General features: G+C 69.8%; 47 protein-coding genes and 1 tRNA gene (1 of these 48 running past the window's edge). 23 read left to right on the forward strand and 25 right to left on the reverse strand.

Translation table 11 applies throughout. From position 1 onward, the window contains the following. The first annotated feature begins 279 nt into the window (after positions 1 to 279). A complete protein-coding gene (locus Q9Q40_02650) occupies positions 280 to 561 on the forward strand; it encodes a hypothetical protein (GenBank protein MDQ7006110.1) in 282 nt (93 codons plus the stop codon). 54 nt (positions 562 to 615) lie between these two features. Here the strand turns inward: Q9Q40_02650 and Q9Q40_02655 are convergent, their stop codons facing one another. Both Q9Q40_02655 and Q9Q40_02660 read right to left on the reverse strand, forming a co-directional pair. Continuing rightward, positions 616 to 1,140, reverse strand: coding sequence for a hypothetical protein (locus Q9Q40_02655; protein ID MDQ7006111.1), 525 nt, complete (start codon positions 1,138 to 1,140; stop codon positions 616 to 618). Positions 1,141 to 1,199: 59 nt separating this feature from the next. Beyond that, positions 1,200 to 3,980, reverse strand: a complete 2,781-nt coding sequence (locus tag Q9Q40_02660) for a putative metal-binding motif-containing protein (protein ID MDQ7006112.1) — start codon at positions 3,978 to 3,980, stop codon at positions 1,200 to 1,202. Between the two features lie 34 nt (positions 3,981 to 4,014). Here Q9Q40_02660 and Q9Q40_02665 point away from each other — a divergent pair, with 34 nt between their 5' ends. After that, on the forward strand, positions 4,015 to 5,064 hold the full coding sequence (locus tag Q9Q40_02665) for a nucleotidyltransferase family protein (GenBank protein ID MDQ7006113.1): 1,050 nt from the start codon (positions 4,015 to 4,017) through the stop codon (positions 5,062 to 5,064). On the opposite strand, the gene Q9Q40_02670 is transcribed toward Q9Q40_02665, so the two are convergent. From Q9Q40_02670 to Q9Q40_02695, 6 genes are all read right to left on the reverse strand, one after another. After that, entirely contained in the window at positions 4,987 to 6,138 is a 1,152-nt protein-coding gene (locus tag Q9Q40_02670) for a radical SAM protein (GenBank protein MDQ7006114.1), read from the reverse strand. The two genes, Q9Q40_02665 and Q9Q40_02670, sit on opposite strands and share 78 nt — an antisense overlap. Then, on the reverse strand, positions 6,135 to 7,064 hold the full coding sequence (locus tag Q9Q40_02675; GenBank protein ID MDQ7006115.1) for a hypothetical protein: 930 nt from the start codon (positions 7,062 to 7,064) through the stop codon (positions 6,135 to 6,137). Before Q9Q40_02675 ends, Q9Q40_02670 begins: the two co-directional genes overlap by 4 nt. A gap of 91 nt (positions 7,065 to 7,155) precedes the next feature. After that, on the reverse strand, positions 7,156 to 7,293 hold the full coding sequence (locus Q9Q40_02680; GenBank protein ID MDQ7006116.1) for a hypothetical protein: 138 nt from the start codon (positions 7,291 to 7,293) through the stop codon (positions 7,156 to 7,158). A gap of 18 nt (positions 7,294 to 7,311) precedes the next feature. After that, positions 7,312 to 8,031, reverse strand: coding sequence for a hypothetical protein (locus Q9Q40_02685; protein MDQ7006117.1), 720 nt, complete (start codon positions 8,029 to 8,031; stop codon positions 7,312 to 7,314). Positions 8,032 to 8,089: 58 nt separating this feature from the next. Further along, complete coding sequence (locus tag Q9Q40_02690; protein ID MDQ7006118.1) at positions 8,090 to 10,786, reverse strand: Ig-like domain-containing protein; 2,697 nt, start codon at positions 10,784 to 10,786, stop codon at positions 8,090 to 8,092. Further along, a complete protein-coding gene (locus tag Q9Q40_02695; protein ID MDQ7006119.1) occupies positions 10,783 to 11,130 on the reverse strand; it encodes a PqqD family protein in 348 nt (115 codons plus the stop codon). The genes Q9Q40_02690 and Q9Q40_02695 overlap by 4 nt, the downstream gene beginning before the upstream one ends. Before the next feature lie 322 nt (positions 11,131 to 11,452). Between Q9Q40_02695 and Q9Q40_02700 the strand changes: the two genes are divergently transcribed. Further along, positions 11,453 to 12,775, forward strand: coding sequence for a glycosyltransferase (locus tag Q9Q40_02700; protein ID MDQ7006120.1), 1,323 nt, complete (start codon positions 11,453 to 11,455; stop codon positions 12,773 to 12,775). Here the strand turns inward: Q9Q40_02700 and Q9Q40_02705 are convergent. Continuing rightward, positions 12,751 to 13,947, reverse strand: coding sequence for an aminotransferase class I/II-fold pyridoxal phosphate-dependent enzyme (locus Q9Q40_02705; protein ID MDQ7006121.1), 1,197 nt, complete (start codon positions 13,945 to 13,947; stop codon positions 12,751 to 12,753). The two genes, Q9Q40_02700 and Q9Q40_02705, sit on opposite strands and share 25 nt — an antisense overlap. A 10-nt stretch (positions 13,948 to 13,957) precedes the next feature. Next, positions 13,958 to 15,592: an L-glutamate gamma-semialdehyde dehydrogenase gene (pruA, locus tag Q9Q40_02710; protein ID MDQ7006122.1), complete on the reverse strand. Its 1,635-nt coding sequence runs from the start codon at positions 15,590 to 15,592 to the stop codon at positions 13,958 to 13,960. Positions 15,593 to 15,907: 315 nt separating this feature from the next. Here pruA and Q9Q40_02715 point away from each other — a divergent pair, with 315 nt between their 5' ends. The 3 genes from Q9Q40_02715 (at position 15,908) to glgC (ending at position 19,679) form a co-directional block, all read left to right on the forward strand. Beyond that, the gene (locus Q9Q40_02715; GenBank protein MDQ7006123.1) at positions 15,908 to 17,959 is read left to right on the forward strand and encodes a PAS domain-containing sensor histidine kinase; all 2,052 of its coding nucleotides are present in this window, start codon (positions 15,908 to 15,910) and stop codon (positions 17,957 to 17,959) included. Between the two features lie 5 nt (positions 17,960 to 17,964). Further along, positions 17,965 to 18,345, forward strand: coding sequence for a response regulator (locus tag Q9Q40_02720; GenBank protein ID MDQ7006124.1), 381 nt, complete (start codon positions 17,965 to 17,967; stop codon positions 18,343 to 18,345). Between the two features lie 83 nt (positions 18,346 to 18,428). Further along, entirely contained in the window at positions 18,429 to 19,679 is a 1,251-nt protein-coding gene (glgC, locus tag Q9Q40_02725; GenBank protein MDQ7006125.1) for a glucose-1-phosphate adenylyltransferase, read from the forward strand. On the opposite strand, the gene Q9Q40_02730 is transcribed toward glgC, so the two are convergent. Beyond that, positions 19,651 to 20,970 carry an MFS transporter gene (locus Q9Q40_02730; protein ID MDQ7006126.1) on the reverse strand — a complete coding sequence of 440 codons (1,320 nt, stop codon included), beginning with the start codon at positions 20,968 to 20,970 and terminating at the stop codon, positions 19,651 to 19,653. The two genes, glgC and Q9Q40_02730, sit on opposite strands and share 29 nt — an antisense overlap. A gap of 107 nt (positions 20,971 to 21,077) precedes the next feature. Between Q9Q40_02730 and Q9Q40_02735 the strand changes: the two genes are divergently transcribed. Further along, positions 21,078 to 22,862 (forward strand): SLC13 family permease, encoded by a 1,785-nt coding sequence (locus tag Q9Q40_02735; GenBank protein ID MDQ7006127.1) that lies wholly within the window; start codon positions 21,078 to 21,080, stop codon positions 22,860 to 22,862. A 28-nt stretch (positions 22,863 to 22,890) separates the two neighbouring features. On the opposite strand, the gene Q9Q40_02740 is transcribed toward Q9Q40_02735, so the two are convergent. Genes Q9Q40_02740 through lspA form a run of 5 tightly spaced genes read right to left on the reverse strand, consistent with a single transcriptional unit; the run spans position 22,891 to position 26,889 of the window. Beyond that, positions 22,891 to 23,544: a hypothetical protein gene (locus tag Q9Q40_02740; GenBank protein ID MDQ7006128.1), complete on the reverse strand. Its 654-nt coding sequence runs from the start codon at positions 23,542 to 23,544 to the stop codon at positions 22,891 to 22,893. Positions 23,545 to 23,578: 34 nt separating this feature from the next. Then, the gene (locus Q9Q40_02745) at positions 23,579 to 24,517 is read right to left on the reverse strand and encodes a DUF2520 domain-containing protein (protein MDQ7006129.1); all 939 of its coding nucleotides are present in this window, start codon (positions 24,515 to 24,517) and stop codon (positions 23,579 to 23,581) included. Continuing rightward, positions 24,514 to 25,479: an RluA family pseudouridine synthase gene (locus Q9Q40_02750; GenBank protein MDQ7006130.1), complete on the reverse strand. Its 966-nt coding sequence runs from the start codon at positions 25,477 to 25,479 to the stop codon at positions 24,514 to 24,516. Before Q9Q40_02750 ends, Q9Q40_02745 begins: the two co-directional genes overlap by 4 nt. Next, positions 25,476 to 26,357, reverse strand: a complete 882-nt coding sequence (locus Q9Q40_02755) for a prolipoprotein diacylglyceryl transferase (GenBank protein MDQ7006131.1) — start codon at positions 26,355 to 26,357, stop codon at positions 25,476 to 25,478. The genes Q9Q40_02750 and Q9Q40_02755 overlap by 4 nt, the downstream gene beginning before the upstream one ends. After that, positions 26,338 to 26,889: a signal peptidase II gene (gene lspA / locus Q9Q40_02760; GenBank protein MDQ7006132.1), complete on the reverse strand. Its 552-nt coding sequence runs from the start codon at positions 26,887 to 26,889 to the stop codon at positions 26,338 to 26,340. The genes Q9Q40_02755 and lspA overlap by 20 nt, the downstream gene beginning before the upstream one ends. Before the next feature lie 181 nt (positions 26,890 to 27,070). On the opposite strand from lspA, the gene ileS reads away from it, so the two are divergent. From ileS to Q9Q40_02795, 7 genes are all read left to right on the forward strand, one after another. Continuing rightward, positions 27,071 to 30,652: an isoleucine--tRNA ligase gene (gene ileS / locus Q9Q40_02765; GenBank protein ID MDQ7006133.1), complete on the forward strand. Its 3,582-nt coding sequence runs from the start codon at positions 27,071 to 27,073 to the stop codon at positions 30,650 to 30,652. Then, positions 30,649 to 31,035, forward strand: coding sequence for a polymer-forming cytoskeletal protein (locus Q9Q40_02770; protein MDQ7006134.1), 387 nt, complete (start codon positions 30,649 to 30,651; stop codon positions 31,033 to 31,035). The genes ileS and Q9Q40_02770 overlap by 4 nt, the downstream gene beginning before the upstream one ends. Before the next feature lie 109 nt (positions 31,036 to 31,144). Next, positions 31,145 to 32,530, forward strand: a complete 1,386-nt coding sequence (locus tag Q9Q40_02775; GenBank protein ID MDQ7006135.1) for a sigma-54 dependent transcriptional regulator — start codon at positions 31,145 to 31,147, stop codon at positions 32,528 to 32,530. Between the two features lie 99 nt (positions 32,531 to 32,629). After that, positions 32,630 to 32,705: transfer RNA gene (locus Q9Q40_02780), tRNA-Gly, on the forward strand. A gap of 292 nt (positions 32,706 to 32,997) precedes the next feature. Beyond that, a complete protein-coding gene (locus tag Q9Q40_02785) occupies positions 32,998 to 34,104 on the forward strand; it encodes a patatin-like phospholipase family protein (protein ID MDQ7006136.1) in 1,107 nt (368 codons plus the stop codon). Between the two features lie 22 nt (positions 34,105 to 34,126). After that, complete coding sequence (locus Q9Q40_02790) at positions 34,127 to 34,822, forward strand: hypothetical protein (protein MDQ7006137.1); 696 nt, start codon at positions 34,127 to 34,129, stop codon at positions 34,820 to 34,822. 15 nt (positions 34,823 to 34,837) lie between these two features. Next, positions 34,838 to 35,161, forward strand: coding sequence for a hypothetical protein (locus Q9Q40_02795; protein ID MDQ7006138.1), 324 nt, complete (start codon positions 34,838 to 34,840; stop codon positions 35,159 to 35,161). On the opposite strand, the gene Q9Q40_02800 is transcribed toward Q9Q40_02795, so the two are convergent. The 5 genes from Q9Q40_02800 to Q9Q40_02820 all read right to left on the reverse strand — a co-directional run bounded on the left by Q9Q40_02800 (position 35,158) and on the right by Q9Q40_02820 (position 40,733). Continuing rightward, positions 35,158 to 36,582: an aminotransferase class V-fold PLP-dependent enzyme gene (locus tag Q9Q40_02800; GenBank protein ID MDQ7006139.1), complete on the reverse strand. Its 1,425-nt coding sequence runs from the start codon at positions 36,580 to 36,582 to the stop codon at positions 35,158 to 35,160. The two genes, Q9Q40_02795 and Q9Q40_02800, sit on opposite strands and share 4 nt — an antisense overlap. Positions 36,583 to 36,967: 385 nt before the next feature. Then, positions 36,968 to 37,726 carry a redoxin domain-containing protein gene (locus Q9Q40_02805; GenBank protein MDQ7006140.1) on the reverse strand — a complete coding sequence of 253 codons (759 nt, stop codon included), beginning with the start codon at positions 37,724 to 37,726 and terminating at the stop codon, positions 36,968 to 36,970. Then, positions 37,723 to 39,237 carry a sodium/proline symporter gene (locus Q9Q40_02810; protein MDQ7006141.1) on the reverse strand — a complete coding sequence of 505 codons (1,515 nt, stop codon included), beginning with the start codon at positions 39,235 to 39,237 and terminating at the stop codon, positions 37,723 to 37,725. The genes Q9Q40_02805 and Q9Q40_02810 overlap by 4 nt, the downstream gene beginning before the upstream one ends. Positions 39,238 to 39,289: 52 nt before the next feature. Further along, positions 39,290 to 40,138, reverse strand: coding sequence for a hypothetical protein (locus Q9Q40_02815; protein MDQ7006142.1), 849 nt, complete (start codon positions 40,136 to 40,138; stop codon positions 39,290 to 39,292). Between the two features lie 10 nt (positions 40,139 to 40,148). Beyond that, positions 40,149 to 40,733 carry a sigma-70 family RNA polymerase sigma factor gene (locus Q9Q40_02820; protein ID MDQ7006143.1) on the reverse strand — a complete coding sequence of 195 codons (585 nt, stop codon included), beginning with the start codon at positions 40,731 to 40,733 and terminating at the stop codon, positions 40,149 to 40,151. 232 nt (positions 40,734 to 40,965) lie between these two features. On the opposite strand from Q9Q40_02820, the gene Q9Q40_02825 reads away from it, so the two are divergent. Further along, positions 40,966 to 42,528 (forward strand): hypothetical protein, encoded by a 1,563-nt coding sequence (locus Q9Q40_02825; protein MDQ7006144.1) that lies wholly within the window; start codon positions 40,966 to 40,968, stop codon positions 42,526 to 42,528. Beyond that, positions 42,528 to 44,867, forward strand: a complete 2,340-nt coding sequence (locus Q9Q40_02830; GenBank protein ID MDQ7006145.1) for a CHAT domain-containing tetratricopeptide repeat protein — start codon at positions 42,528 to 42,530, stop codon at positions 44,865 to 44,867. The genes Q9Q40_02825 and Q9Q40_02830 overlap by 1 nt, the downstream gene beginning before the upstream one ends. 1 nt (position 44,868) lies before the next feature. Here the strand turns inward: Q9Q40_02830 and Q9Q40_02835 are convergent, their stop codons facing one another. The 3 genes from Q9Q40_02835 to Q9Q40_02845 all read right to left on the reverse strand — a co-directional run bounded on the left by Q9Q40_02835 (position 44,869) and on the right by Q9Q40_02845 (position 47,330). Beyond that, a complete protein-coding gene (locus Q9Q40_02835) occupies positions 44,869 to 46,434 on the reverse strand; it encodes a GNAT family N-acetyltransferase (GenBank protein ID MDQ7006146.1) in 1,566 nt (521 codons plus the stop codon). 128 nt (positions 46,435 to 46,562) lie between these two features. Beyond that, the gene (locus tag Q9Q40_02840) at positions 46,563 to 46,856 is read right to left on the reverse strand and encodes a thioredoxin family protein (protein MDQ7006147.1); all 294 of its coding nucleotides are present in this window, start codon (positions 46,854 to 46,856) and stop codon (positions 46,563 to 46,565) included. A gap of 75 nt (positions 46,857 to 46,931) precedes the next feature. Continuing rightward, entirely contained in the window at positions 46,932 to 47,330 is a 399-nt protein-coding gene (locus Q9Q40_02845) for a hypothetical protein (protein ID MDQ7006148.1), read from the reverse strand. 329 nt (positions 47,331 to 47,659) lie between these two features. Between Q9Q40_02845 and Q9Q40_02850 the strand changes: the two genes are divergently transcribed. The 5 genes from Q9Q40_02850 to Q9Q40_02870 all read left to right on the forward strand — a co-directional run bounded on the left by Q9Q40_02850 (position 47,660) and on the right by Q9Q40_02870 (position 54,939). After that, positions 47,660 to 49,738 carry a response regulator gene (locus Q9Q40_02850; protein ID MDQ7006149.1) on the forward strand — a complete coding sequence of 693 codons (2,079 nt, stop codon included), beginning with the start codon at positions 47,660 to 47,662 and terminating at the stop codon, positions 49,736 to 49,738. Between the two features lie 524 nt (positions 49,739 to 50,262). Continuing rightward, complete coding sequence (locus Q9Q40_02855) at positions 50,263 to 50,964, forward strand: PilZ domain-containing protein (GenBank protein MDQ7006150.1); 702 nt, start codon at positions 50,263 to 50,265, stop codon at positions 50,962 to 50,964. Continuing rightward, on the forward strand, positions 50,961 to 51,353 hold the full coding sequence (locus Q9Q40_02860) for a response regulator (protein MDQ7006151.1): 393 nt from the start codon (positions 50,961 to 50,963) through the stop codon (positions 51,351 to 51,353). The genes Q9Q40_02855 and Q9Q40_02860 overlap by 4 nt, the downstream gene beginning before the upstream one ends. Further along, entirely contained in the window at positions 51,350 to 52,681 is a 1,332-nt protein-coding gene (locus Q9Q40_02865) for an EAL domain-containing protein (GenBank protein MDQ7006152.1), read from the forward strand. The genes Q9Q40_02860 and Q9Q40_02865 overlap by 4 nt, the downstream gene beginning before the upstream one ends. Then, positions 52,678 to 54,939, forward strand: a complete 2,262-nt coding sequence (locus Q9Q40_02870; GenBank protein ID MDQ7006153.1) for a PAS domain-containing sensor histidine kinase — start codon at positions 52,678 to 52,680, stop codon at positions 54,937 to 54,939. The genes Q9Q40_02865 and Q9Q40_02870 overlap by 4 nt, the downstream gene beginning before the upstream one ends. On the opposite strand, the gene Q9Q40_02875 is transcribed toward Q9Q40_02870, so the two are convergent. Further along, on the reverse strand, positions 54,927 to 55,802 hold the full coding sequence (locus Q9Q40_02875) for an RNA methyltransferase (protein MDQ7006154.1): 876 nt from the start codon (positions 55,800 to 55,802) through the stop codon (positions 54,927 to 54,929). The genes Q9Q40_02870 and Q9Q40_02875 overlap by 13 nt on opposite strands. A 54-nt stretch (positions 55,803 to 55,856) precedes the next feature. Here Q9Q40_02875 and Q9Q40_02880 point away from each other — a divergent pair, with 54 nt between their 5' ends. Then, a complete protein-coding gene (locus Q9Q40_02880; GenBank protein MDQ7006155.1) occupies positions 55,857 to 56,507 on the forward strand; it encodes an L-threonylcarbamoyladenylate synthase in 651 nt (216 codons plus the stop codon). Positions 56,508 to 56,583: 76 nt separating this feature from the next. Continuing rightward, positions 56,584 to 57,209, forward strand: the 5' portion of a protein-coding gene (locus tag Q9Q40_02885; protein MDQ7006156.1) for an alkaline phosphatase family protein. The gene runs 1,639 nt beyond the window's last position; only the first 626 of its 2,265 coding nucleotides appear in the window; the start codon lies at positions 56,584 to 56,586; the stop codon falls past the right edge of the window.

Here is a 57,209-nt window from a genome sequence, read left to right on the forward strand (position 1 = left end):
GGCCAGTCCATGCCCCGTGGGAGAGCAAGAGCGGGGCCAGTTTGAACCCGCGCTCGGGCGCGGAGTTTGGGGACGAGGTGTCCGCATGCGGACAGGTGCCGCGGACAGGGTCCGGACACCCCCGGCGGCTTGCGCCCCCCCCGGCCCCCGGGGCCACGGGGTACATTCTTCGCTCCACGGTGGGGTTTTTCGCCCGCCGGCGGAAACCCCGCCGGCCGCCGAGCGTTGTACACTTTCCGGTGGGGCGTCAGGTCGGGCCCCGGCGGAGGAGGTGAGAAGATGTTCGAACTGGGAGCCTTGATCGTCTTGCTGCTGGGGACCCTGGCCGCTATGGGTATCGTAATCGGAACGCTGATTCGCCTTTTCCTCGTGGTGGTTCTGCTTCCGATCAAGCTCCTGGCGACCCTGGCGGCCTTGGTGGGTGTGCTTGTCGGCCTGCCGGTGGCGGTGATGGGCATCGGAGCGATTCTGCTGGCCTTTACGGCCTGCGTGATACTCGCCCCCCTGTTTCTTCCGCTGATGGCGATCGCGGGAGGGGTCTGGTTGCTCGGTCGCCACTGAGGCACTGGCCGGTCGGCCCCTCGAGGAAAACGCCGCCGGCAGGCGGCGTTTTTCTCACTCCAGGCGCATCAGGCGCACGAGGGTACCGTCGGGCCGGATCAGCAGGGCATGGCCCGCCCAGCCGGGGGCGCTCAGCAGCCGGTCACCCCGCAGAGCCAGCCGGATCCATTCGCCGCGGGCCGAGCTTTCAGCGGTCACACCCTCCACCTGCCGGAAAGCCCGGCGGTCTTCCGGGCAGACCAGGGCCTCGGACCAGCGGCCGGCCCAGGGGCCGGCGGTACGCCAGCGCAGCCGGCGCAAATCCCGCCGGACCTGGAGTTCCAGCAGGGGGCCGGGATAACGGCGGGCAAGTTCCAGGGCCATGCGCTGGAGCTGGCGGGCCTGGGCTGCGTAGCCTTCGATCAGGGCGCGCTCGTCGTGATCCAGGGTCGAGAGAAAGTCCCACCCGCTCCCTTCCGAGGCGCGTGGCACTTCGCCCGCACGGCCGGGCGCCCCGGCGAGGGCGATCAGCACGACCAGAGTCAGGACGCGGATCAGCGGGTGGGGGATCCCTTTCTCGAGCGGATGGCTGCTCTTCATCCCGTTCTTGCCTCCCGGGTTCAAGCTCGGCCCGAAAGGCGGGGGGGGCAAGCTCTCCTTCAGGGGCAGCCGGTGGGGGAGGCGGCGATGGAGGGGTCCCGGTCCGGGGTTCCCGGGGCATCGGCATTCCAGCTGCCGGGTGTCCCGGCCACCACCGCCCGGACCAGATAGAAGCGGGGAAGCTGACGGTCGGGAACCGTGGCCTGGGTTTGGGGCAGGTCATCGGCCTCGCAGTGGTCGACGGCGGCCGAAAAATCACCGGTGGCGGCGAGTTCGGCCAGATCGCCGCTGACCAGGTCGTAGACGGCGGCTTCCACCGGGTCCCAGGTCAACGTGGTCTTGTCCAGCCAGGCGAGGTTGCGGACCGGGGCGGCGACGGCGGCCGCGGCGCAGTCCACGATTGCGGTGCGTACCGTCTCGGTGTCGGCCGCTGCCGGGAGGCTCCAGCTCACCCTCACGCCGCTTCCCGTCCAACTCGCCGCCGGGGGGCCGGTGTCCCGGTCGCTGCCCAGCGGGGTGGCGGGGCCGAGGGTGCCGGCGTCGGCACCGAGACGGAGTCGGAATGGCCGATAGCGTCCCCCATCCCGCAGGTCGCGGAAGATGGCCACCGTTTCGCTGCCCGTGAACACCAGGTTCAGCCCGTCGGGGGCTCCGCCCTCGGTGGTGATGGCATCAGGTGCGGCGAGGGGGGCCAGATCGCGGTCGACCGCAGCCGCCACCAGGACATCCGCCCCCGCGGCGGTCGGCTCGGCCCAAGCCAGCAGGTAGCCCTCTGCCGAGCGGCCCACCGCGAGATCGTGGCGACCCGGCGCGGCGGCGGCCACTTCCACGGCGGCGCCGCGGGTCGCGCCCTCCTCGTCGAAGAGTTGCAGCCGGACGGCCAGGTCGCCGGCTGCGGGAGAGAGCCAGGCGAGGGCGAAGCCGCCGCCCCAGGCCGGGCTGATCACCGCCTCCGGAGCCGCGGCCTGCTCCTCGCTGCCGAGGGGGGCCTCCCTCAGCAACCGGGCTCCGCCGGGGCCGAGCAAGGTCCAGACGGGTCGGCGCGGGGAGCCCTGGAGGAAGGCCAGGCCCCAGCGTCTGCCGCCCCAGGCCAGCGCCGGCCGAGCGCCGGCGTCGGCGCCCGGGGTCAGTTCCCGGTCGGCTGTGGTGGCCGTCCCGTCCCCGTCGAACTCACTCAGGCGCAGGCGGGCCTGTCCCGAGCGGAGGTCTTCGAAGACCGTGACCAGGCGCCCGCCGCTCCAGCTCGCCGCCGGGTCCCGACTTTCCGCCGGATCTTCTTCCACGGTGGAGTCTTGCCACGGAGGTCCTCGCTCGACCACCAGTTGGCGTCCGCTCCGCGTCGCGTCGCCCCGGACGACGAAGTCCTCCCGCCCGGCTCCCCGGCTCGCCACGGCGGGGCCGAGAGGTCGCTGTTCGCCGAGAGACTCCAGGGCCGTCAAGGGCGCCGCCTGGCAGGAAGTGTCGCAGCCCTCGTCGAGGGTGCCGTCGAAGTCGTTGTCCCGGCCGTCGCAGAGCTCGACGGCCCCGGGATGGGAATCGGGGTCGCCGTCGTCCCGATCGCCGTCGCAGAAACCCGTGCCGTCGGCATCGGCATCGGTACAGCAGGAGAGCAGCCGGAGCCGGATATTGCGTTGGGAGACCAGCGCGTCCTCGTCTCGGATCCAGGCCGGTCGGGCTCCGGTCCAGACCAGGCTCGGTCGAGCGTAGGGCCCTGTGCCGGCGGGGATGTAGAGGGGCGCGGCCAGGGGCTGCCCCTGAGCGTCGAGGCGGGCGAAGAGTATCGAATAGGCGGGCCCGTTGCCGCCTCCCCAGGCGGCGAGGAACTCTTCGCCGGTCCAGGCCAGGGAAGGCGTACCCGCGTAGGCGTCGCCATCGTTGATTCTGCGGTCGGTATCGAGAACGTTGCCGGCCATGTCGAGGCGATTGAAGAAGATCCCGTCGTCGCCGTCCCGGCGGTCGTACCAGACCAGTCCGTAGACCGAGCCGGTGAAGACCAGGCTGGGCTGGCCGGCGCCGGTTTGCAAGGTCAGGTCCGTGGGTGGGCCGAGGCGAAGTCCCTGGCGATCGGTACGGACGAAGCGTACGCCCCCATGGCTGTCGGAGTAGCCGATACCCATCTGGCCTCCCCCCGGCGCGAGACTGATGTCGCCGGCTCCCGATGGGGTATCGCAGGTGACACAGACCTCGTCCCCCAGAAGGGCGCCCGCGGGAGAGATCCGCTGGAGGTGGATGCGGCTGTTGTACCAGGCCCAGGCCACGACCCACCGATCCTCGTCCCAGGCGATGGACGGCCGCTGGGCGTCCTCGCCGGCGCTGGAGACGCGCAGAGGGCCCGCGGTGAGCTGACCGGCTTGATCGATGGCGGCGAAGAACAGCTCCGGCAGGCCGAAATCCTCCGCCGACCAGGCCACGCCGTAACCACTGCCCGACCAGGCGATGACGGCATTGGCGTCGATGGGTACCGGATCGCTGAGAATCAGCGGATCACCGAGAGGCTGACCTGCCGGATCGAAGCGGTGGAACACCACGCGCGTGTCGAACCCCTGGGTTTCGACCCAGACCGCGGCGTAGGCTCGTCCATCCCAGACCAGGGACCGGTCGCGACCCAGATCGGAGGACCAGGCGGCGTCGGCCAGGGCCAGCTCCGCCTCCAGGGCCCTGGGATCGGAGCAGCTTGCGGGACAGAGATTGTCCACGGTGCCGTCGGCATCGTTGTCGCGGCCGTCGCAAAGCTCCGCCATGCCCTGGGCCGTGGGCGCTACCAGGCCGAAGAACGTCAGGAGGAGAGCGAGAACGAGCAGGGTCGGACTTCGGCGAGCCGAGTGCAGACGGGTTAGCATGGGCATTGAGTACGGTCTAAGCCGTCGGAGCGCAATGAACCCCACCTTCCAACCTGGCAGCCCCGCCGCCCGCTGGTTGCTGGCCGTCTGTTCCGGCCATGCTCCGGAGCAGTGGCCGGCATGGCCTCGGGGGCAGGACGGATATCTGCTCGCCATGGCCCGCGCCCATCGTCTCGCCGCTCGCGCCGGGGGGCGTCTCGCGGCCCACGGGCAGGCCGACTCGCCGGGCGCCGGCGACCTGGTGGCCGCCTGGCGTCGGGGCGTGGGCGAGCAGGGGTTGTTCTGCGAAACCCTGGGCGAATTGGATCGTCGGGCGGTTCAGCAGGGGGTTCGGCTGATCGTCCTCAAGGGCGCCGATCTTTGCCAGCGGATCTATCCTCCGGGTGAACGCACGAGCAACGACATCGATTTGCTGGTGCGTCCAGAGCAACTCGACCAGGCCGAGGCGGTGCTGGCCGCGGCAGGTTTCATCTGCGACCACCCCGATCCTCTCGATGCCCGCCGGCACTGGTTCGCCAGCACCTACCGCAGCCAGATCCGGCCCCGGCTGCAGGTGGATCTGCACTGGGCCTTGGGGGCCCGGCACCGCACGCACTGGAAGCTGGATGCGGTGTTCGCCCGTGCCGAGGCACAGCCGGGACTGGCGGCGGTCGGCCGCCTGGCTCTCGAGGATCTGCTTGTCTTCCTGGCCCTGCATGCCGTCGCATTCCACGGTGCGCTGGCGCGCTGGGTCTGGTGGCTCGACATGTACCTGCTGCTGCAAACCACGGGGGTGCAGCCGCGGGAGGTGCTCGAGCGGGCTCGGGACGTGGGTGGCGCCGTGGCCCTGGGGGCGGCGATGACACGGGTCGAGCGCCTCTTCGGCGGCGGGTTCCCGGGCCGCTGGGGCGGTCCTTCGATCCGTGGTCGATGGATCGAGGCCCTCAGCGCCGAGCAGGAGCGTGCCGGCCCGGGAGGTTGGCGTCGGCGACTGGTGGCGGCCCTGTCGGTGGACCGGCCGCGGGACCTACTGGCCCTGGCCGCCTGGGCCGGCGGTCGAGCCTGGCGCCGCCGACGCAGACAGGGCGGGAAGCCGGCCGCCTGACCGGGCCCGTTCCTGGATGCGGGCGTGGATCTTTTCGAGTTCCGTGGTTCCGCCCTTTTCGTAGGCCTGAACGCGAATTTCTCCCAGTTCGCAGCGCCAGGTGTTGGGGCCGAAAAAGTCGCCGTCCTCGAAAAGGGCATCGAGCGAGCATCGCCCGCAGAATGAGTTCTGTTCACAGCCGGAGCAGACGGGCAGATCCTGCGCGGTGATATTGCGCAGCCGGAGCAGCAGCGGCGAAGTCTCCCAGATTTCCTTGAAGCTCTGTTCGCGCAAGGAGCCTGCCGGCGGGAAACGCTGAGAGCAGGGGTAGACCCGACCCCGGGAGGAGATCAGGGCGACCCGTCGGGCCGTGGCGCAGATCGACTGCCCCGGCTCCGGCTTGTGCCCCGTACCGGGAGCCACCGCCTGACCGAGGTGGGGGTCCATGCAAAAGCCGAGCAGGTCGGCGCGGCTCATACGGTGGTCGAGGGGGGAGTCGTCCAGATCGTTCCGCACGATGAGCGTCGGATCGAAGCGGTATTCCGCGCCGATTTCCCGCGCGAAAGCGAGGACCTTGGCGTACTCCCGCGAGATGCCCGCCATGATCGGGGCCTTGAGCACCACGGGAACGCCGGCCGCTCGCAGGCGTCGGGCCGCGTTGGTGGTCTTGTTCCAGGAGCCGGGGATCCGCGTCACCTTGTCGTGGGCCTGGGGGTCCATGGCGTAGAGCGACATCTCCACGCCGATCACGCTGGCTTCGGCGAGCACCTCGATGTCCCGATCGCGGAGCAGGGTGCCGTTGGTGAACAGGCGGAGCGCGAAGCCGAGGCTGCGGGCGTGGCGGACGAGGACGAGGATGTCCTTGCGGGTGAAGATCTCGCCGCCGGTGAAGGTCAGAAAGAGTGTGCCCATGGCCCGGAGCTGGTCGAGGATATCGGTGACTTCCTCGGTGGTCAGTTCGCCTTCGATGTCCCCCAGGTCTACGTAGCAGTGGGTGCAATCCTCGTTGCAGCGATTGGTCAGCTCGAAAAGGATGGACAGGGGGACCAGGCTCTGTTCGGCCTGCTTGAGCATTGCTGCCAGTGCCTGGCTCATGGGGTACCTCCTTGCCGCCCGGGAGGGCGGGCACGCAGGGGAATCGGCCCGAGGGCTGCCGGCGCCGTGGCTTTCGGGAGAGTCGTCGGCGCCGGGCGCCGGGGGCGGAAGAAGGAAAATTCGGGCAAAGAGTCGATGGCGCGCCAGAACCCGGGATCGGGAGCGAAGGCCAGGCGGTAGGTGGGGATCCGCTTGATCAAACGGGCCGCCGCGTCGAAGAAGGCCTGCTGCACCGCGGGGAGCGCGAGCGGTGCGCCGCCCGCCTGCAGGACCTCCGCCAGGCAGCGTGCGGGCGCCACGGGCTGGACCCGGGGGGTGGGGGCGTGCTCGAGAAGGAAGAGGCCTCCGGCAGGAGCCGCCGTCGGCGAGCCCTTCCAGAAGGGGGTGCCGAAAACCCTGACTCCCTGGCCGGAGCGGCGAACGACGACCATCTCGTCGGAGAGGATCTCTTCACCCGCCTCGCGCGAGATCTTCGCCAGGGTGGATTTGCCGGCCCCGGACGGGCCGCAGAAGATCAGGCCGAAACCATCGTGGCGCACGGCCGCCGCGTGGAGCAGGGTGCCGCCCTCCCGCAGCAACAGGCCGCCGAGCACGATCCGCACGATCAGGTCCAGGTGGGCCAGGGAATCGGGGATCCGGGCCTGGGCGCGGCGGGCGTCCCAGTCGATCACGGCGCTCAGGCCCTCGCCCCGGAGAGAGGCGATACCCAGGTCGCCCTCGGCTTCCACGGGAGGGTTGTCGACCCAGACGGGATGGAAGCAGGGCGCGGAGGCGTCGATCTCCAGCGTGATTTCCATCTCCGGGGAAGCGTCGCCGAGGAAACCGGCGTAGCGCTCTTCGACCCGCTCGATCATCGAATCGAGGGTCAGGGCGATGTCCAGGGACAGGCCGCCGATGCTGATCGTGCGATGGTGCTCGCCGCTCACGCTCTGTTCTCCGCCAACGCATGGTGCGTAGAACGAGGCCCCTCGCCGCAACGAGGGGCCCGGTCTGTCTGGTGGTCGATGGTCGCGGCCCCTAGCTGTGGGCTCCGCCTCCGCAGTTGAAGGCCTCGCTGGTGCAGGACGCGGCGAAGACCACCGGTTCGTAATCTTCTTCCCACTCGATGGCCGGTCGAATCCAGGTCTTCTTTTTCTCGTTCTGGGTTGCGCTCATCAGGTAGCCCCCGTTGTCTCAGAAGTTTCCGAGTTCGAAGGAGGTCTGCGCCGCGGCAAAGACCTCCCCATCGCGGACCAAGGATACCTCAGCGGTCCACGTTCCGTAAAGGTTGTGCTTGGTGATCCAGGTGCCGCTGACCGGAAGGATCACGCTGGTGAAAACCTGGTCCCCGGCGGCGCCGAGATCGGCGGCGGAGGGCAGGGCGGCGGCGACGGGGCCCAAGGGCGCTACCAGGGCCACCCGCACCGGGTGGGGTGCCAGCTCCGGGCGCTCGATGGTCTGGCCGGGCGAGCCCTGCGGGTCGACCGGGGTGACCCGCGACTCGTAGACACTGCCATCGGGCAGGTGGAAGGTGGTCACCTGGTCGAAGGGCTGGTCGCCGAGCTGAGCCCGGTCGAGAGCCGCGACCACGTAGACATTGAGCGTGTCGTGGGCGTCGAAGGGGCCCATGAAGGGGCGGGGACCCGCGTACCGACCGGCCTCGCGGACGATGGCGCCCGGGTCCACGTCGGTGACCACCAGGGCGGTGATGGCCCCGACCTCGGAGGCGCTGGGCGCGGGGGGCGCAGGGAGCGATGCGGGAGCTGCCACCCGGGTGGCGGGAGTCGTGCGTACCGAGCGCACACCCATGTTGCGCGGCCGATCGGCGAGAGCCGTCAGAACCATGGCCAGGCTCACACAGGCCACCAGGGCGATGCGGATCAGCCTCTGGCAGGAGTCGTTGTTGATCTTCATCAGTCTATCTCCTCGCGGGAAGGGGAGGCCCGGCCTCCCGCTTCCCATCGCTGTTCCTCTAGTTCAGCACCACCCAGTGGAAAGAGCCGCCCGTGGTCCCCACGACGATGCCCTGATTCGTGCCGTCGGCATAGTCGAAGGTGGGGTCGCCGATGGTCTTGCCGGATTCCACCGTGGGGCTCGAGACGATGCTTCCGTCCGCGGCGTTCAGCTCGTAGAGCTTGCCATCCGAACTGCCGACGTAGACGCGGGTGGCCGTACCGCCGCCCACGCCTCGCAGAACCAGGGGAACCGAGGCGCCGGCGATCGCCCGGGACCAGTACGTGGTGGTGTCGAACGAGCCATCGGTGCCGATCTTGATGCCATGGACGGTGTTGTCCGTGGTCCAGACCAGCCAGTTCTCGTAACCGGGGGAGACCGCCACGCCGGTGCTGATGGAGATGCCCTTGACCGGGCCATCACCAGTGGCGACCAGGTAGCTGTCGACGGGGTTGAGGGACGTTCCCGCTCCACCGGTGCGGGCGGTCGACTGGTAGGTGTAGATTTCCCCGGCGGTGTTACCGACGGCGACGATCCAGTCGTTCCGGTTGCTGCCCCGGCGCGCGAAGGCGGGGGTGGCATCGATGTCGCCGATGCCCGTGATCACCGCATAGGGCGGAGAGTCGAACTGGCCGAGGCTGTTGACCGCCAGCACCACCAGGGACTCGCCGCCGCCACTGCGGACGGGGACGTAGACCAGGTTCTTGGTGGAGGCGGTATACATGTAGAGGATGATCGGCGAGGCGTTGGAGATGCCCAGGCCGCCCGTGCCGCCGTCGTAACTGCTCTGCAGGGCGGTGAGGGCCAGGTCGTAGATCAGGATCTTGTTGTCTGTCGCGCCGCATCGGGTGGCGACGATCACACCCTGGTCGCCGGTGATGCCGTTGTTGCCCGCGTCCTGAAGCATGACCACGGGGCCGGCCTGGAGCAGGCCGGAGGCGCAGGCGGCGTCCGTGATGGCGTCGGCATTGCCTTCGGCCGTCGCCCCGTTGCCGTCGAGAGCGAAGCGATAGAGGAAACCGTTCTGGGCCGACATGAAGGACGTGTAGTCGGTGCCCGGCGTCAGATCGAGGTCACCGGAGATCGGCCGGGATTGAACCGCTCCACCGGTGGACGGCGGATTCCAGGTGCCCCGGGAGCCGGTGGCCTCCGCCATGCGATGGAGCAGCCGGTCGTTGCCCGTGCCGACGATGTAGGTATTGGCGACGACGCCGGGTGCGGCCAGGGTGCTCGAACTCGTGGTGTAGGAGAACTTGTAGCTCTGATTCGAGCGCGGGAGAGCCGTGCGGGATACACCGGCGGCGTAGTTCTTCGACGTGTCGTAGGCATAGACCTTGTAGTAGTAGGTCTGGTTGTTGGTCACGGTGTTGTCCGTGCAGGAATCGACGGCACCGCCCGAAGCGGCGGTGACACAGACCACGTCGTTGCCGGTGCCGATCACGTCACCCACCAAATAGGTCGTACCGTCCACCGGGTCGGAATCGACGGGAGCGCCGGTGTGGCGCAGCACGAGGAAGCCGCTGAGATCGCTGTCGGCCGGTGGCGCCCACTCGGCCGTGACCGAGAGGTCGGTCGCGGCGGTGGTCAGCTTGCTGACGTCCGAAGGCGCGGTCAGGTCGACTGTGGTGAAATCCCAACAATAGCCGGAGGTACAGGTCGCGGCGGTGTTGTTGACATTGGTCAGCGCGTTGCCCGCGACGTCCTGCCCGGTGATCTGCAGCGCCAGCGTATCGCTGTCACTGAAGCCGGCATGGGTGTAGGTCACCGTCTGGTTCGAATTGCTCCAGGTGCTCGACCAGCCTCCCGGGTCGGTGCCGGAGAGAACGGTCAAGGAGACCGAGGAGGTGTCCATGGCTTCGTCGAAGTTGACGACCACGCTGGTGGAGACGCCGACTCCGGTGGCGTTGTCCGCGGGAGTGGTGCTGCTGACCGCGGGCGCGCCATTGTCGGGCGAGAAGATGAACTGGTCGGCGGCGGTGGCGCCGCGAGAATCGGTATCCGTTCCCAGCTTGTACCACAGGCCGATCGAGCCAGCCAAGTTTTCGGTGCCGACCAGGCGGGGCGTTCCCGCGTCGGTGGTCTCGGCTTCGATCTCGATCAGCGCCTCGTTGGTGGCGAAGTCCAGGGCGAGCTGGACGGTGACGGTTCCCGTGGCATCGAAGTCCGGGACCGCATTCCACTGCACGACGAAGCAGGAATCGTTGACCGTGTTCGAATCCCGGTCCACGGTACAGGTGGTGGCTTGGTAGTAGATGTTGCCACCGGCGGACGGGTTGAGGTCGTCGCCGTAGGCGTAGATCGCGTTGTTGGGGTTGGGCGACGCGGGAATCGATTCGGCACTGACCTCGTTGGTATAGCCGGCTCCGAAGGAGAGATAGCCGTTGCTGCCGACATAACCTTCGGTGTAGGCGGTACCGTAGTAGGTGAAGGTCGAGCCGAGAGCGACCAGGGCATAGCAGTCGTCACCGGAGCAACCCTTGGGCTTCCAACTCGTGATCGCCGTGCCGGTCCCAGAGATGTCGGGGATCATATCCGGCAGGGTGGGCTTGGTGCAGGAGTACCCCCCGCCATCGGTCTCGGCTCCACCACAGCTCGTTGCCGTAGCCGTTGCCCAGGACACGACCCCAAGGGCCAGGACCAGGGCCAAGGCCACCCGCGCCATCCATCGTCCGGCGTGGGCTGTCTTCGCGCCTTGCATCACACCGCTTGCCTTCATTGCATCTCCTCCGAGACATCCCGCCCGGACCCTGGGCGGGGATCCCGTGGGCGTTCCACGGGGGCTGCCTTGCCTGTCTGAACGACCAACTCGCGACTGGCGAGATCGGCGACAAATGCCGTCACCTCGGCCTGGACGTCGGGACGGGGAGCCCCCGTCTCCCGGGCGAGGAGGTCGGCGATTTCCGTAAGCGTGCGCCGGCCATCGAGAAGTTCCCAGATTCGGGAGCCCGTCTCGTTGAGGCCAAGAATGCGCCGCCCCTCGTAGTGCAGGAGCACCGCCTTTCCGCCGAGCATCTGCTCGGCGAGCCGTGGATTGCGCTTGTATCGCTGCTCCAAGGTCACCCTCGGCGGCGCCTCTCCGAAAGGGACGCCGTTCATCCTCCGCGGCCGGCGCCATACCCAAAAGGCACCGAACTTCGACGGTTGCGTAAACCCGCCTCCGGTTCGAATCTAGGCCCCCTCGGCAAGGTGGCAAGGCCATTTCCGGGCCTCTTCCGGGCACCACGCCGGTCGCCGCATTGGCCCGGCCTCAACCGGCAGGGCTGCCGCTGGTCGGGAGACTATCCCAACAACCCGCCAATGTCCACAGGCTTACGATCCTATTCGGTGTTTTTTCCCCTCTGCACTCCTTGCGTCGAGGCGGAGCCTTTGCGAAAGTGCTGCAATGGAATCGTCCGCGCGGCCTCTGGTGCTTCACCTGCTGACCCGCCTCGTGGTCGGGGGGCCGACCCGGCCTGTCCTCACCAGTCTCGATGCCCTGGGCCGGCGCGGTTTCCAGCCCCTGCTGGTCTGCGGCAAGGCGGGGCCCCACGAGGAGGAGGCGATCGCCAGCCTGGAGGGCTATCCCGAACTGCCCGTGCTGCGCCTCGATGCGCTGATTCGCAGCCCCTCTCCCGGCCGGGATCTGCAGGCCCTCGCCGCGTTGCGGGAGACCCTGCGGCGTTTGCGCCCCCGGGTCGTGCATACCCACACCGCCAAGGCCGGGGCCCTGGGGCGGCTGGCCGGGCGCCTCGATGGTGGTGGTCCATTGCTCGTACACACTTTTCACGGCCACTCCCTGTCGAAGGAAGCCTCCGGGAAGCTCGCACCGGCCTGGCGCTGGATCGAGCGGCGGTTGCTGCGTCACGCAACGGACCTTCTGCTGACTCTTTCCCCGGGACAGCGGGACGAGATCGCCGGCTTGCTGGGCGTCCGGCCGGGTTTTCCCATCCGTGTCCAACCCCTGGCCTTCGATCCCGCCGCCTGCGGCCCCGCGCCACCCTGGCCGCCCGGCGCCTTCTCCGGCTCCCGGCGGCGCCTGGTCTTCGTCGGTCGGGGGGTGCGGATCAAGGGGCTCGATCACCTGGCCCGGGCCCATGCCCGGCTGGTGGCCCGCAGCGCGAAGCAGGCGCGGCGCTTGGAAGTGGTGGTGGTGGGGCCTGTCGACCCCTCCGTACGCGCGGAGGTGGAGGGGATCCTGGGCCCCTACGGGCTGGGCCCCTGCTGGCAGTGGCGGGGCGCGCGCCCCGATCCGCTGCGGGAGATGGCTCGCGCCGATGGCCTGGTCCTGCCCTCCCGCTCGGAGGGGACACCGGTCAGCATTCTCGAGGCCCTGTGGGTCGGTCGGCCGGTATTGGCTTCCGCGGTGGGCGGCGTGGGGGAACTGCTGGGCTGCCGATGGGAGAGAGAAGGCCCCGGCCTGTGGCAGTGCCGCCCGGCTTCGCCCAGGGGCCTGCTGCTGCCCCGGGCGGACGCCGAGGCCTGGGCCGCCGCGCTCGACGCCTTCGTCGACGATCCCGGTTGCGTGCCGGGCGATCCGCTCGGCCGGCGGGCCTTCGTCGAGAGCGTCTTCGACCCCCGCCGCCTCTCGCGGGATCTGCTGGAACTCTACCGCCAGGCCGGGGCCCGGGGGCTCGAAGCGGCGGACGGCGGCACGGAAAGGCCCGCGCCGCCGCCGCGCAAGAGCTCACCGGGCGTTGCGGATCAGGCCGAGAGTCCCCGGGTGTAAGTCGCCAGCCGCCGGCAGGCCTCGTCGAGCAACGCCTCGCCGGGGAGGAAGACGATGCGTACGTGCTCGGTTCCCGGCTTCTGCCCGAAACCGCTGCCGTGGACCAGCACCACGCCGTGCTGGAGGATCATCTCCCGGACCAGCCGGGTGTCCTCCACCGGCAGGTCGAAACGGGGGAAGGCGTAGAAAGCTCCCCGGGGGGGCACCAGGCTCCAGCCCTCGATGGCGTTGATCTTTTCCACGAGCAGGTCCCGGCGGCGCCGCAGGGCGGCGTTGGTCTTCGTGATGTGATCCCGGGGCCCGTCGAGGGCCGGCCGCACGGCATGCTGAATCGGGTGGTTGGCGCAGAGCCGGGCGCGGGCCAGCCGGCCCATCGCCTCGGCGAGGGGCGCGACTGTGCGCGCCGGTCCACTGAGCACGCTCCAGCCGATGCGCAGGCCCGGACCGAGCCAGACCTTGGACAGTCCCCCGAAGGTGGCGATGGGCAGGTCGTCGCGCAGGCTGGCCGTGGCCACGTGGTCGATGTCGTCGAGGATCATCCGGTCGTAGATCTCGTCGGAGAGGACCACCAGGCCATGGCGTGCGGCGATCTCGAGAACCTTTTCGAGGGTCCGGCGGGAGGCCACCGAACCGGTGGGGTTGTTGGGATTGATCAGGACCAGGGCGCGGGTGCCGCCATCGACCATGCTTTCGATCTGGTCGGGATCCGGCTGCCATCCGGCGCTTTCGTCCAGGTCGTAGGGGATCGCCCGGGCCCCGAGCTTGGCCAGCACGGCGGGGTAGAGGGGGTAGCCCGGGCGCGGCACGAGAACCCCCTCTCCGGGCTCGAGCAAGGCGGTGAGCAGGATCTCGATCGGCTCGGAGGCTCCATGGCCCACCAGGATGTCCTGAACCGAGGTGATGCCCTTGCGCTCCTCGGCATCCCGGCGGATGGCCTCCAGGGCCTCGGCGGTGCCTTCCGAGGGGCCGTAGCCGGTGTGGCCGTCCCGCAGGGCCTTGACGATCGCCTCCAGCACGTGTTCCGGTGTGCGGAAATCGAACTGGCAGGGATCACCGATGTTGAGGTAGATCATCTCCCGGCCCGCGGCCGCGGCCTGTCGGGCGAGCAGCACCACGTCACGGACCGCGTAGGTCACCCCCTCGATGCGTTGAGCGGTACGCACGGCTTCCATGGCGTTCTCCTCAGGCGTCGGGGGCGAGGAAGGGATAGCCGAAGTGACGCGGCGGGACGAAGGTTTCCTTGATCGTCCGAGGTGACGCCCAGCGGATCAGGTTGAGCACCGAACCGGCCTTGTCGTTGGTTCCCGATGCGCGGCCTCCTCCGAAAGGCTGCTGGCCGACGACGGCACCGGTGGGCTTGTCATTGATGTAGAAGTTGCCCGCGCTGTGGCGCAGCACGTTGGCGATCGCCAGCACGGCCTTGCGGTCGCGGGCGAAAACGGCTCCTGTCAGGGCGTAAGGGCTGGTCGTCGAGCAGAGTTCGACGGCCTCGTCCAGGCGGCTGTCGTTGTAGACGTAGACGGCCAGGACCGGTCCGAAGAGTTCGTCCTGCATCAGGCGGTAGCGCGGGTCGTCGACCTCGACGACGGTGGGTTCGATGAACCAGCCCTCCCTGGAGTCGGTGCCACCCCCGAAGACGATGCGGCAGCGGCTCGAGCGCTTGGCCGCCGCGAGGTAGGAGGAGATCTTGGTGAACGAGGCCTTGTCGATCACGGCGCCGCAGAAGTTGGTGAAGTCGGTGATGTCTCCCACCTTCAGCTCCGCGAGCTGGGCCTTCATGTGGCGCCGGATGCGAGTCCACAGGGAGCGGGGGACATAGGCCCGGCTGGCCGCCGAGCACTTCTGGCCCTGGTACTCGAAGGCGCCGCGGACCAGTGCCGTGGCCACCTCCTCGGGCTCGGCCGAGGCGTGGACGAAGACGAAATCCTTGCCGCCGGTCTCACCGACCAGGCGCGGGTAGGAGCGGTAGTTCCGGATGTTGGTGCCGACGGTCTCCCAGATGCCCTGGAAGACCTCCGTCGACCCGGTGAAGTGGACACCGGCCAGTTTCTGGTGGGGCAGGATGATCGGTCCGAGCACCCGGCCGGGGCCGGGCAGGAAGTTGATCACTCCGGGGGGCAGGCCGGCCTTCTCGAGGACCTTGAAGACCACGTAGTTGGAGGCCACCGAGGTGGAGGCGGGCTTCCAGATCGCCGTGTTGCCCATCAACGCCGGTGCGGTGGGCAGGTTGCCGCCGATGGACGTGAAGTTGAAAGGCGTGATGGCGAAGACGAAACCCTCGAGGGGGCGGTACTCCACCACGTTCCAGCACCCCGGCGAACTCTCGGGTTGCTCCTGGTAAAGACGCTGCATGTAGTAGGCGTTGAACCGCCAGAAGTCGGCCAGCTCACAGGCCGCGTCGATCTCGGACTGGTGGGCGGTCTTCGACTGGCCGAGCATGGTCGCCGCGTTGACGTCGGCACGGTAGGGGCCGGCGAGCAGGTCCGCGGCCTTGAGGAACACCGCGGCCCGGCTTTCCCAGGGCATGCGGGACCAGCTCTCCCAGGCCTCCGTGGCGGCCCGGATCGCCGCGCGCACCTGCCGCTCTCCGGCCATGTGGTATTCCGCCAGGACGTGGCGGTGGCGGTGGGGCAGCACCTGGCGGGCGATCTTTCCCGTCCGGACTTCGCGGCCGCCGATGATACAGGGAATCTCGAGGGGCTCGGCGGCCCACGCCTCGAGTTGCTCGCGGAGTTCGGCTCGCTCCGGTGATCCGGGGGCGTAGTCGAGAATCTTCTCGTTGCTGGGGGGGGGAACCTGAAAAACGCCGTTGGGCATGATCGATCTCCTGGCACGCCCCGCGCTGCGCCGGGCAGGGAAATGGATGGTCGCCATCGGTGGGGAAGACGCCAAGTCTAACCCGGATCGTGGATCCGGCACGCCTCTTTCCCGGGCCAGGTTCTGCCCGCCGGGGGCGTCGGGCGCGTTATACTCGGAGGCGCGCATCGGCCGTCGTTTCGGGGTGTTGCGCGGTACCCGCGATCACGGGTCGGGAGGCCTCCCACGTCCGACGAAAGCTCGCACTCCCCCGCGACGATGGCGGGACGGCTCACTGATCCGAGGGAGGTCCTGGCCACCCTTGATCAGGGCGGGGTGCATTTCGCCCTTCTCGACCCGGAGGGGCGCATCCGTTGGCTGAGCCCCGGCCTCGAGCGCAGCCGGGGCAGCGGCCTGATCGGACAGGACTGCCACGAGAGTCTCTTTCGCCGGGAAAGTGACTGCTTCGACTGTCGGCGCCAGGAAGTGCTGGCGACCGGGAAGGCGCACCAGTGCTGGATACCCGAGCGTCGTCCCGGCCGTTTCGGGCGGCGGCAGATGCTCGTGCAGATGCGCACCCCCTCGGGGCAGCTCCTCGAAGTGGTGATCGATGCGGGACCGGCGGAAAGTTTGTTCTCCGACGAGATCTTCCGCGAGAGGGTGCTCGCCGAAGGCCTGCGGCACGTCAGCGCGGGAGTCCTCCTGCTCGATGCAGCGATGCGTGTGGTCAATGCCAATCCCGCCGCCGTCCGGCTGCTGGGGGAGGGACTCGAGCGGCTCAGGGGGCGGGCGCTGGGCGAACTCCTTCCCGAGGGCTGTTTGCCGGCCGGAGGGGAGCGGCTCGCTGCGATCCTGGTCAGCCGGGGAGGGCTCGAGGTCGACGAGGTGCGCCTCGACAGCGGATCCGGCCAGGCCCTGGTCAGGCTGTCCCTGGCCGTGGTGCCGGCCCCCGGGGGCGTGGCCGAGGCCGCCGTGGCGATTCTCACGGACATCACGCGGGAGCGGAGGGTCAGCCTCGCTCTGCAGCGCAAGCTGGGTGAGATCTCGATCCTGCGGGAGATCGACCATGTGCTTTCCCGAACCGCGCGGCTGGATCAGGTGCTGCGGGTGATCCTCGCCGCCGTGGTCCATCCCCGGGGCCTGGCCCTGGCCCGGGGGGCGCTTTTTCTCTGTGAGGGAGACGAAAAGGAAGTGCTGCGGGGCCGGCTGGTGCGCAGTTCGCCCGCCTCCGGTGGCGGTGTCGGGGAGGGCCACCTGGCCCAGCAGCTCGAAGACCTGGCCTTCGCCGAGCCGAGCGGGGAAGACCGCCGGATGGAACTCGAGATCCGTGACCTGGCGGTGCCCCTCGGCGAGACGGCCGATGTCCTGTCCTCGGCCCTCGAGAGTCCGGCGTCGATTCTCGTGCATGGTCGAGGTGAAGGGGGGGGGGCCGAGATGCTCTGCCGGTTGCTGGGCAGCGACCAGGTGGTGTTGGCTCCACTGGTGACCCAGGGCCGGCGGTTGGGAGTCCTGGCCGGGGCCGTCGCGCCCGGCGGTCCCGCGCCGGAGGACGATCTTCTCACCTTCGCCGGAGTGATCGCGGCGGCGGCCGCCGGCGCCATCGAGCGCGCCCGGCTGCACGATGAGCTGGCCCGGCGGCTGTCCGACCTGCACGAAGCCCATACCCGGCTCCGGCACCTGCAGGGACAGCTCCTGCAGGCCGAACACATGTCGGCCCTCGGAGAACTGGCCGCCGAGATCGTGCACCAGATCCGCAATCCGTTGGCGGTGGTGGGCGGTTTCGCCCGGCGCCTCGAGCGCAACGTGGGTGAGGACGACCCCCGGCGGGAAGACGTCCGCATTCTGGTGGAGGAGACCGCCCGCATGGAGGCGATTCTCGAACGGGTACGCCAGGAAGTGCGGGTGGCGCGGGGAGACCCGAGGGAAACGGTGCTGCCCGAGGAGTTGCTCGCCGCGGCGATGAAGCGCTACGAGGGCCTGGCCCGGGCCCAGGGGATCGACCTCGAGGTGAGTGTCGAGAAGGGCTTGCCGCGCATACGCGGCGGCCGGGACGTCCTGCTGGAAGTCCTCGACAACCTGCTGCGCAACGCTTTCGATGCCGTTTCCGGCGGAGGCACGGTACGGGTCGAGGCCCTCCGGCTCAGGGGTGCCGTGCACCTGGTGGTGGAGGACGACGGTCCGGGCCTGAGCGCCGAGCAGGCGGAGAAAATTTTCGAGCCCTTCTACACCACCAAGGAGCAGGGCACCGGCCTTGGTCTGGCCCTTTCCCGGCGACTCGTTCGCCAGTGTGGGGGATCCCTGAGCGTCGACGGCCGCCCCGGTCGCGGTGCCCGCTTTCGCATTGTTCTGCCGCTGGCCCGGGCCCCGGTGCCGGCAGAGGAGGAGTAAGACCCATGGCGAGAATCCTCATCGTGGACGACGAGGCGAACCTCAGGCTGCTCTACCGCAAAGAACTCGAAGAGCTCGGTTACCAGGTTCTCGAGGCGGGGACGGCGGAGGAAGGAGTCGCCCTGTTCACCCGCGAGCAGCCCGACCTCGTGGTGCTCGATGTGCGCATGCCCGGAATGAACGGCCTGGAAGCGATGGCCCGCATCCTCGATCGGGACCGCCGCGTGCCGATCATTCTCAACACCGCTTTCGATGCCTACCGTGACGATTTCACCTCCTGGGCGGCCGATGCCTATGTCACCAAGGGGCCTGACACCACGGAACTCAAGCAGAAAATCGGGCAGTTGCTCGAGGAACGTTCCCACGTGGGCCCACCCGAACTCTGACTCGTCACCCGGGGCTTTCGCCCCGGGCGCGCACGCGGCATCCGGGCTAAGGTGGGGACCCCACCTTCCAGCGGAGTCCCTCGATGACCACCTCGGCCGAGTTCGTTCCGACGCTTCACCCGGAGAGCCTGCGGCGTGTCGCCACCTTCATTCTCGCCGGCGGCAAGGGAGAGCGGCTCTACCCGTTGACCCGAGACCGGTCCAAGCCGGCGGTGCCCTTTGGCGGTAGCTTCCGGATCATCGATTTCACCCTGTCCAACTGCATCAATTCCGGCTTGCGCCGGATCCACCTGCTGACCCAGTACAAGGCCAGTTCCCTGATGCGGCACGTGATCGAGGGTTGGAGTTTCCTCAGCGGTGAACTGGGGGAATATATCCAGGTGCTCCCGCCCCAGCTCCGGGTGGGCAGCCGCTGGTACCAGGGAACGGCAGACGCGGTCTACCAGAACATCTACACGCTCGAAGAAGAGCGCCCCGAGCAGGTGCTGATCCTCTCCGGCGACCACGTCTACCGCATGGACTACCGGCAGATGCTGGCCGAGCACCTGGCGACGGACGCGGACGCCACCATCGCCGTGCTGGAAATTCCGGCCTGTGAGGCCTCCCGTTTCGGCGTGGTGGAAGCGGAAAAGGGGCGGGTGGTGGGGTTCCGGGAAAAACCTTCGGACATCGATCCGCAGGGACCGCCGGTCATGGCCAACATGGGGGTCTACATCTTCCGCACCGAGAAGCTGGTGCGGGCCATCTCCCGCGACGCCCGCAGTGAGACTTCACGCCACGATTTCGGTCACGACATTCTGCCGGGCCTGGTCGCGGCCGGGGCGCGGGTGACGGCTCACGTCTTCCAGGGCGCCGGCAGCGGTTCACCGCGATACTGGCGGGATATCGGCACCCTCGACGCCTTCTACGAGGCGAACATGGATCTCTGCCGGGTTTCCCCCCGTTTCAACCTCTACGACGAGAGCTGGCCGCTGCGCTCGGCCCCCGCCCAGCGCCCGCCGGCGAAGTTCGTCTTCGCCGGCGGTGAGAAGGGACGTGTCGGCCACGCCCTCGATTCTCTCGTGGCGCCGGGGACGGTGGTCAGCGGCGGCCGGGTGGAACGCTCGATCCTCGGTCCGGGTTGTCGGGTCAACTCCTGGTCATCGGTGACCGACAGCATCCTGATGGATGGGGTGGAAGTCGGACGCCATGCCGAGATTCGGCGGGCGATCATCGACAAACGAGTGGTGGTGCCGCCCGGAACGAAGATCGGTGTCGACGCGGAGGCCGATCGGGCGCGTTTCACTGTCACCGGGGAAGGCGTCGTCATCGTGCCCAAGGGTGAGCGCTTCTGACCCGTAGCCCGGCCCGGCGGGCGGCGAACAGGGCCAGCATCCAGCCGACGGCGGCCAGGAACATGGTCAGCGCCACACCGAGGGTCATCTGGCGCAGGTCGACCCGGTTCTGATCGATCAGCCAGCCCCAGCCCCAGGTGCTCGCGCTGATCGCCGCCGTACACAGTCCGAGTTCGGCGGCGAAGACCCGGCCGCGAAAGTGATCGGGCACCTCCCTTTGGAGCAGCAGGGTGGAGAAGACCCACACGGTGCTGCCGCCGATGTGAGCGAGCACCGCCAGGCCCAGGGCGAGGGGAAGATAGGACGTGCCGGCGAAGAAGGCGTAGCAGCTTCCAGCGAGCACGAAAGACAGGCCGATGGCCCACTTGAGGGGGCCCTCCCGCTCCTGGGTCAGTCGGCGGGAGATCAGGGGACCCAGTGCCGTTCCCATGCCGCGGGCCACGAAGAGCAGGGCGATACCCAGGTCGGGGCTGCCGGCGAGGGGATAGACGCGCTCGCCGTAGAGGGCCAGCATCATGCTGATCGCCCCGGCGGCACCCCATCCGCTCTTGGCGCTGAGCAGTGCCACCACCTTGGGGTGCTCGCGCAGATAACGGCCCACGGCGGCGAAGTCTCTCAGGCCCAGCCAGGTGGCCAGCCCGCCCGGACCTTCCCGGGGCGCGGGCGAGGGGATCCCGGCCCGGGCGAGGATCGCCACCGACACCAGGTAGGAAGCCGCATCCACCGCCAGGGCGATGCGCCAACCCAGCAGGCTCGTCACCATGCCCCCCACGGCGGCCCCCAGGGTGTACATCAGTGACCATGTCAACGCGCCGAGAGCGTTGGCGGCGCCGAGGGAAGACTCGGGCACCAGGTTGGGGACGCTGGCCATGCGGGCCGGCTCGGAAAAGGCCTGGGCGGTGATCTGCAGGAAAGTCAGGGTATAGAGCAGCCAGATGCCGGCCGAGCCGAAGCCGGGCGCGGCGAACATGCCCAGAACGAGCAGGAATCGTGCCCCATCGGCGACGATCATGATCGTCTTGCGGGAGAAGCGGTCGGCCACGACGCCCGCGGCGGGCCCGGCCAGGCTGACCGGCAGCAGCTTGAGGATGATCAGTGTGCCGACGGCCGAAGCACTGGCGGCACCCAGTTCCCGCAGCAGGGCGAGGACCGCCAGCAGGTTGAACCAGTCCCCCAGGAGACTCGCGTTACGGGCCAGGTAGAGGCGGCGATAGTCGGGACATTCCCGGAGGACACCGAGCAGCGAACCGAGGACAGGCCCTCGCGGCGACGGGGAGGAAGAGGCGATCACGAGGTCGGCGGGCGGTGGGCCGGCAGGGGGGCAAGACAGGGGAGCATGGGCTCAGGTTATCATTCCACAGGGATCCGGCCCATTTTCCGGGTTTAGGTTGACTCAAGGTGAGCGTCGACATCCTGGTCGTGGTGCTCGTGGTCTGTGTGGCCATGGTCCTTTTCTGGACCGAGGTCCTGGCCGTGGAGATGGTCGCCCTGCTGGCGCTGGTGGTGCTGACCGCCACCGGTATCCTGGACCCGACGCAGGCCTTCTCCGGCTTTGGCGACCAGGCTCTGATCATGATCGCCTCGATTCTCGTGCTTTCGGCCAGCCTCGTCCGCAATGGTGCCGGTGAGCGCATCGCCCACCGTATCCGGACGCTCTCGGGGGGACGGGCGGAGTTCATGGCCTTCGCCCTTTTCGGCGCCGTGTTGGTGGTCTCCGCATTCATCAACAACGTTGCGGCGACGGCGATGTTCATCCCCGTCGCGGAGACTCTGGCCCGGGCCTACCGGGTGCGTCCCTCGCGCCTGCTGATGCCGGTGGCCTACGCGTCGCTGCTCGGCGGGGTCTGTACGCTGACCGGTACCTCGACCAACGTGGCCGTTTCGGGCATGTTGTTCCGGTCGGGCTTCGAGCCCCTGGGAGTTTTCGAGCTGACGCCGATCGGCCTGCCGCTGGCGGCATTCGGCCTGCTCTATCTGGTCGTGATCTCGCGCTTCCTTCCGGGCCGGGCCGGAAGGGAGGACGAGGCTCGCAATCAGGACATCAGGCGGGTGTTCATCACCGAACTGGTGGTGGAGGAAGGCTCGCCCGCCGTCGGTCGCAACCTGCGGGAGATGGCTTTGAAGAAGAGCTATCGCCTGTCCCCGATCGGCTTGATTCGGGGGGCGGCGCGACTGTCGGAAGGCGTGCTGGACACCCGCCTGCGAGCGGGGGACGTGGTCGTGGTGGAGGGGGATGCCGCGGCGATCAACCGGGGCGCCCAGGCGGCGGGACTGACCCGCAAACGCTCACGCAAGGCGCCGGCGGCCAGTGGCGGCGAACCGGCCCTGGTGGAGGCGACGATCTCCTACGACTCGCCGCTGATCGGTCGCACCCTGGCCGAGGTCGATCCCCGCAGCCGCTACGGCATCGACGTGATCGCCGTCTGGCGCCGGGGCGGTTCCATCGTGGAGAAGGTGGGGCGCATGGTGTTGCGCCTGGGCGATGATCTGCTGATTCTGGGCCCGCTGGAACGGATCCGGCAGATCGCCCGGGATCCGCTGAATCTGTTGCTCGACGACCGGATTCTGCCCCGTTACGAAGCCCGCAAGGAGCTGCTCTCGCTGCTCATCTTCTTTCTCGCGGTGCTGGCCGGAGCGACCCGCATGGTGCCGATTCCGCTGGCGTTCCTGGCGGGGGCGATGGGAGTCGTGCTGGCCGGCTGCATGACGCTCGACGAGGTCTACCGTTCGCTGAACCTCAAGCTGATCGTGCTGGTCGGGGCGATGATCGGGGTGTCGGTGGCGATTCAGGAGACCGGGACGGCCGTCTGGGCCGCCGAGAATCTGGTGCACCTGCTGGGAGGTGAGCAGGCTGCGCCCCTGCTGTTGCTGGCCTGCATGTACTGGTTGACGGTTCTGCTGACCCAGTCCATGTCCAACGCGGCCGCGGCCCTGGTGGTGCTGCCCGTCGCGCTGTCCACCGCGGCGCAGATCGGCGCGCCCGCCCGGCCCTTCGCCATCACTGTGGCCGTGGCGGCCTCGCTGGCCTTCATGACGCCGCTGGAGCCGGCTTGCTTGCTGGTGATGTCCACCGGGCGCTATCGCTTCCGCCATTTTCTGCGCTTCGGCGCACCGCTGACCATCGGCTGCTTCGTCTTGCTGATGGCGCTGATTCCCCTGCACTACAGCCTGGGCGGGTCCTGACACGCGAAGGGCCGGGGCGGCGTGGCATCTACCAGGGGATGTCGTCCCAGGGAACGAGCCGGTTGGCGATCTTCTCCATGATCCAGATCTGGCGGCTGTCTTCCTGGTGCCGGGCTTCGTCGGGATAGAGGGGATCGGCGACGGTCACCTCCCGGTGCAGGGGCTCGATCTGCCACACCAGAAGACGCCCTCCCCGGGTGGCCCGGAAGATCTCCAGCGTGCCGGTCTCGACCAGTTTGGAGCCTCGCTGCCCCTCTGCCTCACGGCGATAGCTGGCAATGATCCTTTCGTCCGAGGAGCGCTCGGGATCGACCCGGATCTCGATGAAGGAGGGGTAGCCCTGGACGAGCATCTCGTGCCGCGTCTCCCACTGGGTGTCCAGCTGGAAGGTGCTGCCGGCGGTCCAGTAGAGGCGCAGTTCCCACTGGTCGTCTTCGCCCCGACGCAGGTGCAGGGCCTGACGCTCGCCGGGAGCCACCCGTCGCCAGGTCCCCGTGAACACGCCCTCGGCGGTCAGCGGCGGTGCTTCGAGGCGAGCCCCCCGGCGCTTGCGGGTCGGCTTCTTCGGGCCGCCGCGGGATTCGGAGGCATGAACGTCCTGGGCCGGCGTCTCGAGGGGCATTCCCAGGCCGAGAGCTGCGACGAGGGTGGCGAGGATCAGCAGGCGGCGGGTTCCGGGCATGGGCGGTCGATCTCCTCGAAGTCTGGCTCCGAGACTACGGGCGGCGGGCGGGGCCGGCAAGCCGAGGGCCGCCGAACAGGCGGCGCAGGCGGCGCAGGGTGGAGGGGGCGAGGCGCCCGGTACGGGCGGCCTGGCGGGCGCTTTCCAGGCCCAGCAGCCGGTGAATTTCGAGGGCCCGCCGCCCCTCCGGACCCTGGCCCCGGGCGGCCTGCTCGTGGGCCGCGAGGGTTCGCAGGTCACCGCGTACCACCGGGCCCGTCAGCGCCGCCCCGGGTCCGTCCCGTTCCATTGCCTCCACGGCGCTTTGCGCCAGGGAGGCCAGCAGTCTGCGCGCGGCGTCACCGGGGACCCCGGCCCGGCGCAGCAGATCCTCGGCCAGGCCCAGCAGGGCCACCAGGTCGCCGGCGGCGAGTACGGCGGCCAGGTGCACCAGGGGGCGGTCTTCGTCGGCGATCTCGACCGGCACGAGTCCCAGGTGCCGGCAGAGGGCGCGGGCGGCGTCGAGGCCGCGTGCGTCCCCGGAAATCGTTGCTGTGGCACCCTTCAGGCGCGGGGCGGAGGTGGGTCCGGCCAGGGCGACGACGGGGTGGAAGACCCCCGTGCCGGCGCCCCGTTCGGCGATCGGGGCCAGCGCGCTCGCCGGTCGCGCGCCGGCCAGGTGGAGCACGATATCCGGACCGGGGGTGGGCCAGGCCTGGACCAGGCGCCGGGTCATCGCTTCGAGAGCGTCGTCCTCCACCGCCAGCAGGACCGTCCGGCAGCCGGAGAGCAGGCGATCCAGGCTCGCCGTGGAGGTCACGCCCGGCAGCCGGCCCAGGGCGCGGGCGCGGGCCACCCGGCGGGCCCATACGCAAACCGCCGGCCCGGCCCCGCGGGCACGCTCGCCGAGGGCCCTCGACAGGGCTCCGGCGGCCCGTCCGGCGCCGATGATCCCCCAGCGCCGGCGCGCTCTTCGCGGTGGGTTGCGGGTCACCGGTTCGGCCTCCCTCCGAGGGCCGTCCAGAGGGCCTCGAGGTCTTCCGGCCAGGCGCAGACGAAGGCCAGGCGCCGGCCGGTGGTGGGGTGGGTGAAGGCCAGGCGCCGGGCATGGAGTGCGGGTCTGCCCAGGGTGCGCACGGCCTTGCGGCGCAGGGGGTCGACCACCGAGCGGGAGCGTTCCCCTCCGTAAGTCGCATCGCCCACCAGGGGGTGGCCGATGGCGGCGAGATGGACGCGCACCTGGTGCGTCCGGCCGGTGAGGATGCGTACGGCCACGAGAGCGAAGCCGGGGACCTCCTCCCGCACCCGGTAACGGCTGAGGGCGTGGCGGCCCCGGGGTACGTCCACCGCCATCTTTACCCGGTTGCGGGGGTCCCGGCCGATGGGACGCTCGATCTCGCCCTCCGCCTCCCGGGGGCGACCCCAGACGACGGCGTCGTAGACCTTCTCCACTTCCCGCCGGCGGAAGGCCGCCGAGAGTCGGCGGTGGGCCTGGTCGTTGCGCGCGACCACCATCAATCCCGACGTTCCCCGGTCCAGTCGGTGGACCAGCCCGCAGCGGCCCGCGCCGCCGATACCCGCCAGCCCCGGGTCGCGATACAGCAGGGCGGCGGCGAGGGTGCCCTGGCGCACGCCGGCTCCCGGGTGGACCACCAGGCCCGCCGGCTTGTTGAGCACCAGCAGATCGTCGTCTTCGTGGATCACCTCGAGGGCGATGGCCTCCGGTTCGAGGCGCTCTTCGACCAGCTCGGGAATGACCACCTGCACGTCCATGCCCTCGCAAAGGGGCTCGGAGGGTTTGCGGCAGACGGCACCGTCGACGCGCACGGCCCCGGCCTTGACCAGGGCGGCCAGCCGCGAGCGCGAGACCTCGGGGTGACGCAGGGCGAGAAAGCGGTCGAGGCGCAGTTTCGCCTCGGGCGCTTCGACCCGGTGTCGGTGCGCGACGCCACTCATGGCCCCGCTTTCTTCCCGGGGGGAGCCGGGGCGATCCCGGAAGCCTCGGCCGCCGCGCTCTGCGGCGCCGGTCGGAAATGCAGCCAGATCCAGGCCCCCGCCGCGAGGGGAACGATCAGCGCCGAGAGAATTTGGCTGGTGGAGAGGGTTCCCGAGAGCCACAGTCCGCGGATCGTGTCGCCACGGAAGAACTCCACGCCGAAGCGCAGGGTGCCGTAGGTCGCCAGGTAAGCGGCGGCCCCCTCCCCGGGCCGTCGACGCCGGGCCGTCGCCCAGAGGGCCACGGGCAACACCAGCAGCAGTGAACCCAGCGCTTCATAGAGCGGCGCGGGATGGAGAGGGATGCCCAGCGGCACGCCCGTGCGCCGGCGGGCCTCCACGGAGGCATAGACCACCGCCCAGGGGGCCGAGCAGCTGTTGCCGAAGCAGCAGCCGGCCATCAGGCAGCCCAGGCGCCCGATGGCCTGGGCCATGGGGATGGCCGGGGCCGCGGCGTCGACCAGGCGCCCGAGGGGCAGTCGACCGGAGCGGGCGGCGTAGAGCAGTCCGGCCAGGCCCCCCAGCACTGCGGTCCAGATCACCCCCGCGGCCTGGAGGAAGTCGGCCTTGAGGAGGTCGCCCGGGTGAGCCAGGAACCAGGACCCTTCCACCGCCAGCAGGCCCAACTTGCCCCCCAGCAGACCTCCCCCCAGCGCCCACATGGCGGCCCGGGAAGAGGCCTCGGCGTCGATGCCTTCCCGCTCCGCCCTGCGCTGCATCCAGATCCAGGCGAGGATCACGCCACTGGCCACCAGCAGCCCGTAAGTGGGCAACGCCACGTGGATTTCGCCCAGCCAGGGGAGTTGCCAGCGGCCCAGGTCAATCAGGTAGGGGTGCATCGTCCCTCGCCTCGGTACGCGGCGCGCGGCTGAAGCCCAGACTCGACGCCAACAGGAGCAGGGCACCGCAGGAAAGACCCATGTCGGCCACGTTGAAGGTGGGCCAGCGGGAGGTGCCGAAAATCCCGACCAACCACGAGTGCAGCGGTTCGAAGCCGGCGTGAACGTCGATGAAATCCACCACCCGCCCGTGGAGGATCCGGTCGACCAGGTTGCCCAGGGCACCGCCCAGCATGATCGCCAGGGCCAGGCGGGCCGTTCGATCGGCGGCCCCCGTGCGCAGCAGCAGGTAGACCATCAGCCCCACGGCCAGGCAGGGGATGCCGAGCAGGATCAGCGTCCGCGGGGGGCCGGTCAGGTCGGCCAGGATGCCGAACAAGGCGCCGCTGTTGTAGCCCAGGGTCAGTCGCAGCAGGCCGGGCACCAGCTCCACGGGCCTGTCCAGGGCTCCCGAGGCGGCCCAGGCTTTGCTGGCCTGGTCGGCGGCGAGCAGGCCCAGGGCCAGCAGAAACGCGCCCTTCGTGCTTCTCACTCGAACTCCTCGCCCCGCTCGGGGGCCTTCGCTCCCCGACGTGGCCAAACAGGGAGGATAGCAGCCGAAGCGGTCCCTCGCGCACCGGGGCGATTGGTCGGCGCCCGGTGGCGTGGCAGAATACGGCACTTCGCCCCCGGGGGTCGTGCTGCCGGCGGGGTGGGGACTCCGGAGGAAGCCAATGGGTTACGAGCGTCCGCGGGGAGAGCACAGCTTCTCCCGCATCGAGAGGGAGATCCTCCGCTTCTGGAAGGACCGGGACATCTTCCACCGTTCCCTCTCCCAGCGTCGTGACGGGGAGCGTTTCGTCTTCTACGAGGGACCGCCCACCGCCAACGGACTGCCCCACAACGGTCACGTCCTGACCCGTGTGGTGAAGGATCTCTTCCCCCGCTACAAGGCCATGCGGGGCTATTACGTGCCACGCATCGGCGGCTGGGACACCCACGGGCTGCCCGTCGAGGTGGAGGTCGAGAAAGAGCTGGGCATCCACGGCAAGGAAGAGATCGAGAGCTACGGTGTCGAGCCCTTCACCCGGCGCTGCATCGACTCGGTCTTTCGCTACACCGCCCAGTGGGAACAGCTCACCGAGAGGATCGGCTTCTGGGTCGATCTGCGCCAGGCCTACGTCACCTACCACCGCTCCTACGTGGAATCGGTGTGGTGGGCGCTTTCCGAGCTCTTCCGCAAGGGATGGCTCTACCGGGGTCACAAGGTGGTGTGGTGGTGGCCCCAGGGGGGCACGGCCCTGTCGTCGGGGGAGGTGGGCCTGGGTTACCGGGAGGTCGACGACCCCGAGGTGGTGGTGCGCTTCCGCAGCCGCTCGAGGGAAGGCGTGTCCTACCTGGCCTGGACCACCACGCCGTGGACCCTGCCGAGCAACATCGCCCTGGCCGTCTCGCCGGACCTGGACTACCTGCTCGTGCGGGTGTCGCACGCCGATGGCGAGAGCGAGAAGGTGATTCTCGCCGCCCCGCTGGCGGCCAAGGTTCTCGACGGCCTCGAACACGAGGTGCTGGAGACCTTTTCCGGCCAGGCCCTGGTGGGCGAGGTCTACGAGCCTCTCTTCCGCTACGCCGAACCCGAGGGCGGGCCGGCGTTCCGGGTGATCGCCGCCGACTTCGTCAGCGACGAGTCGGGGTCGGGCATCGTTCACGTGGCGCCGGCCTTCGGCGAGGACGACTTCCGCGCCTGCCGGGAAAACGGCCTGGGTTTCCTGCAACTCGTCAAGCCCGACGGCACTTTTCCCGGGGAGGTGACCGACTTTGCGGGACGCTTCTGCAAGGAAGCCGACCGGGACATCATCCGCAAGCTGCGGGCGGAGGGCAAGGTCTTCTCCACCGGCACCTATCGTCACGACTACCCTTTCTGCTGGCGGGCGAGCCAGGATCCCCTGATCCAGTACGCGCGCCCGGCCTGGTTCATCCGCACGACGGAGGAGATCGCCAGGGCCATCGAGAACAACCGGCAGGTGGACTGGCTGCCGGAGCATATTCGGGAGGGTCGTTTCGGCGATTTCCTGGCCAACAACGTGGACTGGGCCTTGAGTCGCGAACGCTACTGGGGCACGCCTCTGCCGATCTGGGAGTGCAGCGCCTGCGACCATCTCGAGGCGCTGGCCAGCCTCGACGAGGCGATCGCCCGTAACCACAGGGCACTCGAGCACTGGGAAGAGGCCCGCCGCAAGGACCCTTCGCTCTCCGAGCACCTGGTGGTGCACAAGCCCTGGGTCGATGCGATCACTTTCGACTGCCCCGGCTGTGGCGGTCAGATGCGGCGGGTCAGCGAGGTGGTGGACTGCTGGTTCGATTCGGGCTGCATGCCCTTCGCCCAGTTCGGCTTTCCCCATCGGGGCGTGGAAGAGTTTCGGCAGGCCTTCCCCGCCGACTTCATCTCCGAGGCCATCGATCAGACCCGCGGCTGGTTCTACTCGCTGCTGATGTGTTCGACCCTGCTCTTCGACGAACAGACCCAGCGGCGCTACGGTCTCGACCCTCTGCGGCCCTTCCCCCATCCCTACAAGACCTGCATCGTGCTTGGCCACGTCTGCGATCCGGAAGGCAAGAAAGAGTCGAAGAGTTCCGGGAATTACACGCCGCCCGACCTGGTGCTCGAAGGGGCCTTCGAACTGCGCCTGGCCGACACGCCGGTGAAGGGGGCGGCGCCGGAGGATGACGCGCTGATGCTGTTACCGGCCCAGGTCAAGACCCTCGGCATGGCCGAGGGGGCGACGCTGACCGTCTGCCGGGCCGATGATCCCGCCCGCCGCGCCACCGGGCGCCTGGTGTCGGGGGCGGTGGGTAAGGAATCAGTGGTGCTCGGTGCGGGACTGCGGCGGACGCTGGGACTGACTCCGGGCGAGAGCGTGCGTATCGAGGTGCTCGACGACCCTCCCGGGGCCGATGCCTTCCGCTGGTTCTTCTACTCCGCGGGACCGCCGTGGAACAACACACGCAACTCGTTGCGGGCGATCCGCGAGCAACAGAACGACTTCCTGGTCCGCTGGCAGAACGTGCTCTCTTTCTTCCTGATCTACGCCTCGATCGACGGTTTCGATCCAGCCCGGGACTTGCCCCTGGGCGCGGGGGGCGCCCTGCCGGACCTGGACGCGGGGAAGGGCTACCGCCCGGTAGCCGAACGGCGGCGGCTCGACCGCTGGATCCTTTCCGAAACCGCCCTGACCGCGCGCAGGGTCACCACCGCTCTCGACTCCTACCGGGCCTACGACGCGGCCACGGCGCTGCGTCGTTTCGTCGACGCCCTTTCCAACTGGTACGTGCGCCGTTCCCGGGCGCGCTTCTGGGCCCCGGGTTTCGAGCCGGACAAGGCCGACGCCTACTGGACCCTGTGGGAGGTGCTGGTCGATCTCTCGCTGCTGGCGGCGCCCTTCGTGCCCTTCTTCGCCGACCACGTCTACCGCACCCTGGTGCACGGTGCCTGGCCCGAGGCCCAGCCCGAGAGCGTGCACCTGGCGGACTGGCCGGAACTCCCCGAGGCCTGGATCGACGAGGAACTCTCGGCGGCCATGGCCCTGGCGCGGGAAGCCGTCTCCCTGGGCCTGTCCGCCCGGGCCGGGCAGAAGCTTCGGGTCCGTCAGCCGCTGTCCGAGGCGCGGATCTTCCTCGCCGCCGACGAGCAGGCCCGGGGGGTGCAGGAACTCGCCGCGGTGATCGCCGACGAGCTGAATGTCAAGCGAGTGGTGTTCGGCGGTGATGCCGATGCCTACGTACACTGGCGGCTGCAGCCCAATTTCCGCGCCATCGGCCCGCGCTACGGCAAGCTGGTGCCGAAGATCAAGGCCGCGCTGGCCACCGCGGATGCGGCGGCCCTGCGCCACCGGCTCGACGAGGACGGGTGCATCACGCTCGAGGTGGATGGCCGGCGGGTCGAACTGGGCCCCGAGGAGGTTGCCATCACCCTGGCGGCACGGGAGCACTACGCGGCGGCCTCCTCTCCGCGCGTGGTCGTGGTGCTCGAGACCGAGATCAGCGAGGCCCTGGCCCGGGAGGGGATCGCCCGGGAGGTGGTCAATCGGATCCAGTCTCTGCGCAAGGAGTTGGACCTCGACTACGCCGACCGCATCGTCGTGGCCCTGGAGGGAGACGCGGAAGTGCTGGCGGCGGCTGAAGATCACCGGGACCTGATCGCCGGCGAGACCCTTGCCGACGCGTTACGCGTCGGGTCCCGGCTGGAGGGGGCGGCTGTCCGAAAAGTCACCATCGACGGCCGGGAACTCACCCTCTATCTCGAGCGGCGGGCATGAACGCCGTCGCCCCGGGTGAAGGCTTCTTCCAGGCCGGCGAAGGTGCCCGCCTGAAGGGCCGGATCACGGGCCGGGGGGCCGGGGTGATCCACGGCGAGGTCCACGGTGAGCTGGACCTCGACGGGGACCTGCTCGTGCCCGCCGGGGGACGATTTCGCTTCAAGGCCGGTCGCTGCCGGCGGCTGCACCTCGAGGGCCGGGGTGGGGGGCGCTTGCGGGTGACGGGGGGCGCCGATCTGGCGGCGGGCGCCCGTTTCCACGGAGAGCTCCAGGCGCGGCGGCTGGACGCGGCGGCGGGCTTCGAAGTGGAGGGTGAGCTGCGGGTGCAGCCCGCGGGTCGAGAGGGGGGCGCGGACCGGACGGAACCGGTTGCCGGCGCCTGAACTCCACGACACACCTGCGAAAGCTCAAGAACCGTGGCTCCCGGCCGATAGGTTTTCTCGACAACGCCCTCTGGTCAAGACGGCGTTACCGGAGAACCGGATGGTCCCCGTGGCACGACTTCTGCTCGTCGATGATGACCCTTTCGCCCTCGAGACTCTCTCCGGGGCTCTGAGCCGTGCGGGTCACGAAGTGGATGTGGTCTCTCGGGCCGCGGAAGCCCTCGCCAAGCTGGAGAGCAGCCGCTACGACCTGCTGATCACCGGCTACGAGCTGGAGGACCTCGATGCCCTGGACCTGCTCGCCAGGATCCAGGAACTGCATCCCGGAATGCCCTCGATGATCATCACCGCCACGGCTTCCAGGGAAAGTGCCGTGGCCGCGATGCGGGCCGGCGCTCTCGATTACCTGGCCAAGCCCTTCCATGTCGACGAGTTCGTCGCGGCGGTGCAGGGGGCTCTCGAAAGGCTCCGTCGCCGCGCGACGGGCCCCCAGCGGGAGGAGCGCGCCCAAGCCTCCCTCGGCGATGAGGGGCCCGGAGAGTTCGAGGAGTTGATCGGCCGCAACCCGAGGATGCAGCGGGTCTACAGCCTGATCCGCACGGTGGCCCCGGCGGGCAGTACGGTGCTGATCACGGGAGAGTCGGGCACCGGCAAGGAGCGGGTCGCGGCGGCGATCCACAATCGTTCCGGCCGGTCCTCGGGACCCTTCGTGCGGGTCAACTGCTCGGCCTTCGCCGAGGGCGTGCTCGAAAGCGAGCTTTTCGGCCACGAACAGGGGGCCTTCACCGGCGCCGTCAAGCGTCGCGCCGGTGTCTTCCGCAAGGCCCATGGTGGCACTCTCTTCCTCGACGAGATCGGCGACCTGCCCGTGGCCACGCAGGTCAAGCTGTTGCGGGTGATCCAGGAGCGGGAAGTCCAACCCGTGGGGGGCGACACCGCCGTGCCGGTGGACGTGCGGCTCGTGGCGGCGACCAACCGCGACCTCTCCCGGGAGGTCAAGGAGGGGCGCTTTCGTGAGGACCTCTACTTCCGCCTCAACGTGATTCCGATTCACCTTCCGGCCCTGCGGGAGCGACCGGACGACATCCCTCACCTGGCCCAGCACTTCCTCCAGGCCTTCGGCAAGCGCTGCGGCAAGACCGTGCGTGGTTTTACGGACCGAGCGGTCTCCGCCATGGAACGTTATGCCTGGCCCGGCAACGTGCGGGAACTGGAAAACGCCATCGAACGTGCCGTGGTGCTGGCCACCGACGAGGTGATCGACATCCACGACTTGCCCCCGGAAGTCAAGGGAACCGCCGGCGGCGTGGAGGGCACTTTCCAGCTCAACACCGTTCGTCTGTCGGAAGTCGAGGAGATCGTCATCCGCCGGGTCCTGACCCGCACGGGTTGGAACATCAAGCGCTCCGCCGAGACCCTGGGCATCACCCGCGCCACTCTCTACTCGAAGATCCGCAAGTTCGGCCTGGCCGCCGCGCGTACGACCACGGCATAGGCGCCGGGGCATGCGGCCGTCTGTCGGGCATCCCGGGCACTTGCACCGCAGCCCGGCTCGGGCTACCGTTCGCACTTCCGGGACGACCGGCGCCGTCGAGCGGGCGTAGCTCAGTTGGTAGAGCATCAGCTTCCCAAGCTGAGGGTCGCGAGTTCGAACCTCGTCGCCCGCTCCAGTCGCTCCCGGCGCCCGGCAGATCTCCGCTCCCGAGATGGCGCCCCCACGCATCCGCTCCAGGCCGGGATGGCCGCGCCATCCCCCGCCCGGCGCTGTGTTAGACTCCGCCGGAGCCGATGGACGGGGTGTCGGATGTTTCGCCATCGGAACCATGGACCCGAAGTCGACCACCGTTCAGCTCGCGGTCGATCGTGCGACCCGACGAGGAGGGGCTCGTGCCGGGATCGCCGGATCGTTCCCGGCCGCATGTCGTGTTCCGCCGACTCGCGGCGGCCCGGGGAGGAGCGAGCGTGGGCAAGTGGGAAGAAACGGTCAAGCGGACGTACCCGGGACGGATCCGCAACCTGGTCTTCGAAGGCGGTGGTGTGTGGGGCATCGCTTACGAGGGAGCCCTGGCCGAACTGGAGGCACTCGGCATCCTCGACGCCGTCGAGCGGGTAGGGGGCGCATCGGCCGGCGCCATCACGGCCTGCCTGCTGGCTTGCGGCTTCGACGCGACGGCCCTCGGCCGGGTGCTCCGGGAAACCCACTTCAGGGACTTCACGGACGACAGTTTCGGCTTCGCCCGGGATACGGCCAGGTTGCTGACCCGCTACGGGTGGTACAGGGGCGATGCCTTCCGTCGATGGATACGGCGGCAGATCCGGGTCGGAACCCGACGGACCAGCAAGGCCGTGGGAGTGCAGCCGCCTCCTCCGCGCCCGACTCTGGCGGAGCTTGCCAGGTGGCGGCGTGCGGTGGCCGGCAAGGGGGTGAGACTTCCCGCCCTCTACCTGGTGGGTTCGAACCTCAGTCGGCAGCGCCGTGAGATCTACAGCGCGGAGAGCCGGCACACTCCGGACTTGAAGGTCGAAGACGCGGTCAGGGTGTCGATGAGCATCCCGCTCTTTTTCGCCGCGGCTCGCGGCGGCGGCGGCGACGTGCTGGTGGACGGCGGCCTGACGTGGAACTACCCCGTCAACCTCTTCGACCATACCCGGTACCTGGCGTGCCGGGCCCGCGGACTGCCGATCGGTTACGCAAGACATCCGCAGCACGTTTTCAACACCGAGACCCTCGGCTTCCGCCTGGATACCAGCGGCGAGTTGCAGGCCAACCTGGTGGACTGGCAGAACGAGGAATTTCAGATCGACAATATCGTGCACTATGGCTGGGCCCTGGTGACCTTGATGCGGGCCGTCGCCAACAAGATGCATCTGCACAAGAACGACTGGTCACGCACCGTCTTCATCGACATGGGCGAGACGATCGGCTTCACCGATTTCGACCTGGGAGAGGCGGAGATCGCATTTCTCAGTCAACGGGGTCGGATGGGGGTGCGGGCCTTTCTGAAGTGGCGCGTTTCGAAGAAGGGCGAGCAGGAACTGCGGCGCATCTACAAGGCGATGGCGGGGTGAGAAGGGGGCTGGGGAGGAAAGGATGAGAAGACCCGTGCAAGGTGTGGCCGCCGGGATCCTCGGCGTGCTGGTCTGGGTCGGCTGCGCTTCCGTCCCGCGCGAGTCGGTCGAGTTGTCTGTCACCATGGGACGAGATCTCGAGGTGGTTCACGCCGCCAACCGCCGCCTTGCCGTCGTGCACTTCGATCGGCTTCTCCGTGATATCGACGTATTCGTCGATACGGTCTACCGGCCTTTTGTCATCAGGCGGTCGATCGACGATCTGGACCTGGTCCGCCTCGTGAGTCGGACCGACGGGGAATCCGTCGACCCGCGAGGGGCGGATCTGGACGCGCTGGACATCCTCGAGGTTTACGTGGACGACGTGGTGCGCCGGATCGAAACCTTCCGCCGGGAAGTGCGGGCGCCCATCGAGGAGCAGCGGCGGGAGGTGCTCGAGAGCATCGATGCGGCGTTCGACGCCCTCAGGAGCGCGAATGCCGTGGTGACCGGCCACCTGGCCTCGGTCGTCAAGGTTCACGACGTACAGGCCGAGACACTGGCCGAGTTGGGTCTGGGAGAGTATCGCGAGCGCACCGCGGGGCGGGTGGCGGAGCTGTCTCGGCGGCTGGAGAAAGCTCTCGAAAAGGCCCGGGAAGTCGACGCGGAACTGGACAGGCTGCCACAGACGGTGCGCCGCCTGACCGGAGCCCGGGACCCGGTGCACGGCGGCGAGTAGAAAGGGAGGGAGGGGATGCCCGCAAGGCTGAGCAGGCAACAGAAGAGAGACCGGTTTCGTCGGCGCGTTCGAGCTGCGCTGAAGCGGGCGGACGAGGCCTTCAAAGGGAAGTACCGCGATGCGATCGACCAGCTCTCCGGCCTGTCGAGGGAAGAGATCGACGCGATCGCTCCAGGCGGCGGCGGCTATCAGGCCTACAACCGGCTGCTCGCGGTGGTCCAGGAGGCCTCGCGCCTGAATGTCACGCAGGCCGAGCTCCGGTCCCGCATCGAGGCGCTGGGCGAAGTGGCGATCAGGATCGCCGGGAAGGTGCCGCGCCTGGCCGCGATCGTCGGCTAGCGGTCCGTTGGTGTCTTTTCGATGCGGGGAGGTTTTTGAGCGGGCAAAGTGGAGGCGACCTGCAGGATGGTGTCGAGGATCGCGTCGATGTCGGAGGGGCCCAGGTCCGGGTTGACGCAGACCAGGCGGATCGCTCGGCGACCGAGGGCCTCGCCGTGACCGATCTTGAGCAGGCGTCGCTGATCGAGGGCCTCGCAGATCGCCGTGCTGGAGTGGCCGCGAACGCGAAAGCAGACATTGACGGACTCGGGCTCGAGCAGCAGCTCGAAGGCCGGGTCGCCCGCCAGGCGTCTCGCCGCGTGGCGGGCCAGGGCGAAGAGTCTTTCGATGCGCCGGCCGTAGCCCTCGTCTCCGTGATACAGCCAGGCGGCCCAGAGCTTGAGGGCGTCGTTTCGGCGTCCACACTGGATCGAGCGTGTTCCGGGGTTGAGGGTGTCGGCGTCGGCCTGGAAGAGGTAGTCGGCCTGTTCACTGAGATGGCGGGCCAGCAGGCCCCTGCGGCGCAGGAGCAGCACGGAGCCACTGAGGGGCACGCCCATCATCTTGTGCGCGTTCCAGGTCAACGAGTCGGCTCCCCCGAGGCCGTCGAGCAGGTGGCGGTGTCGCGGGCTGAGCAGGGCGGAGGCGCCCAGGGCGCCGTCCACATGAAGCCAGACGCGCTCCTCGGCGGCCAGGGCGGCCAGGTCCGCGATGGGATCGAAGGCCCCCAGCACGGTCGTGCCCGCCGTGGCATTGATCATCAGCGGAAGGATCCCGGCGGCCCGATCCTGTCGCAGGCTCTCGCGCAGGGCGTCGACACGCATGCGGCCGCGGCGGTCGGAGGGGATCTCCCGCACGGAGCTGCGGCCCAGCCCCAGGACCCCCGCATTCTTGCGGATCGAATAGTGCCCCTGGTCGGATGTGTAGATCGCCGCCGCGCGGCCGCCGACGCCATGTTCTCGCGTGTCTGCCAGGGCTTCGTTGCGCGCGATCATCAGGGCCAGCATGTTGGAGAGAGAGCCCCCGGGGGTCAGGGTTCCTTCACCTTCCGGAAAGCCGGCGCAGCGTGCCATGCGGGCCACGATGGCTTGCTCGAGCAGGATTTGGATCCCCGCCGCCTTGAAGGTGTACATCGAGGTGTTGGTCAGGGGGACGAGCATTTCGGCCAGGGTGGCCGCCGGATCGCGGCCGCCGAAGAGCTGATTGAGGAAGCGCGGGCTGGCTGCCGAGGGCGTCTGGCTGAGAACCTCGTCGAGAGCGGCGACTACGGTGGCGAGGGTCCGCCCGGCGGCACCGGGCTGCAGATGCTCGGGCAGCGTCGTCATTTCGCGGGAGGGCATTTCCACTTCGCGGGCCAGGACCTTCCGGGCCAACCGTGCGTGAGCCTCGAGCATGTCCGCGTCCTCTCGCTTCGGCGCCCCGCCGCTTGGCGTCTTGTCCATGCCAATTCCCTCCAGCCTTTTCCGCGCGATGGGTTTTCCGCGGGCTGTGATGATAGCTCCACGATGGAGGGGTGTCGTGGGAGGGCCGCGGGGATTCGCGCGGTACCTGGCGATGGGGCGACCGCCGGGGGGCGGGAACGGTTCGGGGGGAGACGCACGCCCCCGGTCGGCGCCGAAGGCGTGCGGAACATGGGGAGTCCTTCGAGTCGAGGGCTTCGGGTCCTGCGCCGTGTTGCGAAGACGACCACGATCACGACGATGATCACGGCGGTGATCGCGACGACGACCGAGTCACCCTCGTCGTCACGCATTCGAGTCGACCGGAAAGAAAGAAGGCGCCCCGTCATGCGGGGCGCCGCTCTTTTTCACGGGGTCGCGGAGATCTTCAGTCGGGCAGGGGCGCGGTGGCGTCCACGAGCAGGGAGATGATCTCTTCCGATTCGTGCAGCGGCTTGCCCTCGATGACCAGGCAGGGGGCCTGGGTCTTGCCGGCGATGCGCTCGAGTTCGATGCCGGCGGTGGGATCCTCGGTGACATTCTTGACGGTGATGCGATGTTCGAGGTGCAGGTTTTCCCGGGCCAGCAGGGCCGCCCGCGAAAAGCCGCAGCGGCTCTTGACGTAGAGCGTGACGCCGTCCGGCAGCTCCCTGGCGGGAGGGGTCCATGAGGGCTTGCCATGTTCGGCGGCGATGGCTTCACAGCGGGCGAGCAGGGCCTCGATGTCCCGCTCGCCTCCGGGGCCGACCGATTCGGCGAAACGCACGACTCCATCGTGGGAGATGATCACCGTCGCCCTGTCGCTGATGCCGTGGTCTTCGAGATAGACGCCATAGGCGGAGGCTGTCTTGCCCTTGGGATGGAAATCGGCGAGCAGGGGAAAGGCGACGCCCCCCAGGTCGCAGGCCCAGTTGGCGTGGCAGTGGACGCTGTCGACGCTGACACCCAGAACCTGGGTGCCGGCGGCTTCGAAGCGCGGACGCAGCGCCTCGACAGCCGGCACTTCGCGGCTTCAGGTGGGAGTGAAGTCGAGGGGATAGAAAAGCAGCATCACCTGCCGCCTGCCCAGCAGGGGGGCGAGAGAAACCCGCCGGCCCAGATGGTCGGGCAGAGTGAAATCGGGAGCCTTGGTGCCGACTGTGATCATTGAGCGTTCCTCCTGTGGAGGTCGGACCGGTCCGCCTCCATCGCAAGTATTCTGGATGTTCGGGTCCGGCGAAGCCAGTGTCGGCCCGGCGGCCCCAGGGCGATGAGCAGGGCGACGAGGAAGGGGAACACCCGTTCTGCGGCGCCTCCCTTGAACGGGGGCAGTGAGTAGGCCGCCACGCTGAGCACGAAACCTGCCCCCATCGCGGCCAGGGTGCGCCGCGGCGGCACCGGGCCCCGCAGGGCGGTGACCAGCAACAGTGGACCGAAGGCGGCGCCCAGCGCGGACCAGGCGAAGAGCACCGGGGCGAAAATCTGCCGGCTGCCGAAGTGGGCCAGCCCCACCGCCATCGTCGAGAGCAGGATCACCACCAGCCGCGAGTGAAGCAGCACCCTTCGCCGGCCGGCCAGGCCCAGGTCCACGGTGACCGAAGAACCGGCCACCAGCAGCTGGCTGTCGGCGGTGGACATGATCGCCGAGAGCACCGCGGCGAGCATCACTCCGGCCATCACCGGCGGGAAGAGGTGGCGGGTCAAGGCGATGAACACCACCTCCTGGTCGGCCAGGGGGGCGAGCAGGACCCGCCCGCACCATCCCGTCAGCAGCATGCCGCCGTAGACCGTCAGGGCCCACCCCATGGCCATGCGGCGGGAATGCTCCAGGGTGCGGTGATCTCCCGCCAGGGCCATGAAGCGATTGACCACGTGGGGTTGTCCCGGATAGCCCAGGCCGATGCCCAGCAGGCCCAACACCAGGCCCAGGGCCGCCGGGCCCAGGGCCCGGGTGGGTGAGAGGAACACCGCGGGTCCGGCGCCGACCAGCCGGCCGGCGTCCCGGATCTCCTCCACCCGGCCCATCGCCTGCCACAACTCGATGGGGCCGCCCACCGCCACCAGGGCCGCGGCGGGAAGCAGGATCGCCACCGCGGCCATCAGCAGGCCCTGGAGGGTGTCGGTCAGGCTGACGGCCCAGAAACCTCCCGCCATCGTGTAGAGCACCACCACGGTGCTGCCCAGGAGCAGGCTGGTATCCGTCGACAGGCCGAAGGTGGAGGCGAAAGTCTTCGCCGCCCCCAGGAACTGGGAGGCGACGTAGACCGTGAAAGAGAAGAGCACGATCAGCGAGGCGCAGAGGCTGATGGTGCGGGAACCGGGGCGATGGGAAGGCCCGGCGAGGACCTGGGTCACCGTCAGGGCGCCGCTGGCTCGCGCCTGGCGCTGGAGAGCGGGCGCCAGCAGGAACCAGTTCAGGGCGAAGCCTCCGACGCAGGCCGGAAAGAGCCACGCGGCCGAGAGCCCCCAGCAGTAGGCCGCACCACTGACACTGAGCAGGGTCCAGGCCGACGAGGAGGAGGCCGAGGCGCTGATCGCGGCCACCAGCGGTCCCAGGCGGCGCCCTCCGAGGAAGAAATCGGTGGTGTCACGGGTTTTCCGCCGGCCCCACCAGCCCAGAACGAGCAGGGCCAGTGCGTAGAGCACCAGGGTCACGGCGATGGCCGGCTTGGCGGTCATGGAACCCATCATAGACGGTGCGACCCCATCGCCGGGCTTGACCGTCTGCTCTTCAGCGGCGCTCCAGGTCCTGGCGGAACAGGGCATGGCCGTCGAGCAGATCGCCGGGCCGGTGCACCCGTAACACGGCGCTATAGGGCTTGCCCGGCTCGAGGGCGGCCAGGTCGATCATCACCCGCAGCACGGCGCCTCCCGGGCTCATCTCGAAGCGCGCGCGGTCGATCTCGACACTCCAGAGGGTCGTATCGTCCTGCTCGAGGGCCAGGCTCCAGCCCGTGGCGCCGGCCAGGTCCTCGGCGAGCAAACCGGTGTGGAGTTCGATCAGTACGGGGCCCTCTCCGTCGAGGAGGAGTCTTCCGTCGGGGGCGCCGCCTGCGCCGCGCCGGACGTCGCTGCCCGCGGCCACGACCACCGGCGGCACGGTGAGGGGAGCGGGGGTCTCCCGCCGCCAGATGGGCAGCAGAGCGCAGGCCAGCAGCAGGTAGGCCAGGGCGGGGAGAGGCCGCAGCACGCTCCCGCGCAACGTCGCCCACAGCCCCTCGAACCACCGGACGAGGCGGCCTGTCGACGATGCGGTCCGCCCTTCTGCTTCCAGGGTTCGCTCGAGGCAGGCCAGTGCCTCGCGGGCCAGGGGCGAGTCGGCGAGCAGCGCTTCGATGTGCCGCCGTGTGGCCGGCTCGAGGGCGTCCGGTTCTTCGGCGTAGCGGGTCAGCAGCAGGGGATGCACCGGCTGATGCTCCATGTCCCCGCCCCACGCCACCGCAGCGCGGGCCAGGCGCAGCCGCTCCCGCGCCTCGGCACTCTCGGCCAACCGGCGCTCGACCTGGGCCGCCTGCTCCGGGTCGAGGGTGCCCGCGGCGTAGAAGGGAATCAGCAGATCGGCGGGATGAGGCGGGTTCATGATCGGCACCTCACGAGCACTTCGGGACCATGGCCTCGTATTCCCGGCGAATCTCCCGGGCCCGTTCCAGGCAACGATGCAGGCGCACGCGCAGGTTGTTGGGCGTGATGCCCAGTTCGGCCGCCGCCTGGGAGGCGCTCTGGCGCCGATGGTAGATTCTCTTCCAAAGATCCCGGCAGGCCTCGGGCAGGCGCTGGAAAATGTAGATCAGCAGGTCGGCGCGTTCGGCGTGCTCGAGCCGCTGGCCGGGATCCTGCTCCCGGGCCGGACGGGTCTCGAGCCGCGTGTCGGGGCTTTCCCGGTCCCGTCGGCGCCGCTGGGCATAGTAGGCGTCCACCGAGCGGAAGCGGGCCGTCGTACGGACCAGTTTGAGAAAGCCCCCCGGAGAGTGGACCTTGCCCGCGCGCACGATTTGGAGGAGCTGGAGCAGGATCTCCTGGACCAGGCTCTCCGGGTCGTTGAAACGCCAGTTGCCACCCCTCACGATGGCCTCGACCCACCCCTGCACGGTGCGCACCGCGTCTTCTTCCCCGGCGAGGAAACCATCGTGAACCCTGGCGATGGTGCTGGCGTCGAGCCTGGTCAAGGCGATCACCCTTCATGGCCGATCCTCCTGGGAATCGTGCCGGCCTCGAGGCCGGCGCTCGCGCTCCCGGAATAAGGAGGTCGACAGGACCCCCCACGGCATTACTCGAGGGGGGTGACAAAGATCTCTTAACTTAGACCTTTTTCGTGGTAAATGTAACAGGCACGAGCCGTTCCCGACCTTCTGATCGAGGCGCGCCGGGGCTGGCCTGGGGCCTGCGCGGCGAATTCTGGGAGCCGGGATGAACGTTACGGTTTTTTTTCGCACGATTTTCACGGCGTCCGCTGTGTTGACCACGGCGGTGGCTGCGGCCCCCTCCGCGCCGCCGGAGGCCTGGGTGGTGGAAGAGTGCGCCCTCCAGGTGGAGGTGATCGATACCGACAGCGGCGCGTCTCTCGCGGTGATCGACCTGCGCGACCCCGACGGAGACGGGGCCGTCGATCCGCCCTGGGGGCTGGCCTTCTCCACGGTACCGGGAGCCGTGGACGATTTTGCTTTCGTCACCCAGCAGGGGCTGGTCAGCCTGATCGACGTCCGTGCGCGCGCGGTATCCACCGCGGCGCCCTACTTCGACGTGGCGGCCGCCCTGGGCCGGCCCGGGCTGGTGTTGCGGGGTTGCGCCACCTCGCCGCCCCGCTGGTTCGTCGACCCCACCGGGGCCCGGGGCCTGCGTTCGCTGCTCGACGTGGCCGGCACGCTGAGTGACGGACGCGCCGTGTTCGTGGTGCTCGACCAGCAAGAGCTGATCACCGGCGGCGCTCACCCGGTGGTCACCTGGGGGATTCTCGGTCGTGGCCGGGGGACGAGCGTGTCGGTGTCCGGGCTGCCGGCGGGCCGGGGCCGGCACACGCCCCTGTACGGGGTGATCGAGGAAAACTCGCAGGCCGATGCCCTGGCGGTCTACCAGGTGACCCTCGGCGAGGATCTCCTGGCGGGGGCTCAGGTCGAGTTGCTGCGACGCAGCGAACTGGGACCCGGGACCGCTCCCTCCACGTTTCGACCGGCGGCCGCCACGGGACGTCGCTTTCCCGTCATGCCTCTCGGTCCCGCCGGTGGGCTCGAAAACCTGGACACCGGGGGAAGTTGTACCCCCGGCGGGACCCTCGCATCTGTGGCGATCGCCGGCCCGGGGCCCAATTCCTACACGGTCTTCGCCCTCGATGGGGCGGCCGACGAGATCGTCGTGGTCGACCCGGCGGACTGCTCCGTCGAGCGCTTCGCGGCCGAGGCCGGGGCGCGGGACCTGGCCGTGGACCGGCCCATCGAATGGACCCGGCTGCTGGTGGCCAACCGGGACGACGACAGCCTGAGCCGTCTGCTGGCCGATGGCAGCCTGGCGCGTCTGCCCCTGGGCGGGGGGCCCACGGCCAACCTCTGTCCCGTCACGGTGGCCCTGCCGGCGACCCAGGTCTGCGCGGTGGAACTCACCGGCCAGTTCAAGGCGGACCTGGACGGCGACGGCAGCCAGGACGACATCCGCCTCGAGTGGCAGGCTCCGGGCTGTCCTTCGACCCAGGGTTACACCGTCTACTGCCAGTGCATCGATGCCGGGTCCGACTGTCCGTGTGCCTGCGACTGCCTGTTTCCGGATCCCTCCTGCATCTGTCCCGGTGTCGGCGGCACGCAACTCGGCCTGGGCGGGTCGACCGATACCCTGCTGGTCAATCCCTGGGATCCCCCGGTGCTGGAGAATCCGTGGAAGAAACTCGGAACGACCTTCGACACGGGGTTCGATCATCTCGGGGGGGCCGCGGGAGACGGAGTGGCCTACGGCGTGACCCTCGAGGACCAGCCGCCTCCCTGATGAGACGCGCGGCGGGTCTCGTCGTCGTGTGCGGACTCCTGCTCCTGTTGCAGGGCGGCTGCGGCAGCCCCCCCGCCGACGCCCCTCCCGTGGATCTCGAAGCCTGCCCGCCGGGGGACGAGCCCTGGCGGGCCGCCCTCGAGCGGGCCGACAACCAGGCGGCCCTCGAGGCCCTGGCCGTCCGCCTGGAGGCCGTCGATCCGCGCTGCGGAAAGCCCTGGCAAACGGCCTGGATCGAGGGACGGTTGTGCACCGAACGGGGAGAGATCGAGCCGGCCCGGGCCCGTCTTCTCGTGGCTCTCGAGCGGGCTCGCGCGGCCGGCGATCCGGTGGGAACCGCCCGCGCCGGAGATGACCTGGCCTGGCTCGAATACCGCAGCGGCCGGCTTGTGGAGGCCGAGCGTCTCTACCGCCAGGCCCTCGACGCGGCCATCGCGGCGGAGCGGGACGACCTGCAGGCCTTCCTGCGCAACAACCTCGTCCCGGTGCTGCTCGATCGGGGGAAAGTCGGCGAGGCGGTGGAACTCTTCGCCCGGGTGCCCGGCGAGTTGGAGGCGCTGGGCCTGGCCGGGGCGGCTCGGGGGGCCGCCTACAACCAGGCGGTGCTGCTGATCCAACTCGGGGACGTCCATGGCGGTCGCCCCCTGCTCGAGGCCATCCACCAGCGCTCGGTGGAGCAGGGCGATGACTGGACGGCCGCGGCCACCGCCGTGGTGCTGGGCAACCTCCACCGGGCCCTGGGCCAGCCGGCGGTTTCCATGCAGTGGTTGCAGCAGGTGGACGACGGGGAGCCCGAACTCGTCGCCCGAGCCCGGCTCGGCCTGGCGCGGCTGGCTCTCGCGCGGGGGGCCGCCGCCCATGCCCGGGCCCTGGCCGAGGAGGCCGTCGGCCTGGCCCGGGGCAGGGACGAGCCCCTGGCCCGGCTGGCCCGGGCCTTTGCCGCCGCCGCCCAGGTGGCCGCGGGGGACGCCACAGGTGGTCTGCGGCGGCTCGAAGCCCTCAACCGCGAGGGGGATACGGCCGCCCAAGGGGGCGATGCCTGGGTCGGCTGGTGGCTCGAGGGCCGGGCGCGGATGGCGCTCGGCCAGGGGGCGGTGGCCCGGGAGGCGCTCGAACGCGCGGTATCGCTTCTCGAGGGGCAGCGGGGCTCCCTCGAACCCGGCGGGGCGGGCCTGCGCTTCCTGCGCGAGCGTTTCGAGCCCTGGGCCGACCTGGCGTTGGCCTGGATGGGGGAAGGGGAGAGCACCGCGGCGGCGGGTCCCGTGGAGGCGGTCTATGGGCTGCTTCAGCGGCAAGGCCGGAGCCGGACGCCGGGCTTGCCGCCGGGTGAGCTGCTCGCCGGCCTCCAGCGCCGACTGGCTCCCGATGAGGTGGTGGTGGCCTACCTGCTCGGGGAAGACAGCGGGGTGGCCCTGGTGGTGCGGCGGGGCGAGGCGGAACTGGTCCGGGTGGGGGGACACGCGGCGGTGCGGACGCGGGTCGAGGCCTTCCGGGCCGCACTGGCCGCCGGTGGCGGGGCCGCCCAGGGCGCTGAACTCTCCCGCCTGCTGCTGGAGCCTCTCGGCCGGCACCTGGCGGCGTGTCGTCGCCTGATGATCGTCCCGGACCGGGAACTGGCCCTGCTGCCCTTCGGCGCCCTGCCGCTGCCGGGGGCCATGGACGGCGAGCCCCTGGGACTGCGCCTCGAGCTGTCCCTGCTGCCGGTGCTGGGAGATCCGCCCCGGACCGCCCCCCGGCCCGCTCCGGTATTGCTGGCGGGGCGCAGCCGCTTCGAGGGCAGCGGCCGCCCGGACCTGCCCTGGGCCGCCTGGGAGTTGTCCCGCCTGGCCGGGTTGTGGGGCGGGCGGGCGCAGCTCCTGGTGGAGCAGGAGCTGACCCTCGAGCGGTTGTTCGCGTTGCCCGTGGAGAACTTCCGTACCCTTCACTTCGCCACCCACGCCACGGCCTCGACGCGCAATCCCCGGCGCTGCGGAATCATTCTGGGGGACGATCAGCGCTTGGGGCTCGAGGAGATCAGAAAGCTGCATCTGGCCGACGCCCTGGTGGTGCTCTCGGCCTGTCGCACGGGGGAAGGGGAAGTGATTCCGGGGGAGGGGGTGGTAGGCCTGGGGCGCGCCTTTCTCGACGCGGGGGCCCGGGGCGTCCTCGTCAGTCTCTGGCCCGTGGCCGACCGCTCCACCGCACGGCTGATGGTCGCCTTTCATCGCGCGCTGGCTGCCGGCGCCACGCCTCCCCGGGCCTTGCTCGAAGCGCGGCGGGAGCTGTCGCGCAGCCATCGAGGCGCCGCCCGCCGTTCGCCTTTCGTCCTGCTCGAGGGTCGGGGTGCGGCGGCGCGGTGATTCAACAGGCCGGCGCCCGCGGGCAAGGCCAGGGCAGAACCGCATGGTGGATCTTCACCGCCGAGCCCGGGCCGGCGCCATGGCGTGCCGGCTGCGGAACGACGATCTGACGGCCCAGGGCTCCGGCGAGCTGCTCGAGGATGGGCTCGGTGGGCACGGCGGCATCGGCTTCGAAATGCACGATCTCCCGCACCGGTAGCGGGGCGCCCGGTTCCTTCCCGCGGCCCAGGCGCACGGCGGCCCGGGGAACCGCGCCCACCAGCCACCAGACATCGTCCTGGCCCCAGTTGGCCTTCATCGCCCGCGGGCTCGACCAGCCTCCCGCCACGGCGAGGAAGAGTTCGGTGCTCGACGAAGCTTCGAGGCGCTCGATGGGACAGGGGGGGGGCGCCGGGCCGGGCGAGAGCATCCGGGGCGCTATCGGGGCCGGCGTTTCGTTGGCGGCCCGGCCGCGCGAGGACCGGGTCGGGCCGACCTTCGCCCCGATTTTCCGGGCCAGGTGGACCGTGCGTCGCGCGGTCCGTCGCGCCGTGCCCGCCAGGGGCAGGGCCAGGCCGGCGACGAGGCGGCGGCGAAGCGCGGTGAGAACCAGCAGGCGAGGCGCCAGGGTGCCGAGCCGGCTCTTGTAGGTGCCCTTGCCGGGAAGGTAGTCGATGATCTCAGGAGCCCCTTCCTCCCAGGCCGCCTGGTGTGTCTCCCACTGGATGATCGTGCCCAGGGACAGGGAGGCCAGCCGCTGGTCGTAGACCGTCGAGTAGGAGATGGCCCGGCCGCCGAGCCGGAACCAGATGTGGGCGGCGGCGGGCACCCCCGCCAGTTCCAGCACGAACAGGCGTACCCACCGGCGTCGGTCGGCGGCCCGCAGCAGGTGCTGACGGTGGGCGGCGGTCAGCGGCCGGAGATCGCCCTTCCAGCTGGCGGCGTGGACCCGGAGGTAGGTTTCGAACCCTTCGTCGAGAGGCAGGCCCCCTTCGCCGCCATAGCGCAGCAGGCGCAGGGAACCCAGGGTCTGCGCCTTGCGCCGGCGCTTGCGGGTCGTTCTGCGCACCTCGGGAAAGCGACGGGCATGCTCGTCCCAACTCGGTTCCGCGTTCGCGAGACACTCGGTGGTGCCTTCTGTCAGGTGGATCCGGAACCCGCTGCTCTCGAGTGCCTGGCACAGGGGGCGGACCTGCGGGTCGGTCGAGGGCAGGGCCAGAAGCTGGAGTTCGCGGGCACCGGCCCCGGCCGCCGCTTCGACCAGGGGAGCGAGGAGCGAGGCGTCGGGTCGCTCTTCATCCACCACCACGCGGTAGCGGGGACGATAGCCGATGGCGGGGATGGTCCAGCGTCCCGATCGGCCCGCGATCATCGGCATCAGCGCCCGCAAGCGGCCGTCTTCGAAGACGGCGGGAGTGCGCATGCGGGTGATCAGGTGTGCCGGCGCCACCGCAGCCCACGACTCGAGCCATGAACAGGTGTCGTAGAGATCGGCGCTCGCCCCGCGCCCCTCCACCAGGCGGTCCCATGCATCCCGGAGCGACGGCCACGGGCCGGCGCCCTCGAGGACGCGTACTTCTCGATGCATCTTCCCACCTCCCACCGCTGCCGCCCGTGCATCTACGGGCAAGCGGGTGACCGGTCAAGGCCCCGGGAGCAGGGCGGGCCAAAACGAAATGCCATGGAGTGGTGAGCGCCGACAGGCTGATTTTCGAGTCAGGGGGACGGATCCGGCTGCGATGCATCGATGGCATCGTCCGGGGGATCGGGGGCCGGGTCGAGCCATTCCAGAATTTCTTCCACGGAGGGGACACGCCCGGCGGCGAGCACTCGACCGTCGAGGAGCAGGGCCGGAGCGGCCTGGAGCCCAAGGGCGATGATTTCCATGATGCCGGAAACGGATTCGACCTCCACCTGGCCTTGGTGGAGGTCGACGGCCTGTCGAACGCGGGCCTCGAGCAGGACACAGCGAGAACAGCCGGTGCCGGCGACCTGCAGCCTGCGTGTCATCGTTCGCCCTTCGGGACCGCCGACGGCATCCCCGGTCCGGAGCGGTCCGGACCGGGGACGGGACTCGGTTGGGTCTCAGGAGCCGAAGTCGTAGGACTCCACGTGCATCTTGGGCGGATCACCGGCTTCGGCGATCGTGCCCTGCACCTCGACGGTGGCCTTGTCGTAGCGCTTTGTGAACAGTTCGCTCTCCTGGTCGGAATCCAGGACGACGTAGCCGCCATCGGCGGTCTGGATCGCGGCGGCGCAGGAGTCGGTGACGTGGTAGGTGCAGTGGGCGCAGCCCAGGGTGCCGGAGATCTCGACCGCCTGGCCGACTTCCCAGTTCGCGGCGTCCGCCTTCGTCTCGGTGTGCGTTTCGGCGGCCGTGGCCTCGGGAGCCGGGGTTTCTGCCGGGGCGGCGGGCTGTTCGCCTCCGCCGCACGCCGCCAGCGACAGCGCCAGGGCGGCAAGGATCAGGAGCGGCATTCTCATCTTTCAAACCTCCTTGGGTTTTTGGCGTGGGCCCCCCCGGCGGCAAGCCGGGGGAGATCCTGGTTCACTCCGGGTCAATCGGGACGAAAGCGTATTCTACACGCCCGGACCGGCGCGGCAGCAACCCCCACGACGCAAGGGCCTTTTCCGTCGCGCCGCCGCAGCCGGTGCGCCGGCCACCCCCACTCGCCGCGGCGGGGGGGTGACAAGCGGGTTCCGCGGGACCGCGGGGAGCCACTGGAGAAAGCCCGCCCACCCCGGCTATCATGCGCAGCAGGTCAGGCGGGACGTTGGTAAGGACTTGCTTCGGGAGGGTTTGGGAGGGCCGGTTGATTCGGGCGGTATGCAGCAGGGACGCCGGGTTTTCGGGAGGCTGTCGACTTCCTCTCGATGCCGGGCGCCTGGTGACTATCGTGGTTTTCGTGGTGCTGGCCGGCACCGGCACCGGACTTTGCGGGACCGGTGGGAGGCGGGGTGACCAGGCCGGGGGTCCGTGGGCTTCCGTGGTGGGGCAAGGATGGGTGCATCTCCCACGCCCCGCCACGCACTACCGGGCGGCCTCGCGCCGCGGCGGGGGGCCGCCCCGGCACGACGGTCCCGATCTTCGCCGCCGTTTCGTGGGCCCCGGCCCGATGACGGTCCACCGGGCGCCGGGCAGCGCAGCGTTCGAGTTCGGGGCGGCGGATCGGACACGCGTGGCGGAGGGAGATGGGGACCGGCCGGCGGAACTCGATGTCCCGGCCTCCTTCCGGCATCGGTGGTGGCTGCTTGGGAGCGTGCTGCTGGCGGCGGTGGTGCTGGCGGTCGGGGTCGTTCGCTGGCGCCTGCGGGCCGTGCAGCGCCGCGCCCGCGAGTTGGAAGAATATGTCGAACGCAGAACCCGCCAGCTCGAGCGGCTCAACGACGAGCTGACCCAGGCTGTCGAAGCCCGCAGCCGCTTCCTCGCCACGGTGAGTCACGAGATCCGCACGCCGATGAACGGCGTGATGGCCATCGCTCAACTCCTCGAGGGCACCGAGTTGAGCGACGAACAGAGGGAACTGGTCGATCTGCTCGGATCCTCCGGCCGGGCGTTGATGACCTTGCTCAACGGGGTGCTCGATCTGTCGAAACTCGAAGCGGGAGGGCTGGCACTCGATCCCCGGCCGATCGATCCTCGAGGCATTTGCGAAGACGTCGTCCGGCTTTTCGCTCCCCAGGCCGCGGCCCGGGGGATCTTCCTGGCGGCGGTCGCCGATCCGCGGGCCTGCCGCACCGTCGCCGCCGACGAACAGCGACTGCGCCAGGTACTGGGCAATCTCGTGGGCAACGCGGTGAAGTTCACCGAGCGGGGCCATGTGCTCGTGCGCCTGGGATGGCTGGCGGGCGGCTCCGCGGGTTCGGAACTCATGGTGGAGGTCGTCGACAGCGGGCCCGGACTTGGCGAGGCGGAGATCCCGCGGCTCTTCGAGCCCTTCTTCCAGCAGGCTTCGGCTCGCGGTCGGCCCGGAGGATCGGGGTTGGGCCTGGCGATCTGCAAGGGCCTGGTGGAGGCCATGGGAGGGCGGATCGGTGCGGCGGCCCGGAACGGGGGCGGGAGCCGCTTCTGGTTCACGCTGCCTGTGGATTCCGAAGAGGCCGTCTCGGCGCCGCGCCTCGATGGCGTCGAGGTGCTCGTCGACCTGGAGGACGAGGCGGTGGCCCGCGATCTGGCCCGGGCGCTGGCCGCCATGGGGGCCCGGGTCGACGTGGGCGACGCAGGCGCCGAAGTGCAGTGCCCCGCGGGTGGCTTGTCGTGGGTCCTGGTGGGACGTCGGCGGGGCGAGCGGGCGGTCGATCGCTTGCGGCGGATCGCGGATGCCGCGGGGGGGAGAAGCCGCCTGGTGTGGCTGGCGCCTCCCGCCGGAGAGGGCTGGACCGGCGGTGAAGATCTGGAGTCGGACGTGCGCAAGCTGGCCGGGCCGCTGTTGTCCTGGAAGGTGGCGGCCATGCTGCTCGACGATCCGCCCCTCGTCCAGAAGGAGCGTCGGCAGTGGTGCGTGGGAGGGTTCGAAGGGCATGTGCTCGTGGTCGATGACAACCCGGTCAACCTGGAGGTGGCTGCACGGATCGTGCAGCGCCTCGGCTGCCGGGTGTCCCGGGCGGTCGACGGCCGGCAAGCCCTGGATCGACTCGAGGCGGGCGACGTGGATCTCGTGCTGATGGACTGCCAGATGCCCGCGATGGACGGCTACGAGGCCACCCGGGAGATCCGGAAGATCCCGAGCCTGGGGAATCTGCCCGTCGTGGCGGTGACGGCGGCCACGTCGGTCGAGGATCGCGAACAGTGTGAGCGGGCCGGCATGAATGACTACCTGAGCAAGCCGGTCAGCGTCGAATCCATCGAACGGGTGCTCCGGCAGTGGCTCGGGCCGCGGACCGCGTCGTGAAGCGGAGCGGCCTGGCCGAGCGCCCCGACGATCGGCGCTGACCGCCGGAAGGCCGCCTTCCTCTTGCGGGAGTTGGCGGCAAGTTCCGGAGAGACTCCGTTCTCCGCCATCACCTTTCGATATATTTCGCCTGCCACCTTCGTCCCGGCGGGAGCCTTGCCGTCCGCTTGTCCGCGGGAGGGCGCGACCCTAAGTTCGCCCATGGAAGGCAAACCAAGTAGGAGTCGCCGCGTGTCCAACAAGACCTACACCAAGCCTGTCATCCTCTACCGTGAGAAGGTCGAAGCTCGGGCTGCCGGCTGCGCCAAGGCCGATGCCACAAGTTGCTCGTCGGGCCCGCTGCAGAGCTGAGCCCCCGGCCGGAGCCGCGCTCCACCCCGCCACGACCTCGATGACCGACTCCCCCGGGGGCGCGTTGTGCCGCCCCGGGGGTGATGGTACATTTCGCTGACGAATCGGCGGAAAGCCCCGCTGTTTCGGCGTTTTCGAGCTGTTTCTCTTTCTTCCGATCTGCGGGGGCAGGGATGACCAGGGTGCTCCTCGTCGATGATGCGCGCCTGATGGCGGAGCTGGAAGGCACGGCTCTCGGCCGCTCCAGTTTCGAACTGGTTCCCGTGCGCGCCGGCCAGGACATCGTGGCCCTGGCGACGCGGTTGCGCCCCGACGTCATCCTGCTGCGCAACGGCGAGAGTTTCCCCGACGCCCTCGAGGCCTGCCGCGCCCTCGAGGCCGAGCCGGCGACCCGCGGGATCCCGGTGGTCTACATCGGCCTGGGTCTTCATCGTCAGCGCTACCTGGCGGCCGGTGTGAAGGTCTTCATTCCGCGGCCGGTGACGCGCCACGAGCTGCAGGAGGCCATGCGCCACGTGCTCGCCCTGAGGGACCGGGTGGCGTTGCGCCGCAGTGTGCGCCTGGCCGTCCGCCTGGTACTGGCGGACCAGGTGGTGGAAGGCCGCAGCGTCAACCTCTCCATCACGGGGGCCCTGCTCGACCTGCGTCGCCGCGTGGAGCCGGGAGAGAGAGGCACGCTCTGCTTTACCGCCGCCGGTCGACAGGTGGAACTGAGCACCGAGGTGGTGCGCTGTGGACCGGGTCCGGGGCTCGACAAGGGAGTGGGCGTTCGTTTCGTCAACATCGACGCCCACACCGCCGCCTGGCTCAGTCGCTTCGTCCGTACCGAGGGAGAGCGGCGGGCGGCCGTGGCCGGCGGAGAGCCGGCCCGATGAACGCGGCGCCCCGGATCCTCCTGGTGGACGACGACCGGGAGATTCTCGAGATGACCTCCCTGCTGTTGGCCGGGGCCGGCTACGGCGTCGAGCCGGCGCCTTCGGGGGAAGAGGCTCTCTTTCGCCTGCACCAGCAGAGCTTCGACCTGGTGTTGCTCGACATCAACATGCCGCGGATGGACGGCTGGGAGGTGCTTCGCCTGCTCAAGGAGGACGAGGCCACCCGGGATGTTCCGGTGATCATGTTCTCGGTGAATTTCGAGCTGCGGGAAAAACTTCATGCGCTCCAGCAGGGTGCGGTCGATTACATCACCAAGCCCTTCGACACGCGGACCCTGGTCGAGCGGATCGCGGGAGTCCTTCCCGCCGCGGCGAAGGGGTCCGAGTGAAACCCGCCTCCGGCGATGACTTTCACCGCCTGAGAACGGCCTTTCTCAGGTTGCGGGCCGCTCTGCGCGACCCGACGACGGGGCTCTACGCCTACAGTCTCCATTTCGACGAGGTGCGGGCCCTGCTCACCCGCCGCCGGCGGGTGGGAGTGGTGTGGATCGGCCTGGGAGACCGGCGACTGGTGGAATCGGTCTACGGCTGGGAGGCCTACGATCGACTGATTGCCGAGGCCTCCACCTGCCTGGCCGGCTTGCGGGGGGAGGTCTTCGCCGACGAGGGCATTCTCGCCGTGGCCGGGGTGCATGCGGATGCGTTTCTACTCTTCACGCCGGCATTCCAGGACGCCGCCGAGTTGGCGCCCGACTCCCTCGCCCGCCTGGCCGATGTCCTGCGCGATCGCCTGGAGGTCGCCCTGGCCAAGGCGGAGGCCGCTTTGCCGGCGGTGCCCGCGCCGATCCGGGTGGGCGCTTCCCTGATCGAGGACAACCCTTTCCATCGCTTCGAGCGGCAGGTCTACCTGGCCATCGACGAGGCGCGGACCCTGGCCGAGCGGCCGCGGGATTCCGAACGTCTGGCCTGGATGGCGGAGATTCAGCGTGTGCTGCGGGAAAGGGACCTGCAGGCCGTTTTTCAGCCGGTGGTGGACCTGGTCAGCGCCGCGCCCGTAGGGCTCGAAGCCTTCGTTCGCGGTCGTCCCGGTTCGGTGCTGGCCCTGCCGCGCGTGCTCTTCTCCGTCGGTCGCCGTTCGGGGCTGGCCGGGGAACTCGATCGCCTCTGCCTCGAGCGCATCGTCGAGGCGCTCGAACAGGGTGAGACGCCGCCTTTGTTGTTCGTCAATGTCACGCCCGAGGGATTGGCCGATTCCCGGTGGCGCTCGGCAGGGCTGATCGAGCGGCTGGCGGGTGCGGGCCTTTCCCCCTCGAAGATCGTTCTCGAGGTGGTGGAAGGGCAGATCCTCGGCGACCCCCGGAATTACCGCGATCTGATCGACGACCTGCGGGCGGTGGGCTATCGCCTCTCCCTCGACGACATGGGTTCGTCGGCCCGTTCGGTGAGCCTGGTCGAGGATCTGCGCCCCGAGTTCATCAAGTTCGATTTCTCCCTGCTCCGGGGAGCGGGGAGTGAGCCGCTGCAGAGAGAACTGATTCGCTCCCTGGTGTCACTCGCCGGCCGGGCGGGCGCGCGGCTGGTGGCCGAGCGCATCGAGAGCGAGGAAGAACGGGATTTCCTGGTCGACTGCGGCGCCCGCTGGGGACAGGGCTACTACTTTGCCCGGGAGGGAGCCCCGGCGGCCTATCGGCCGGGAGCCGCGGGGAGGCCGGCGTGATCGCTCTCGCGACATGGGAGACCCTGGCCCTGCTGGCCGGAGCGCTCCTGCCGGGGTTGCTGCTGGCCCTGGTCGGTCTGCTGCTCTTCTTCGCCGGTCTCGGCCTCGGCCGGCGCTGGCCGGCGGGCAGTGTGCGTCGCTTGGTACAGGCCCTGCGCGACCTGGCTTCGGGCCGCCCGGTCAGGGCACTCGAGGATCTGCCCCCGGGGCCGGCCGCCGAAGTCGGTGAGGAGATCCAGAGGCTGGCCGCGGCTCTCGGAGAGCGGGAGCGTGGCGGGGGCGGGCACTCGGCCCGCTTGGCCGAGGCTCTCGACGCCTTTGGGGACCGGGGCCTGCTGGTGGTGGATCGCGAACTGCGGGTACTGGCGGCGGGAGAGGGCTTCGCGCGCCTGGTGGGGGGACGTCCCGGCGACTTCGTGGGCCATCCCGTCGCGGGCGTTTTCACCACCGAGAGCTGGCAGACCCTGGCGGCCTGGCTGACCGCGCCCGAGGGTCTGACGGAGGGCGGGCGGATGAACGCCGCCCTGCGCCGTGCCGCCGGCGAGCCTCGGGCGGTGCGCGTCGCCGGCGTCGTGTTGCCCGGCGCCCGGGGCGAGATCGCGTTGCTCGTCGAGGTGGCGGGCGACGAGCAGGAGAGCGGCGCCCGGCTCGAGCGTCGGCTCGAAGAGGCCCGAGCCCTGACCGATGCGGTGGCCGAGGCCATCGTTGTGGTCCGGGACGGCGTGGTGGTGGCGCTGAGTTCCGGTGCGGAACGGTGGCTGGGGAGCGCGGTGCTCGGTGAGCGTCTCGAACGCCTGCTGGCCGCCGAGGATCTTCTGCTGGCCCTCGATCGGGTGGGGCGGGCCCAGGGGGGCGAGTCGGTCGAGCCCTTCCACTGCTGGGTCGTGCCGCCGGCGCCCCAGGATCCCCGCCGGGTGGAGGCCCGGGCGGTGCCCTGTCACCACGATGGCGGTCCCGCGGTGGCCCTGGCGCTGCGGGCGGCGGCCGCCCGCCTCCCGCGCCCCCGGCGCAGCCGCGACAACGAGGCCCGGCTGCTGGCCCTGCTCGAGACCCTGACCGACGGATTCGTCCTGCTCACACCGGCTCCGGGGGATGGCTGGCAGGTTTCCCTGGTCAATCCCCACACCACGCGCCTGCTGGGCGGGAGCCCCGCCCTGGATCCGGGAATGAACGAGGAGGATCTGGCCCGGGTTCTCGAGGGTTGCCTGGGCACGCCGGCCGGGAGCCTGCGGGAATTTCTCGCCGCGCCCCCCGCCGCGGCGGCCGAGCCTCGGACCCGCGTCGTCGAGCCGGCCGGTGCGCCGCCGCGCAGCATCGAACTCTCTCTCCGGGCGGTGCGCACGGCGGAAGGGCGCCTGATCGGCAAGGTGCTGGTGCTGCGCGACGTGACCGCCCAGCGCCGCCGGGAGCGCCGGCTCGCGGGCAGTGCCGAGCAGCTCGAACACTCCCGCCGCACCCTGCAGAAGGCCTACGAGGACCTGGCCGCGGCCAACCGCAACCTGGAGCAACGCAGCGGTGAACTGGCCCGCATGAACAAGGAACTGGTGGAACTCGACCGCACCCGGGCGCAGCTTCTGGCCAACATCTCCCACGAACTGCAGACCCCGCTGGTGTCGATCCGCGGCTACACCCAGATGGTGCTCGAGGGCCGGCTGGGCAAGATCAACGAAGAGCAGCGCCGGGGGCTCGAGGTGGCGGTGCGCAACGTGGATCGGATGGTGGAGATGATCTCCGCCCTGCTGGCCTACGCCCGTTCGGAGAAGGCCGAGCCCGCCGACCCGGAACCCACCGACCCGCGGCCCGTGCTGGCGGAGGTGCTCGACCGGCACCGGGAGAACGCCGCGGCCCACGAAATTACGATCGAGGCCCGGCCGGTGCCCGAGGGGCTGTGGCTGATGGCCGAGCAGGAGGCCCTGCTGCAGGTGCTCGACAACCTGGTGGCGAACGCCATCAAGTACAACCGTCGGGGCGGCAAGGTGGAGGTGGGCTTCTCGGCGGAAGAGGGCCCGTGGGTCGAGCTGGCGGTACGGGATACGGGGCTGGGTATCGCGGCCGACGAGGTGGGCAAGGTCTTCGATCGCTTCTATCGGGCGCGGAACGCGACGGGCATTTCGGGCACCGGTATCGGCCTGGCCACCGTGCGCAACCTGGTCGAGCAGCATGGCGGCCGGATCGAGGTGGAAAGCGAGGTGGGCCGGGGGACGGTCTTCAGGGTCCACTGGCCGCGCGCGGAAGTGCGCGATGCTCAGTCGTCCTGACTCCCCGGTCTTCCCGATCCCGTGGGACCGCCTGCGCCCGAAATGTCTTTCCGCCGCAGACGGGCCGCGGTCTCCAGCAGGATCGATCCCGCCACCGCCACCGAGAGCGACTCGCTGCCGGCTTCCATGGGGATGCTCACGGTCGTGGCCGCGCTGACCAGGGCTTCCGGCAGCCCGGCGACTTCAGCGCCGAGCAGCAGCCGTGGCGCCCCCTCCCAGCTCAATGCCGAGGGCGTCACGCCCCCCCGGGGCAGGGCGGCGACCAGCGGCTGGCCGTCCTGTTCGAGTCGCTCGAGCAGGATGGCGGCGTCGGTGGCGCGGGCGGTGGGGAGACGGTGGATCGCTCCCGCGCTCGAGCGCACCGCCTTGGGACTCCAGGGGTCGGCTCCTGCCACCGCCACCAGGCCCCCGGCACCGAAGGCGGCCGCCGAGCGGACCAGGGTGCCCAGGTTACCCGGATCCTGGATCTTCCAGCACACCACCACGAGACCCGACGTCCGCCGGTCCAGTACGGTCCGGGGGTCGTCCGCCGTGGCGGGCAAGCGGCAGGCGGCCAGCAGGCCGGGGCCGTGGGAGGTCGGCGCCGTGCGCTCGAGCAGGTCCCGCTGGACGGGCTGGACGGGAACCTCTTCGCCCAGCAGGCGCTGGATCAGGCTCCGGTAGGGCTCCTGCCCGATGTGCGGGGAGGCCACCAAGACCCATACCGGCCGACTCCCTGCGGCCAGGGCCTCGGCCAGGGCGGTGGGACCCTCGATCAGGAACAGTCCGGCCTCCCGTCGCCGACGGGGCTGCCGGCCGAGAAGCCGGGCCTGGCGGACCAGGGGATGGGACGAGGACTTGAGGGCCTCGGGCAATCGAAACATCGCTCGGATGCCTCCACGGGGGAAAGCGCGGCGCACAAGGAGGATAATCCACTCATGGACCGTTTCCTGGACTTTTCCGCAGACGAGATCGGCGTGGCCGCCGCTGCCGGTTGGCTGCGCAGTGGCGGGCTCCTGATCTATCCCACCGAGACCTTCTACGCCCTGGGGTGCGATCCGCGGCGGGCCGACGCGGTCGCCGCCCTCCGGCGGCTCAAGGGCCGCTCGGAGGCCAAGGCCCTGCCCCTGCTGGCCGGCAGCCTCGAACAGGTCGGTCAGGCGGCCCCGGGGTGGCGCCGCTGGCCGAGGGCCCGCCGCTGGGCGGAGAGTTTCTGGCCGGGGCCCCTTTCCCTGGTGCTCGACGGCAGCGTGCTGCTGGCCGCCGGCGTGCGCGCCGCCGACGGCTCGGTGGCCCTCCGCTGGACCTCGAACGGGATCGCCGCCGCGCTGGCCCTGGAATTGGGCTATCCCGTGGTCGCCACTTCCGCCAACGCGGCGGGCGCGCCTGCGTGCGATCGACCGGCACGGGCTCTCGAGGCTCTGGGAAGCGGGCCCCTGGCCGTGCTGGACGGGGGCGTCAGCCCCGGCGGCGCGCCTTCCACCCTCGTCGACCCCCGACGGGATCCTCCCCGGCTGATCCGGAGCGGTGCCCTCGATCCGAGCCGCCTCGGCCTGGCCGCGGGGGACGCGCATTCTTTTCCGGGGTAGGCTTTCCGCCGGCCCCGCCGCCGCTGGGACGAGGGGCCGTGTGCCGGCAGGTGCCGGCTGTCGGGAGGCTTGCCCCATGCACAGATTCCGCTGCCTGCGCGGCGTTTTCCTCGTCGTCCTCTTCGCGTCGGTCCTGCTCGCCGCCCCACCGAGTGGAGCCGCGCCCGAAGTGATGGTTCTCGGCTTCGACGGCGCCGACCCGGGACTGGTCCAGCGTTACATGGACGAGGGACTGCTGCCCCATCTCCAGGCCCTGGCTCGGGAGGGGCACTTCGCTCCCCTGATGCCCACCAACCCGCCCCAGACCCCCGTCTCCTGGGCCGCCTTCTCCACCGGGCTGAATCCGGGCCGGACCGAGATCTTCGACTTCCTCTACAAGAAGAAGAACAGTTACGTGCCGGACTTCGCCCTGGCCACCGCCGGCAAGAAGGTCTTCCTTTTCGGAGAGCGCAACGGCCAGGTCGTCGCGGCGGCGGCGGGAGTGTCGCTGGCGTTGCTGGTGCTCCTGCTGCTCAAGCTCCTGGGCTTGCGGTGGCTGACGGCTTTCGGCGTGGCCCTGGTGGCCGGCGGTGCCGCGGCGGTGCTTGTGGTGGGGCCGGCGACCGCCTGGCTGCCGGTGGAGGTGCCCACGGCCACCAACAACCGTCAGGGCACGCCCTTTTGGACCCTGGCGGCGGCGGCGGGCAAGAAGGTCGGCGTCGT

It is taken from the genome of Acidobacteriota bacterium, from assembly GCA_030949985.1.
Classification (GTDB): Bacteria; Acidobacteriota; Polarisedimenticolia; order J045; family J045; genus JALTMS01.

Bases quoted from the DNA above. Each gene is read 5' to 3' on its own strand.
- Q9Q40_02750 (MDQ7006130.1), bottom strand. From the start codon at position 25,479: ATGAGTGGCGTCGCGCACCGACACCGGGTCGAAGCGCCCGAGGCGAAA.
- Q9Q40_02700 (MDQ7006120.1), top strand. From the start codon at position 11,453: ATGGAATCGTCCGCGCGGCCTCTGGTGCTTCACCTGCTGACCCGCCTC.
- pruA (MDQ7006122.1), bottom strand. From the start codon at position 15,592: ATGCCCAACGGCGTTTTTCAGGTTCCCCCCCCCAGCAACGAGAAGATT.
- Q9Q40_02705 (MDQ7006121.1), bottom strand. From the start codon at position 13,947: ATGGAAGCCGTGCGTACCGCTCAACGCATCGAGGGGGTGACCTACGCG.
- Q9Q40_02655 (MDQ7006111.1), bottom strand. From the start codon at position 1,140: ATGAAGAGCAGCCATCCGCTCGAGAAAGGGATCCCCCACCCGCTGATC.
- Q9Q40_02690 (MDQ7006118.1), bottom strand. From the start codon at position 10,786: ATGAAGGCAAGCGGTGTGATGCAAGGCGCGAAGACAGCCCACGCCGGA.
- glgC (MDQ7006125.1), top strand. From the start codon at position 18,429: ATGACCACCTCGGCCGAGTTCGTTCCGACGCTTCACCCGGAGAGCCTG.
- Q9Q40_02875 (MDQ7006154.1), bottom strand. From the start codon at position 55,802: ATGTTTCGATTGCCCGAGGCCCTCAAGTCCTCGTCCCATCCCCTGGTC.
- Q9Q40_02740 (MDQ7006128.1), bottom strand. From the start codon at position 23,544: ATGCCCGGAACCCGCCGCCTGCTGATCCTCGCCACCCTCGTCGCAGCT.
- Q9Q40_02815 (MDQ7006142.1), bottom strand. From the start codon at position 40,138: ATGAACCCGCCTCATCCCGCCGATCTGCTGATTCCCTTCTACGCCGCG.
- Q9Q40_02790 (MDQ7006137.1), top strand. From the start codon at position 34,127: ATGAGAAGACCCGTGCAAGGTGTGGCCGCCGGGATCCTCGGCGTGCTG.
- Q9Q40_02680 (MDQ7006116.1), bottom strand. From the start codon at position 7,293: ATGAGCGCAACCCAGAACGAGAAAAAGAAGACCTGGATTCGACCGGCC.
- Q9Q40_02770 (MDQ7006134.1), top strand. From the start codon at position 30,649: ATGAACGCCGTCGCCCCGGGTGAAGGCTTCTTCCAGGCCGGCGAAGGT.
- Q9Q40_02835 (MDQ7006146.1), bottom strand. From the start codon at position 46,434: ATGCATCGAGAAGTACGCGTCCTCGAGGGCGCCGGCCCGTGGCCGTCG.
- Q9Q40_02650 (MDQ7006110.1), top strand. From the start codon at position 280: ATGTTCGAACTGGGAGCCTTGATCGTCTTGCTGCTGGGGACCCTGGCC.
- Q9Q40_02810 (MDQ7006141.1), bottom strand. From the start codon at position 39,237: ATGACCGCCAAGCCGGCCATCGCCGTGACCCTGGTGCTCTACGCACTG.
- Q9Q40_02755 (MDQ7006131.1), bottom strand. From the start codon at position 26,357: ATGCACCCCTACCTGATTGACCTGGGCCGCTGGCAACTCCCCTGGCTG.
- Q9Q40_02840 (MDQ7006147.1), bottom strand. From the start codon at position 46,856: ATGACACGCAGGCTGCAGGTCGCCGGCACCGGCTGTTCTCGCTGTGTC.
- ileS (MDQ7006133.1), top strand. From the start codon at position 27,071: ATGGGTTACGAGCGTCCGCGGGGAGAGCACAGCTTCTCCCGCATCGAG.
- Q9Q40_02720 (MDQ7006124.1), top strand. From the start codon at position 17,965: ATGGCGAGAATCCTCATCGTGGACGACGAGGCGAACCTCAGGCTGCTC.
- Q9Q40_02855 (MDQ7006150.1), top strand. From the start codon at position 50,263: ATGACCAGGGTGCTCCTCGTCGATGATGCGCGCCTGATGGCGGAGCTG.
- Q9Q40_02825 (MDQ7006144.1), top strand. From the start codon at position 40,966: ATGAACGTTACGGTTTTTTTTCGCACGATTTTCACGGCGTCCGCTGTG.
- Q9Q40_02670 (MDQ7006114.1), bottom strand. From the start codon at position 6,138: ATGAGCCAGGCACTGGCAGCAATGCTCAAGCAGGCCGAACAGAGCCTG.
- Q9Q40_02685 (MDQ7006117.1), bottom strand. From the start codon at position 8,031: ATGAAGATCAACAACGACTCCTGCCAGAGGCTGATCCGCATCGCCCTG.
- Q9Q40_02860 (MDQ7006151.1), top strand. From the start codon at position 50,961: ATGAACGCGGCGCCCCGGATCCTCCTGGTGGACGACGACCGGGAGATT.
- Q9Q40_02830 (MDQ7006145.1), top strand. From the start codon at position 42,528: ATGAGACGCGCGGCGGGTCTCGTCGTCGTGTGCGGACTCCTGCTCCTG.
- Q9Q40_02800 (MDQ7006139.1), bottom strand. From the start codon at position 36,582: ATGGACAAGACGCCAAGCGGCGGGGCGCCGAAGCGAGAGGACGCGGAC.
- Q9Q40_02880 (MDQ7006155.1), top strand. From the start codon at position 55,857: ATGGACCGTTTCCTGGACTTTTCCGCAGACGAGATCGGCGTGGCCGCC.
- Q9Q40_02795 (MDQ7006138.1), top strand. From the start codon at position 34,838: ATGCCCGCAAGGCTGAGCAGGCAACAGAAGAGAGACCGGTTTCGTCGG.
- Q9Q40_02845 (MDQ7006148.1), bottom strand. From the start codon at position 47,330: ATGAGAATGCCGCTCCTGATCCTTGCCGCCCTGGCGCTGTCGCTGGCG.
- Q9Q40_02665 (MDQ7006113.1), top strand. From the start codon at position 4,015: ATGAACCCCACCTTCCAACCTGGCAGCCCCGCCGCCCGCTGGTTGCTG.
- Q9Q40_02660 (MDQ7006112.1), bottom strand. From the start codon at position 3,980: ATGCTAACCCGTCTGCACTCGGCTCGCCGAAGTCCGACCCTGCTCGTT.